General features: G+C 62.1%; 51 protein-coding genes and 1 riboswitch (2 of these 52 cut by a window edge). Of the genes, 23 read left to right on the top strand and 28 right to left on the bottom strand.

All coding sequences use genetic code 11. The features are described from left to right. The 3 genes from K3728_01610 to gpmI form a co-directional block, all read right to left on the bottom strand. Positions 1–1,217 carry the 5' portion of a S41 family peptidase gene (locus tag K3728_01610; GenBank protein ID UWQ95965.1) on the bottom strand. 109 nt of this gene lie to the left of the window's left edge, so the window shows 1,217 of its 1,326 coding nt (coding positions 1–1,217); its start codon is at positions 1,215–1,217; its stop codon lies beyond the left edge, outside the window. A 64-nt stretch (positions 1,218–1,281) separates the two neighbouring features. Beyond that, the gene (locus tag K3728_01605; protein UWQ97409.1) at positions 1,282–2,409 is read right to left on the bottom strand and encodes a peptidase M23; all 1,128 of its coding nucleotides are present in this window, start codon (positions 2,407–2,409) and stop codon (positions 1,282–1,284) included. 17 nt (positions 2,410–2,426) lie between these two features. Next, positions 2,427–3,941, bottom strand: coding sequence for a 2,3-bisphosphoglycerate-independent phosphoglycerate mutase (gene gpmI, locus K3728_01600; protein ID UWQ95964.1), 1,515 nt, complete (start codon positions 3,939–3,941; stop codon positions 2,427–2,429). Positions 3,942–4,038: 97 nt separating this feature from the next. Between gpmI and K3728_01595 the strand changes: the two genes are divergently transcribed. Beyond that, a complete protein-coding gene (locus K3728_01595) occupies positions 4,039–7,641 on the top strand; it encodes a glycosyltransferase (GenBank protein ID UWQ95963.1) in 3,603 nt (1,200 codons plus the stop codon). On the opposite strand, the gene K3728_01590 is transcribed toward K3728_01595, so the two are convergent. The 3 genes from K3728_01590 to K3728_01580 form a co-directional block, all read right to left on the bottom strand. Then, positions 7,631–10,030: a hypothetical protein gene (locus K3728_01590; GenBank protein UWQ95962.1), complete on the bottom strand. Its 2,400-nt coding sequence runs from the start codon at positions 10,028–10,030 to the stop codon at positions 7,631–7,633. The genes K3728_01595 and K3728_01590 overlap by 11 nt on opposite strands. 138 nt (positions 10,031–10,168) lie before the next feature. After that, positions 10,169–10,825, bottom strand: coding sequence for an ABC transporter ATP-binding protein (locus K3728_01585; GenBank protein ID UWQ95961.1), 657 nt, complete (start codon positions 10,823–10,825; stop codon positions 10,169–10,171). A gap of 8 nt (positions 10,826–10,833) precedes the next feature. After that, positions 10,834–12,036, bottom strand: coding sequence for a sugar transporter (locus K3728_01580; GenBank protein ID UWQ95960.1), 1,203 nt, complete (start codon positions 12,034–12,036; stop codon positions 10,834–10,836). Between the two features lie 218 nt (positions 12,037–12,254). Here K3728_01580 and K3728_01575 point away from each other — a divergent pair, with 218 nt between their 5' ends. Next, entirely contained in the window at positions 12,255–12,983 is a 729-nt protein-coding gene (locus K3728_01575) for an ABC transporter permease (protein ID UWQ97408.1), read from the top strand. Positions 12,984–12,991: 8 nt separating this feature from the next. On the opposite strand, the gene rlmH is transcribed toward K3728_01575, so the two are convergent. Together rlmH and rsfS are read right to left on the bottom strand one after the other, a co-directional pair. After that, the gene (gene rlmH / locus K3728_01570) at positions 12,992–13,459 is read right to left on the bottom strand and encodes a 23S rRNA (pseudouridine(1915)-N(3))-methyltransferase RlmH (protein UWQ97407.1); all 468 of its coding nucleotides are present in this window, start codon (positions 13,457–13,459) and stop codon (positions 12,992–12,994) included. Continuing rightward, a complete protein-coding gene (gene rsfS, locus K3728_01565) occupies positions 13,456–13,791 on the bottom strand; it encodes a ribosome silencing factor (GenBank protein UWQ97406.1) in 336 nt (111 codons plus the stop codon). Before rsfS ends, rlmH begins: the two co-directional genes overlap by 4 nt. A gap of 254 nt (positions 13,792–14,045) precedes the next feature. Between rsfS and K3728_01560 the strand changes: the two genes are divergently transcribed. Together K3728_01560 and smc are read left to right on the top strand one after the other, a co-directional pair. Further along, entirely contained in the window at positions 14,046–14,354 is a 309-nt protein-coding gene (locus tag K3728_01560; protein UWQ95959.1) for a hypothetical protein, read from the top strand. A gap of 238 nt (positions 14,355–14,592) precedes the next feature. Continuing rightward, on the top strand, positions 14,593–18,048 hold the full coding sequence (gene smc / locus K3728_01555) for a chromosome segregation protein SMC (GenBank protein ID UWQ95958.1): 3,456 nt from the start codon (positions 14,593–14,595) through the stop codon (positions 18,046–18,048). Here the strand turns inward: smc and K3728_01550 are convergent. The 5 genes from K3728_01550 to K3728_01530 all read right to left on the bottom strand — a co-directional run bounded on the left by K3728_01550 (position 18,045) and on the right by K3728_01530 (position 22,739). Further along, positions 18,045–18,605: a hypothetical protein gene (locus tag K3728_01550; protein UWQ95957.1), complete on the bottom strand. Its 561-nt coding sequence runs from the start codon at positions 18,603–18,605 to the stop codon at positions 18,045–18,047. The two genes, smc and K3728_01550, sit on opposite strands and share 4 nt — an antisense overlap. Next, complete coding sequence (locus K3728_01545; protein ID UWQ95956.1) at positions 18,602–19,774, bottom strand: lytic murein transglycosylase; 1,173 nt, start codon at positions 19,772–19,774, stop codon at positions 18,602–18,604. The genes K3728_01550 and K3728_01545 overlap by 4 nt, the downstream gene beginning before the upstream one ends. Positions 19,775–19,839: 65 nt before the next feature. After that, a complete protein-coding gene (cbiB, locus tag K3728_01540; GenBank protein UWQ97405.1) occupies positions 19,840–20,718 on the bottom strand; it encodes an adenosylcobinamide-phosphate synthase CbiB in 879 nt (292 codons plus the stop codon). A 29-nt stretch (positions 20,719–20,747) separates the two neighbouring features. Next, the gene (locus K3728_01535; GenBank protein ID UWQ95955.1) at positions 20,748–21,716 is read right to left on the bottom strand and encodes a pyridoxal phosphate-dependent class II aminotransferase; all 969 of its coding nucleotides are present in this window, start codon (positions 21,714–21,716) and stop codon (positions 20,748–20,750) included. 42 nt (positions 21,717–21,758) lie between these two features. Beyond that, positions 21,759–22,739 (bottom strand): glutathione S-transferase family protein, encoded by a 981-nt coding sequence (locus tag K3728_01530; protein UWQ95954.1) that lies wholly within the window; start codon positions 22,737–22,739, stop codon positions 21,759–21,761. A 289-nt stretch (positions 22,740–23,028) separates the two neighbouring features. On the opposite strand from K3728_01530, the gene K3728_01525 reads away from it, so the two are divergent. From K3728_01525 to K3728_01505, 5 genes are all read left to right on the top strand, one after another. After that, positions 23,029–23,379 (top strand): hypothetical protein, encoded by a 351-nt coding sequence (locus tag K3728_01525; GenBank protein ID UWQ95953.1) that lies wholly within the window; start codon positions 23,029–23,031, stop codon positions 23,377–23,379. Positions 23,380–23,528: 149 nt separating this feature from the next. Continuing rightward, positions 23,529–24,530 carry a DUF1611 domain-containing protein gene (locus tag K3728_01520; GenBank protein UWQ95952.1) on the top strand — a complete coding sequence of 334 codons (1,002 nt, stop codon included), beginning with the start codon at positions 23,529–23,531 and terminating at the stop codon, positions 24,528–24,530. Further along, complete coding sequence (locus K3728_01515; protein ID UWQ95951.1) at positions 24,527–25,471, top strand: dipeptide epimerase; 945 nt, start codon at positions 24,527–24,529, stop codon at positions 25,469–25,471. The genes K3728_01520 and K3728_01515 overlap by 4 nt, the downstream gene beginning before the upstream one ends. 147 nt (positions 25,472–25,618) lie before the next feature. Continuing rightward, entirely contained in the window at positions 25,619–26,416 is a 798-nt protein-coding gene (locus K3728_01510) for a dienelactone hydrolase family protein (GenBank protein UWQ95950.1), read from the top strand. Positions 26,417–26,446: 30 nt separating this feature from the next. Further along, a complete protein-coding gene (locus K3728_01505) occupies positions 26,447–27,301 on the top strand; it encodes a D-amino-acid transaminase (GenBank protein UWQ95949.1) in 855 nt (284 codons plus the stop codon). 384 nt (positions 27,302–27,685) lie between these two features. Here the strand turns inward: K3728_01505 and K3728_01500 are convergent, their stop codons facing one another. From K3728_01500 to dapE, 5 genes are all read right to left on the bottom strand, one after another. Further along, the gene (locus K3728_01500) at positions 27,686–28,114 is read right to left on the bottom strand and encodes a VOC family protein (GenBank protein ID UWQ95948.1); all 429 of its coding nucleotides are present in this window, start codon (positions 28,112–28,114) and stop codon (positions 27,686–27,688) included. 49 nt (positions 28,115–28,163) lie between these two features. Further along, positions 28,164–29,852 carry a DNA polymerase Y family protein gene (locus K3728_01495; protein UWQ95947.1) on the bottom strand — a complete coding sequence of 563 codons (1,689 nt, stop codon included), beginning with the start codon at positions 29,850–29,852 and terminating at the stop codon, positions 28,164–28,166. 137 nt (positions 29,853–29,989) lie between these two features. After that, a complete protein-coding gene (locus K3728_01490) occupies positions 29,990–31,567 on the bottom strand; it encodes a lytic murein transglycosylase (GenBank protein ID UWQ95946.1) in 1,578 nt (525 codons plus the stop codon). Positions 31,568–31,709: 142 nt separating this feature from the next. Continuing rightward, positions 31,710–33,983: a ribonuclease R gene (gene rnr, locus K3728_01485; protein UWQ95945.1), complete on the bottom strand. Its 2,274-nt coding sequence runs from the start codon at positions 33,981–33,983 to the stop codon at positions 31,710–31,712. Positions 33,984–34,161: 178 nt separating this feature from the next. Continuing rightward, complete coding sequence (dapE, locus tag K3728_01480; GenBank protein UWQ95944.1) at positions 34,162–35,328, bottom strand: succinyl-diaminopimelate desuccinylase; 1,167 nt, start codon at positions 35,326–35,328, stop codon at positions 34,162–34,164. Between the two features lie 296 nt (positions 35,329–35,624). On the opposite strand from dapE, the gene K3728_01475 reads away from it, so the two are divergent. Beyond that, positions 35,625–37,202, top strand: a complete 1,578-nt coding sequence (locus tag K3728_01475; GenBank protein ID UWQ95943.1) for a choice-of-anchor L domain-containing protein — start codon at positions 35,625–35,627, stop codon at positions 37,200–37,202. A gap of 91 nt (positions 37,203–37,293) precedes the next feature. Next, the gene (locus K3728_01470; GenBank protein ID UWQ95942.1) at positions 37,294–38,262 is read left to right on the top strand and encodes a Hint domain-containing protein; all 969 of its coding nucleotides are present in this window, start codon (positions 37,294–37,296) and stop codon (positions 38,260–38,262) included. A gap of 19 nt (positions 38,263–38,281) precedes the next feature. Here the strand turns inward: K3728_01470 and K3728_01465 are convergent, their stop codons facing one another. After that, the gene (locus K3728_01465; GenBank protein ID UWQ95941.1) at positions 38,282–38,653 is read right to left on the bottom strand and encodes a hypothetical protein; all 372 of its coding nucleotides are present in this window, start codon (positions 38,651–38,653) and stop codon (positions 38,282–38,284) included. A gap of 222 nt (positions 38,654–38,875) precedes the next feature. Beyond that, complete coding sequence (gene dapD / locus K3728_01460) at positions 38,876–39,715, bottom strand: 2,3,4,5-tetrahydropyridine-2,6-dicarboxylate N-succinyltransferase (protein UWQ95940.1); 840 nt, start codon at positions 39,713–39,715, stop codon at positions 38,876–38,878. 141 nt (positions 39,716–39,856) lie between these two features. On the opposite strand from dapD, the gene K3728_01455 reads away from it, so the two are divergent. Then, positions 39,857–40,264: a hypothetical protein gene (locus K3728_01455; protein UWQ95939.1), complete on the top strand. Its 408-nt coding sequence runs from the start codon at positions 39,857–39,859 to the stop codon at positions 40,262–40,264. Between the two features lie 42 nt (positions 40,265–40,306). Further along, the gene (locus K3728_01450; GenBank protein UWQ95938.1) at positions 40,307–40,747 is read left to right on the top strand and encodes a hypothetical protein; all 441 of its coding nucleotides are present in this window, start codon (positions 40,307–40,309) and stop codon (positions 40,745–40,747) included. A gap of 57 nt (positions 40,748–40,804) precedes the next feature. Here the strand turns inward: K3728_01450 and K3728_01445 are convergent, their stop codons facing one another. Next, positions 40,805–41,512, bottom strand: a complete 708-nt coding sequence (locus K3728_01445; GenBank protein ID UWQ95937.1) for a 1-acyl-sn-glycerol-3-phosphate acyltransferase — start codon at positions 41,510–41,512, stop codon at positions 40,805–40,807. Between the two features lie 192 nt (positions 41,513–41,704). On the opposite strand from K3728_01445, the gene K3728_01440 reads away from it, so the two are divergent. Next, positions 41,705–42,544, top strand: a complete 840-nt coding sequence (locus tag K3728_01440; protein UWQ95936.1) for a TIGR00730 family Rossman fold protein — start codon at positions 41,705–41,707, stop codon at positions 42,542–42,544. Here the strand turns inward: K3728_01440 and K3728_01435 are convergent. The 4 genes from K3728_01435 to K3728_01420 are packed head-to-tail and all read right to left on the bottom strand — an operon-like array spanning position 42,541 to position 46,267. Continuing rightward, the gene (locus tag K3728_01435; protein ID UWQ95935.1) at positions 42,541–43,434 is read right to left on the bottom strand and encodes an esterase-like activity of phytase family protein; all 894 of its coding nucleotides are present in this window, start codon (positions 43,432–43,434) and stop codon (positions 42,541–42,543) included. The genes K3728_01440 and K3728_01435 overlap by 4 nt on opposite strands. Then, on the bottom strand, positions 43,407–44,306 hold the full coding sequence (gene mepA, locus K3728_01430) for a penicillin-insensitive murein endopeptidase (GenBank protein UWQ95934.1): 900 nt from the start codon (positions 44,304–44,306) through the stop codon (positions 43,407–43,409). The genes K3728_01435 and mepA overlap by 28 nt, the downstream gene beginning before the upstream one ends. A gap of 17 nt (positions 44,307–44,323) precedes the next feature. Next, positions 44,324–45,685: an MFS transporter gene (locus K3728_01425; protein UWQ95933.1), complete on the bottom strand. Its 1,362-nt coding sequence runs from the start codon at positions 45,683–45,685 to the stop codon at positions 44,324–44,326. A gap of 51 nt (positions 45,686–45,736) precedes the next feature. Next, positions 45,737–46,267 (bottom strand): acyl-CoA thioesterase, encoded by a 531-nt coding sequence (locus tag K3728_01420; protein ID UWQ95932.1) that lies wholly within the window; start codon positions 46,265–46,267, stop codon positions 45,737–45,739. Between the two features lie 140 nt (positions 46,268–46,407). Between K3728_01420 and K3728_01415 the strand changes: the two genes are divergently transcribed. Next, entirely contained in the window at positions 46,408–46,695 is a 288-nt protein-coding gene (locus tag K3728_01415; protein UWQ95931.1) for a YggT family protein, read from the top strand. 54 nt (positions 46,696–46,749) lie between these two features. Here K3728_01415 and msrA read toward each other — a convergent pair whose 3' ends face one another. After that, positions 46,750–47,430, bottom strand: coding sequence for a peptide-methionine (S)-S-oxide reductase MsrA (msrA, locus tag K3728_01410; GenBank protein UWQ95930.1), 681 nt, complete (start codon positions 47,428–47,430; stop codon positions 46,750–46,752). Positions 47,431–47,524: 94 nt separating this feature from the next. Here msrA and K3728_01405 point away from each other — a divergent pair, with 94 nt between their 5' ends. The 6 genes from K3728_01405 (at position 47,525) to K3728_01380 (ending at position 53,196) form a co-directional block, all read left to right on the top strand. Further along, positions 47,525–48,223 carry an HAD family hydrolase gene (locus K3728_01405; protein ID UWQ95929.1) on the top strand — a complete coding sequence of 233 codons (699 nt, stop codon included), beginning with the start codon at positions 47,525–47,527 and terminating at the stop codon, positions 48,221–48,223. Further along, entirely contained in the window at positions 48,220–48,450 is a 231-nt protein-coding gene (locus tag K3728_01400) for a hypothetical protein (GenBank protein ID UWQ95928.1), read from the top strand. The genes K3728_01405 and K3728_01400 overlap by 4 nt, the downstream gene beginning before the upstream one ends. A 60-nt stretch (positions 48,451–48,510) precedes the next feature. Continuing rightward, complete coding sequence (locus tag K3728_01395; GenBank protein ID UWQ95927.1) at positions 48,511–50,313, top strand: adenine deaminase; 1,803 nt, start codon at positions 48,511–48,513, stop codon at positions 50,311–50,313. Positions 50,314–50,341: 28 nt separating this feature from the next. After that, positions 50,342–51,826 (top strand): AMP nucleosidase, encoded by a 1,485-nt coding sequence (locus K3728_01390; GenBank protein UWQ95926.1) that lies wholly within the window; start codon positions 50,342–50,344, stop codon positions 51,824–51,826. 136 nt (positions 51,827–51,962) lie between these two features. After that, positions 51,963–52,253, top strand: a complete 291-nt coding sequence (locus K3728_01385; GenBank protein UWQ95925.1) for an HU family DNA-binding protein — start codon at positions 51,963–51,965, stop codon at positions 52,251–52,253. A gap of 73 nt (positions 52,254–52,326) precedes the next feature. After that, positions 52,327–53,196, top strand: coding sequence for a DMT family transporter (locus K3728_01380; protein UWQ95924.1), 870 nt, complete (start codon positions 52,327–52,329; stop codon positions 53,194–53,196). A gap of 41 nt (positions 53,197–53,237) precedes the next feature. Here the strand turns inward: K3728_01380 and K3728_01375 are convergent, their stop codons facing one another. Then, the gene (locus tag K3728_01375) at positions 53,238–53,945 is read right to left on the bottom strand and encodes a hypothetical protein (protein UWQ95923.1); all 708 of its coding nucleotides are present in this window, start codon (positions 53,943–53,945) and stop codon (positions 53,238–53,240) included. Positions 53,946–54,107: 162 nt separating this feature from the next. Then, on the bottom strand, positions 54,108–55,220 hold the full coding sequence (gene aroC, locus K3728_01370; protein ID UWQ95922.1) for a chorismate synthase: 1,113 nt from the start codon (positions 55,218–55,220) through the stop codon (positions 54,108–54,110). 70 nt (positions 55,221–55,290) lie between these two features. Next, positions 55,291–55,423: riboswitch (TPP riboswitch) on the top strand. Positions 55,424–55,466: 43 nt separating this feature from the next. Here aroC and thiB point away from each other — a divergent pair. Together thiB and K3728_01360 are read left to right on the top strand one after the other, a co-directional pair. Further along, complete coding sequence (thiB, locus tag K3728_01365) at positions 55,467–56,462, top strand: thiamine ABC transporter substrate binding subunit (protein ID UWQ95921.1); 996 nt, start codon at positions 55,467–55,469, stop codon at positions 56,460–56,462. Beyond that, on the top strand, positions 56,438–57,001 hold the 5' portion of the coding sequence (locus tag K3728_01360; GenBank protein UWQ95920.1) for a thiamine/thiamine pyrophosphate ABC transporter permease ThiP. The gene runs 1,002 nt beyond the window's last position; only the first 564 of its 1,566 coding nucleotides appear in the window; its start codon is at positions 56,438–56,440; its stop codon lies off the right edge, out of view. The genes thiB and K3728_01360 overlap by 25 nt, the downstream gene beginning before the upstream one ends.

The raw sequence follows: 57,001 nt of genomic DNA, 5'->3' as shown, positions 1-57,001 counted from the left end.
TGCAGTTGGTTCAGCTCATCTTCGGTCAGGGACGAATTCTCGATCGCGCCGCGCAGACCTGCCTCGGTCCGGGCCGGACGGCCGTCGTCGTCTTCCTCAACTTCTACGGGATCACGCTGTTCCACGATGATGTCAGGGGCCACGCCAAGTGCTTGGATCGAACGGCCCGAGGGCGTGTAGTAAAGCGACGTCGTCAAACGCATCGCCCCGTCACCCGCCAACGGCATCACCGACTGGACCGAACCCTTGCCGAAGCTGTTGGTGCCCACAATCACCGCGCGGCGGTGGTCTTGCAGCGCGCCAGCCACAATCTCCGATGCGGAGGCAGAGCCGCCGTTGATCAGCACCACCATCGGCAGGCCTTCAATCAAATCGCCGGGGGTTGCGTTGTAACGCTCTCCATCCTGCGGCTCGCGCCCGCGGGTCGAAACAATCTCGCCCTGCTCCAAGAACGCGTCAGACACGCGGATCGCTTGGTTCAACAAGCCGCCGGGGTTATTGCGCAGGTCCAGCACGACACCGTTCATATTGTCGAGCCCGCCGACCTCTTCGATCAACTCAAGAAGGCCATCGCGCAGGTTGGGGAACGTCTGGTCACTGAAGGTGGACACCCGCAGAACGGCTGTGTTGCCCTCAAGGCGCGCCCGCACAGCCGTCAGCTGAATACGGTCCCGTGTGATCGTCAGATCGATCGGCTCCTCTGCACCTTCGCGCACGATGGTGATGACGATATCGCTGCCCACCGGGCCGCGCATCAGGTCAACGGCTTGCTCCAGCGTCAGGCCCAACAGCGCCTCTCCGTCGACGGCGGTGATGAAATCACCCGCCTCGACACCCGCTTCCATCGCTGGCGTATCATCCATTGGCGTGATGACCCGCACAAAGCCATCTTCCTGCGTCACTTCAATGCCAAGCCCGCCGAACTCGCCGCGCGTCTGCACCTGCATGTCCTCGAAGTCGCTGGCCGAGATGTACGAGGAATGCGGATCGAGAGAGATCAGCATCCCGTTGATCGCCGCTTCAATCAGCTCTGCCTCGTCCACTTCTTCCACGTAGTTCTGGCGGATACGCTCGAAGATATCGCCGAACAGGTCCAACTGCTCATAGACCGAGGCATTCCGCTCGGCCTCTTGCGCCAGCAACGGGCCCGCGACCTGAGTGCTCAACAACACCCCGCCTGCAATGCCGCCCACGGCGGCCATCATCAGTTTCTTCATAGATCGTCGTCCTCTGTTTGCCGTATCGGGCCAAGCCTTCCTTCACGCATCCGCCTGAAGGGGCCTATTGGGAAGCGAACCAATCCATCGGGTTCACTGGGCTCCCGCCCTGTCTCAGTTCCATATAAAGCGTTTCCGTAAGCCCGGCGCCACCGCCAAGAGCGTCAGAAACGATCAATTCCGCTTCAGTTTCGCTTTCTTCGTCCGGCATCAGGCCCAAAGGCGCCCCGGAAGGCACCAATTCGCCCGCGGTCACAAACAAATCACCCGCGCCCGCCAAGATAAGTAGATAGTCTTCGTGGGGCTCAAGGATAATGACATTTCCGTAATCCAGCAGCGGCCCTGCATAACGGACCGAGGCGGGCCAAGGCGCGGTCAGTAGCGCATTTTGCGGCACCGCCAGCAAAACACCGGGCCGGTTGATGCCCGCGGCATCCGCCTCGTTGAAGCCACGTACCAAGGTGCCAAGGGCCGGTAACGGCACAGTGCCGCGCACTGCGGTGAAGTCGGCGATCTCTCCTTCAGCAGAGGTCGGCGTTTCCGCCAGCATCGCGGCGAAACTGCCCAAGCTGTCCACACTTTCCAGGATTTGCGCCATCCCCTCCGCATCGAGAGAGAACCGTTCAGGCAATTCCACCCGGTCCGCAATCGCTTGGCTTAGGGCAGACCTCGCATCCTGCACGCCGCTGACGGCGGCCTCGAGTTCGCCCACCGCGCCATCTTGCAGGGCGCGAAGCACGGCGAGTTCTTCCAGCTGCGCCCGCAATTCCCGGGCCTCACGGGCCACGGCGGGGGTGACATCGGCCACGATCATTCCCAATCGCGCGGTGCCCAACGGGCCTTCGGGGTGCAACAAGGTGGCTGGCGCAGGGGCTTCTTCGATCCGCTGCAAGACCCCCATTAGCCGGGCCAAACGCTCTCGCTCGGCTTCGAACACCAGCAGGATCGTGCGTTCACGCAGGGCGGCGTTGCGGATACCTGCCCGCAGCGCGTCGAGCCCGTGTTCATAGGCGCGCACCGTTTCCGTGAGTGCTTCCACCTGATCCCTTGCGCCATCGGCATCGCGCAACGCGTTGGCGGCGTCTTCCAACATCCGACTCGCTTCGCGTGCGGTCATCGCCGGATCGCTCTGCGCCCCCGCCCCAAAGGCTGCGAGGAGGCCTAAAAATAGGCCGAGGAGAGGCCGGCGGATATGCAAGCGCGGCGCCTTCACGAAATCAAACTCTCACCGGTCATCTCGGCGGGCTGCTCCAGCCCCATCAATTGCAGCAACGATGGGGCCAAGTCGGCCAAACGCCCGTCGCGCAGGGTCGCGCCTTCGGGTCCGCCGAGCAGCACGACAGGCACTAAATTCGTCGTATGTGCCGTGTGTGGCCCGCCGGTTTCGGGGTCCACCATGGTTTCGCAATTGCCGTGGTCCGCACAGACGATCATCGCGCCGCCCACGTCCTCTAGCGCCGCCACCGCTTGTCCCAAGCCCTTGTCCACCGCCTCACACGCCGCCATTGCGGCCGCCAGATCGCCCGTGTGCCCCACCATATCGGGGTTGGCGAAGTTCACCACGATCAGGTCGTATTGCTCCCGGATCGCGGCCACGAGCAGGTCGGTCACTTGGTCGGCGCTCATCTCGGGTTGCAGATCATACGTCGCCACATTGGGCGATTTCGGCATCTGCCGGTCCTCTCCCGGTTCTGGCACTTCCACGCCGCCGTTCAGGAAGAAAGTAACGTGGGGATATTTCTCGGTCTCGGCCACCCGGAACTGGCGCAGGCCCGCTTTCGCGACCCATTCGCCAAGGGTGTTCACAATCTGCTGCTTGGGAAAAACCGTGGTCATATAGGCGTCGTGCGCCTTCGAGTAATCGACCATCCCCAGCTTCGCGACAAAGTCAGGCCGCCCGGTCACATCGAACCCGTCAAACGTCGGATCGCCCAAGGCCGCAAGGATTTCCCGCGCCCGGTCGGCGCGGTAGTTAAGCATGAAGATCCCGTCGCCATCTGCCATCCCGGCGTAGTCTCCGACGATGGTGGGCGGAATGAACTCGTCGGTTTTGTCCGCCCCATAGGCCGCAGCGACCGCGCCCAATGCGTCATCGGCCCGGTCGCCTTTGCCGCGCACCATCGCGTCGTAAGCGCGTTCCACCCGGTCCCATCGGTTGTCCCGGTCCAGCGCAAAGTAGCGCCCGCAGACCGTCGCGACAAAGGCCCCTTTGGGCAGGGTCAAATCGCGCAGGAACCCTTCGGCGGATTTCGGGGCCACATCGCGCCCGTCGGTGATCGCATGAACCGCCACCGGCACGCCCATCGTAACCAGCACGGACACCGCGGCCTCTAGATGCGCCAGTTGCGAATGCACGCCCCCGTCGCTGACCAATCCCATCAGATGCGCCACCCCGCCCGAGGTCTTCAGCGCCTGCCCGAAGGCTACCAAGGCCTCGCGCTGCGCGAATTCTCCGGCGTCGATGGAATCGTTGATCTCTACCAAGTCCATCTTCACCACACGACCGGCGCCAATGTTGGTGTGTCCCACTTCCGAATTGCCCATCTGCCCGTCCGGCAAGCCCACGTCGCGCCCGTGGGTCAGCAACGTGGCGTGGGGGCAGCGGGCCATCAGATCATCCATCACAGGGGTCTTGGCTAACAGCGGCGCATTGTCCGCTTCGGTCTGCCCAATGCCCCAGCCATCCAGAATGCACAGAACAACGGGGCAGGGCTTATCGGTCATTGGTCAGAACTCCTTTACCAAATTGTTCTACGGAGGGCGCAACGGCGCTGCAACCTCCCGCAGTGTCGTTCGGTGAAGACACGCAAGGGAACGCGCAATGGACGGTCAAGAGGTGTCAGGCAATCCGCAGGATGCGGCGACGCCTGTGGCGCAACCCTCGGGGCATTTGCTGACCTCTCAAGCGGACCGGAACAATTGGCGCGGCTGGTTGGCGCAGGCCCGTGTCTGCCCCGACCCGGGCGGGGATCGCATCGCCGATATCCTTGCCCAACACCCCCGCGCCTCTGCCCTTGGCCAAGGCTTCACCCTGCCCGCCTACCTCGCCCAAAACACCGATGTCGCCAACGCCATCTCTGATCCGGCTGAAGCGGTGTTCCACTACCTTGAATTCGGCATCCCCGAGGGCCGCTCTGCCGCCCCCACGGCTTGGAATGCGGATTTCGTCGCCCGCACCACGGGCCATAGGCTGCCGCCCCATCTATCCGCCGAACAAGCCGCCGCCGCGCTGTCGGAACGTGGCATCCCGCCCGATGCACTGGCCCTGCGGGAAGCGGACCTCTGGCTGATCCTCGGCCTCCATGGCCCCGCTTTGGCCCCGATCTTCCACCACGAAACCTATCTTGCCGCGCTCGATGCAGCCGGGCTGGACCTGCCTGCCCCTGACCGCCTGTCTTGCATTCACCACTTCGCGCAAGTGGGGCTGGACGCGGGCGTTCCGACCCACCCCGATCACGCCCTTGATGCCCGCTACTATGCCGCCACCCTGTCGGAGCGGGGGATAAGCGCCCCCCCTTCGCCGCGCCATTGGGCCAGCGTCGGACTGCGCGCCAACGTCCATGCCAACGCCAAGGCACAAGCCCTTGCCTGCTATGACCTCAACCTGCCCTCTGCGATCTCGCCCCCCTCGGGCGGGCATCTGACGCGGTTCATCCTGCACCCGATAGAAGGTGTCACCGCCCTTGACCTAACCGACACCGCCCTGCGCAGTTTCGTGATCGACCTTGCCCGATATAAGCGTCGGCGCGGCGATATTGGCGGGGCCGAGGCGCTGTTGTCCCATGTCCTTCACATCTGCCCCGGCGATCCCCGTGCCAGCGTGGAGCTTGCCGACCTCATCCACGGCACGCGGCAAACACCTCGGGAAATCGCCCTGCGCCAAACCGCCCCGCCTGACTTTGATGAAGGCGAAAACCGGATGCGGCTGGCCAGCCTGTTCCTCGACCAAGGCAATTTTGACGCGGCTCTGACCCATGCCAGCACCTTGCCCCCTGCGGCCCTCGGCCATGTGGACCTCTGCACCCGCGCCAAAACCCTTGGCCGCGATGTTTTTGAGGCGCTGTTTCGCAACCTTAAATCCCACCTCTCCCACTATTCCGTCCCCGACCTGCAAGACCTTCTGACCCGTGCCATCGCGCTTTATGCCCCCACGCCCGACAGGGTGGCCCGGGCCGGGGCGATCAAGCGTGTGGCGATCCTTGCCAATGACGACCTTTATCAATGCAAGCTCTACCGGGCCGACCAGAAGGCCGATCAACTGCGATCCCAAGGGGTGCAGGTCTCGACCTTTCTGCAAAGCAAAGACGTGGCGCAGCTGCACGGCCAACTGGCGCAATTCGATGCCGTGATTTTCCAACGAACGCCCGCGTTCCCGCCCATCGCGGCGCTGATGGTGGATGCCGCCAAGCAAGGCATCGCGACGTTTTTTGACATCGACGACCTGATTTTCGACGCGGGCGCTTTCCCCCCGCCCCTTGCCACTTACGCGGGCCAGATCAGCGCCAAAGATCACGCCGCCATGGCCTGTGGCGTGCCGCTTTTCGCCGCCGCCGCGCGGCTATGCGGGGTTGGCATCGCCTCCACCGCGCCGATCCGGGCGGCTCTAGCCCCGCTGACCCAATCGGGCACCGCTTTCACGCACCGCAACGCCCTTGGCCTTGCCCATCATGCCGCGATGAAACGCCCGAAGCCCGCTGCCGGGGACCGTGTCGTTCTATTCTACGGCACTGGCACCATGGCCCATAAGGCCGAGTTCAGCACCATTCTGGAGCCCGCCCTTGCCCGCGTTCTGGCAGCGCGTCCCGACCGGGTCGAGGTCCGCCTGATGGGAGAGTTCCCTTCCCTCACTCACCTCTCTCCCGACGATGTGACACTCATTCCGCCCACGTGGGATTTCGAATGCTACGCCGAGGAATTGGCCAAGGCCGACGTCGCCCTGTCCGTCCTGTCCCCTTCCCCCGCAACGGATGCCAAGTCCGAGATCAAGTGGATGGAACCCGCCATGTTCGCCATCCCCGCCGTCGTCAGCCCGTCGCCGGTGATGAACGCCGCTATCGACAACGGCCTGACCGGCCTTATCGCCTCGGATGAAGACGCTTTCGTTCAAGCCCTGTTGCATCTGATCGACGATGACGCCGCGCGCACCAGCATCGGCCATGCCGCGAAAGCACAGGTAATGCGGGACTTTGCACTTCCCGCCATGGGGGCCGATCTGCTGCGCCAGATGCAGACCACACTGCCTGCGGCGAAGCCCAAACTGCTGGTGGTGAATGTCTTCTACCCGCCGCAATCCATCGGCGGCGCAACCCGTGTCGTGGCCGATAACGTGAGCCATATTCTCACCCACCACGCCGACCGGTTTGAGGTGGATATCCTCACCACCCGCGACGGCGAAAAAACCGCCCACCAGATCTATGCCACCAGCCATTCCGGCGCGCGCATCTGGTCAATCAGCAACGATCGGAAGCTGCCGGAACGGGCCCTGCGCGATCCGGTGATGGACGCCCGCATCAACGCCCTGCTGGACCGCATCGCCCCTGATATTGTCCACATTCACTGCGTGCAGCGGCTTGGCGTCGGGATCATTGACGCCTGCCGCCAGCGGGACATTCCCTATGTGCTGTCGCTCCACGACGGGTGGTGGATTTCCCCACATCAGTTCATCATCGACGCCGACGGCGTCCCCTCTCTCTACGATTTTTCGGCGCACGACGCCCCCGGCCCGGTGCAAATCGCGCGGCGCTGCATCCAAGACGCCGCCGCCGCCCTCGCGGTGTCCGAGCCTTTTGCGCAACTGCACCGGGATGCCGGGTTGCCCAACGTCCGCGCTCTGCCCAACGGGGTCTCTGCTCTGCCAAGGCGCGAACCGACCGCCGCCTCCCCCGGCCGCGTACGCCTTGGGTTGATCGGCGGCGCGTCCCGGCACAAGGGCTATGATATCCTGCGCGCAGCGCTGACGTCGCGGGCCTTCCAGAACCTTGATCTTATCGTCTCCGATCACGCGCTCCCGCCGGGGGCCGAGGTGCACGAGACGTGGAACAATACCCCCGTCCTGCGCATCCCTCGCCATCCGCAAACCCAAGTGGGGCACCTTTATGGACGCTTTGATGTGCTGCTGGCCCCCTCCATCTGGCCCGAGAGTTTTGGCCTCGTCACGCGCGAGGCTTTGGCACTGGGGCTATGGGTTGTGACCTCGGACCGGGGCGCGATCGGCGCGGATATTATCGAGGGGGTGAACGGCCACGTGGTCCCGGTCGAAGATCACCGCGCCTTGGCCGCGGTTTTGGCTCGCATTGATGCAGATCCCGCCCGCTACACAGGCCCGCCCGAATCCAACCAACCCCAACGCACGGCCGCGCAACAGGGGGATGAACTGGTGGCGCTGTATCAAGAAATCCTGTCAGGCCACGCCGCTAAAAAGTAAAATCCGCAGCGTGTAGATCAGCTAGCAAAACATCCTCCAACAGGATCGAATTGCCGCTGCCCGTATCAATGAACACATCTGCCCCCTGCTGCACCGCAGCCGTCATCACATCGGCGTAGGTGTTCATGGTCGAAAGCTCGGTGAACACCAGCTTTTCGCCGTTATTGGTGGCGTTGAAATCAAGGATCACATCGGCCCCGTGGCCATCCTCAAACACGAAAAGGTCGGCGTTGACGTTGCCTTCCATCGTGTCATTTCCGGCCCCTCCGATCAGCGTATCGTAGCCGCCTCCGCCGACAATATAGTCGTCGCCCGCGCCGCCGTCGGCATAGTCCGATTGGTAGCCCGCGCGGATCAGATCGTTGCCGTTGCCCCCTAAAATCGTATCCTGATGCTCAGCCCCGAACAGGCGGTCATTGCCCTCTCCGCCGACGACAAGGTCCGCCCCGTTGCCGCCGCGCAGCACGTCGTTTCCTTCCTCGCCGTAGATCGTATCGTCACTGTTATCGCCCAGGATCGTGTCGCGCCCGTCACCGCCGTGGATTAGGTCTTTGCCCTGCTGGCCCCGGATCGAGTCATTGCCAGCGCCGCCGTAAACCGTGTCGTTTTGGCTTCCGGCCCAGATCTCATCCCGGCCACTGCCGCCATGGATCAGGTCGTCCTGATCTCCGCCTTCGGCGTAATCGTTGCCGTCCCCCAGCATGATCGTGTCATTTCCCAGATCGCCGTAGACCACATCATTGCCGTGGCCCGCGTCCACGTAATCATCGCCCGCATAGCTAGTGACGGTGTCCGCACCGTTGCCCGTGTCCACCGCGTCATTGATCGCGGTGCCGTCGATCGCGTCATCCCCGTCATTGCCCCCATGAAGCGAGAAATCCGGCACCCGATGCGCCGTCTTCAGGATCGCCGCGTGGACTTGGGTGAAGCTCAGCGTCTGCCCATTGCGCGAGAACACCTCCAGCGTTTCGCCCCGCCAATCCAGCAGCGCCCCCTGGGCCGTTGCCGTGTAGCCGATCTGCGTCACATCATAGAGCATCGGCCAGGCCGACAGATCGATCCGGTCCACTCCGACTTGGAAATCGTGAATTTCGTCATGGGTGAAGTCGGACCGCAGAATGAACAAATCCGCGCCGTCGCCCCCGTGCAGCGTATCAACACCCAGCCCGTCTTCCAGCAGGTCATCCCCCGCCCCGCCCGAAAGGCTATCGCTGCCCGCGCCGCCGATCAGAATGTCATCCCCTGCGCCGCCGGCAATTGTCCCGCCACCATGATCGCCCTCGATGATATCGCCTTGCGCAGACACATCGACGGTTATTTCTGTCACGCCCCCCTCCATCTCGGAGGCGACAAAAAGGTGCAGACTGCCCCCGTCAAAGGACGCCGCCATCGAGGCTATGTTTTGCAACCCGGCGTCGCCGCTGACCGTGCCCAAAAGCTGCAACCGCCCGTTGGGCATCATCACAAACAAGGTCACGCCATCATCGCCGCCCCCTGCCATCACATAGGTGCGCCCGTCGGCCTCCACGACTTCTAGGGTTTGGACGTTGCCAAAGTGCGTATCCGCCGTGTCGATGATGTGGTCCGTGTCCACAAGACTGCCATCTTGGGCCAGCTCCATCACGGTGATCGCGCCCGATTGCCCCTGCCCGTCGCCGGGGGCCGAGGCGAGGATGATGAAATTCCGCCCGCCGATCTCGACCACTTTCATGTCGGTGGGGGTCATGATGCCAAGCCCCTCATTCACCCCGGCATTGCCCGTGTTCACCAGCGTGTTGCCGTCCAGGCGATAGGCGGACACGCCCTTTTCAGTCTGGCTGGCGCTGATGACATAATCGTTGCTCATCACCGAGGCCGCGCCGATTGACATCACTTCCGAAGCATAGGTCGTGCCGGTGTCCGACACCTGCATCGCTTGGGAAAGGGCGCCGTTGCTGCCGATCTCGTAAGCGCGGATCAGACCGCTGCCGGTGGCGGCCATGAAGACGGTCTGCGGGTCCGCTTGGCTGACCTCCAGAAGCTGCGCCATGTTCGAGTTGATGCCAGACATCTGCTGCGCCGCGCCCAAGGTGCCGTTGGCGTTCACATCGTACAGATGCAGCTGCTCCGAGCCAGAGCCCGCAACCGCAATGCACATCGCGCCGTTAACCTCCATCAACGACATTTCCTGCAACGCCGCCCCGGCCCATGCGGCGTTGTATAGGGCCGAATCCAGAATGCTGACCGTTCCGTTCGCGTGCAATTCATAAGAAGAAAGACCGCCATTCTGGCCCGAGGTGGCGTAAAGAATGGATTTGCCGTTGTGTTCCGTCACCATCAGATCGGTGATGCCAACGTCCAGCGCCGCCACCCCGATTTGAAACTGCCCCTGAATGACCATCTGCGCCATGACGCACTCACTTTCCTTTGCACTCCTAGGGGGTATGCCTTGGAAAGGGGGCTGAAGATTTTGCCGGTTTGTGGCGGCGGCGTGACGAATAAGGCGAAATGTCGGGGCTTGTGTTAACCTTGGCGTTCGGGCGCGGGCCTAGGGGCCCATGTTTTCCTTATGGTGGTCAATCGCCTCATCCAGATCGTTAAAATAGCGCAAGCGGCCCTTTTCCAGCACCAGCGCCGCGTCGCAATATTCGCGCAGTTCGGCAAGGTTGTGGTTTACCATGATGGCGCCTGACCGCTTCATCCGGGCGGCGAAAAGCGCCTTGGACTTGCTTCTGAACGCGGCGTCGCCCGCCGCCGTGACCTCATCCACAAGGTAGGTATCGAACTCGATTCCCATCGACAGGCCGAACGTCAGCCGCGACCGCATCCCCGAAGAATAGGTCCGTACCGGCATGTTGAAATGCGCGCCCAGCTCCGCAAAGCTGCGCACGAAATCGGCCAACTCTTGGGTATCGACACCATAGACCCGCGCGATGAAGCGCGTGTTCTGCGCCCCCGTCAGCTCGGGATGGAAAGAGCCCGCAAACCCCACCGGCCAAGAGATCGTGCCATCGGTCACAACCCGTCCGCGATCGGCGTTCATATTGCCCGCGATGATCTGCATCAGCGTGGATTTCCCCGCCCCGTTGCGCCCCAGTAGCGCCAGCGATCTGCCCGTGGGCAGGGTCAGGTTAAGGTCGTCGATGACAACCCGCCGCTGCCCCGCGACTCGAAAACTTTTGGTAAGGTTCTCAAACCGGATCATCGCAGGCGCTACTGTCTGTCGCGGATCGAGTAATAGACCAGCGCCAAGATCGCCCAGCCCAGCAACAGGAATAACGTGCAAAGGCCCAACACGACCTCTCGGCGCGGGAATTGGGCCAGCTCCGGGAACGTCGGTTGTATGAAGACCGCTAGGTAGCGGCTTTGGCGAGTAGTGTTTGTTCGGGCAAGGTCCAACGCCGTCAAGGCCGCGCGGTAGCTGCCTTCTGCAAATTCACGGTCCACAACCAGCCCTTCATATTCGGCAATAAGGGTCGGGTAATCTTCCCCCCCGACCTGAGCGTCGGCCTCGGTGAAGTTCTGCCGTTCCAGCGCAATGCGTTCGCGGATGACCCCGATGCGCTGTGCCGATTGGCGCAGGCGCGGGTCGTTGGGATTACCCGTATTCTCGCTTAGTAGATCATTCTCAATCAGCGCCTCGGCCAACTGCTGTTGCAGGTTGTTCAGCACCCCCATCCGCCCTTGCAAATCACTTTCCGGGTCCACAATCTGTGTGCGGGTGCGAAACGCGGTCAGGGCTTCGCGTGCCCCCCGAAGGCGTAGCAAGGCAGCCTCCAGATCCTGTTCGGCAAACTGCATCGCGTCGTTGCGGGCGGTGCTGTTGAGCGCATTCACAAGCTCTTGGCTTTCCTCGATAATTGCGCGGGCGATGGTGCGGGCCATCTCTGGTTCAAACGCCAGTACCCGCAGTTCAATAAGCCCCGAGGATTGGCTGTAACTGATCCGCACAATGCGTTGCCAATGGTCCACCAACCCTTCGATCGTCGTGTCAGGCGGCAGGGCAAAAACTGGATCCTCGTCATAAGGGGCCGCGTAATGGCCCACGAGGTCCAGCCGTTCATCCAAACGCTGCACCAGTTCCTGACTGACAATGTATTCGAACAGAATATCCGCATCGGCCTGCCCGCTGCCCCCGCCGCCCGCAAAGGCCGCCAGTCCGCCCAAAACATCGGTTGCAGCGCCGGTTTCATTCTGCCGGACCGTAAACCCGGTGGTCGAGGCGTATTGATCCACCGCCACCCGGTACAGATAGAACGCCGCCGCCCCAAGCGGGGCCAGCACCAGCAAGATGAACGAGACAGCGATCCCCCAGTGCCGCCACCGCATCCGCGCCCGTTGCGCGGGCACCGTATTAATCCGAATGCGCCGCTGCACCGAGGCAGGGGGATTTTGAATTATCGTGGCTTCAGTCAACGGTTTGGCAATCCTTGCGTGGTTAATCTCAGGGACACCGCGCAACCCGCTACCAGATCACGTGACCTTTCCCTTCTGGAATCATCCCTACGCAAAGAGGTTTAATAAAACATGATGGACCCGGCATTTTGACCAGCCTCACAACCATCCACGCCCCCGTAGGCCGTGCCAGATCCCGTGCCACCAGCTTTGCCTCGGCCCGCGCGATCATCGCGCTGATGCTGCGCGAAATGTCCACGCGCTATGGCCGGTCTCCGGGGGGCTATATCTGGGCCGTGGTGGAACCCGTCGGCGCCCTGATCGTGATGTCTTTCGTCTTCTCCATGCTGATCCGTAGCCCCAGCTTGGGCAGTTCGTTTCTGCTGTTTTACACCACCGGATACCTGCCGTTCCTTCTCTATAGCCTCACCCTCTCCACGGTGATGAACGCGCTGGCGTTCTCTCGGCCCTTGCTGATGTATCCTGCCGTCTGCTGGATCGACGCGGTTCTGGCGCGGTTTATCCTCAACACGCTGACAAGTGTCGCCATCGCCAGCCTTGTGCTGTTCGGCGTCCTAAAGTTCACCGACACAACCGCCGTGCTGGAAATTCGCTACATGATCTCGGCCATGGCGCTTGCGGCGCTGTTGGGGCTTGGCCATGGCACCTTGAATTGCGCCCTTTCCGGGCTTTTCCCGGTTTACGCCCAAATCTGGGTGATCGCCTCGCGCCCTCTGTTAATCGGCTCGGGCGTGTTCTTTCTGTATGAGGATTTGCCTACCACCATCCAATCCATCCTTGATTGGACCCCGTGGATTCACTTCACCGCACTGTTTCGGCAAGGGGTCTACCCCACCTATGGACCCGATTTCATCTCGGTCCCACTGATGCTGATCTGGGGGTTGGTGCCGCTGGCCCTTGGCTTGCTGATCCTGCGGCGCAACAGTCAGCGGATATTGATGCGGTAGGTCGCCGGTCACACCCGGTGATAGGGGCTTCCCGCCAGAATGGACGCCGCACGGTACAATTGCTCGGTCAGCATCACCCGCGCCAGCATGTGGGGCCACACCATTTTGCCGAAGGAAATCGCCATCCCGGCATCGGCCCTCAGCGCAGGATCAATCCCATCCGCGCCGCCGATCACCAGCGCCAAATCACCCACGCCTTTATCCCTTTGCGCCCCCAAACGGTCCGCAAAGGTAGGAGAGGTCATAACCTCCCCCCGTTCATCCATCACCCAAAACGCGGTACCGGGCAGGCGGGCGCGAATCAATTCCGCCTCCGCCGCCATGCCGCCGCCTTTGCGGTCCTCGACCTCGATGAGCTGCCCAAGCGACAGCCCAAGGCCGCGGCCCGTCTTGTCGAAACGTCTCAGATAATCGTCGATCAACGCCTTCTCGGGCCCGCCTTTCAGGCGGCCCACGACGCACAGATGAACCTTCAGCCTTCTGAACCCGCCGCAGGTGCCGCCTCGGGCTGCCACATCTTCTCAAGCTGATAGAACTCTCGCACTTCAGGGCGGAAAATGTGGACGACGACATCGGCGGTATCAATCAACACCCAGTCGCCCGTGTCCTTGCCTTCGATCTTGGAATACAGGCCGTATTCCTGCTTCAGCTTGTCCACCAGCTTCTCGGCCATGGCCGAAACTTGGCGGGTGGAGCGACCAGAAGCCACGACCATATAATCGCCAATCGAGGATTTTCCGCGCAGATCAATCTGCACGACATCTTCGGCTTTGTCGTCATCAAGGGATGTCAGAATGCGCTCTAGCAGCTCTTCGCTGGTATAAGCGGTTTGAGTCCGGGCCCGTTTCGAAGTTGTGGGCGCTGCGGATGCAGAGGTCTTGGCCTCCGCTTGGTTAAGTCCGGTCAGGACTCTATCCTCCATTACAATGCACCTGTTGAACCCCGGCGCCGGGCATAAGGGATAATAACACTCCGCGACCGTGTTCTCAACCACGCCTTACGCATGGTTCCTTCCCCTGTTGCAGTAACGATTTGTTAACCATGTCGCGGGAATGCTGGAGCATGCGTTTCTTACTCCACCTCCCCGCCGTGCCCGCCCTGTTCCTTGCGCTCGCTGCCTGCGATAGCCCCTCTCCCGCGATGATGGGCATTCCGCCCACTTACGTCACCGTGGATGGCGCGGAGTTTTCTGTCCGCCGCAACGGCCACCGGGCCGAGGCGATCCGTACGAACCCCATGCCTTTCCCCTCCATCGGGGCCATTGTTCACCGCGCGGGCCAAGCGATGGAACAAGCCACCGGATGCGCCGTTGACACCGACAGCCTGCGCGGCGATCAGAACGTGATGAGGGCGAATTTGATTTGCCCCTGAGGCGGTCCGTAGGGCGGGCCTAGGCCCGCCGCCCGCTCGCAGGGGAAAACCCGATTGATATACCATTGATATACTTGTGCCGGCCTGCGCCCCGAAACATAGGTTTCGCCTATAGGCGCATATCTTGGGGATAACCCGCCAAAACACACGATATACGCCCCTCGTCCGTTGACTCGCCCGGCAGCCCTCCGCGTAGAGTACCCGTCAGAAGAATCGCGACAGACAAAGGGCAGGACAGGTGCGTTTCACGAAGCTCAGATTGAACGGGTTTAAATCCTTCGTCGATCCCACGGACCTCGTGATCGCCGATGGGTTGACCGGTGTTGTCGGGCCGAACGGATGCGGAAAATCCAATCTTCTCGAGGCGTTACGTTGGGTGATGGGCGAAAACCGCCCCACCGCGATGCGCGGCGCAGGCATGGAAGACGTCATCTTCGGCGGCGCCGCCACCCGCAACGCCCGCAACTTTGCCGAAGTATCTTTGCAGATCGATAACAAAGACCGCCTCGCGCCCGCTGGTTTCAACGATGAAGACCAGATCGACATCATCCGCCGCATCACGCGAGATGCCGGAAGTGCTTATAAACTAAACGGAAAAGACGTGCGCGCCCGCGATGTCTCGATGCTGTTTGCCGACGCCTCTACCGGCGCGCACAGCCCAGCTTTGGTCCGCCAAGGCCAGATTTCCGAGCTGATCAACGCCCGCCCCAAAGCCCGTCGCCGCATCTTGGAAGAGGCCGCAGGCATCTCGGGCCTCTATCAACGCCGCCATGAGGCGGAGCTGAAACTGAAGGGCGCCGAGGCAAATCTGTCGCGCACCGATGATGTTCTCGACCAACTCAGCGGACAGCTTAACACCTTGGCAAGACAGGCAAAACAAGCCTCCCGCTACCGCGAGATCGGGTCCGAGCTGCGCCTGACGGAAGGCCTGTTGCTGTTCGTGCGCTGGCGCGACGCAGACGCCGCCCGCCTCCGCGCGGAAGAAGCATTGCGCGCAGGCCTCGCCACTGCCGCACAGGCAGAAACCGCCGCGTTAGAGGCCGTGAAGGCCCGCGAAGCGGCGGAAGAAGCGCTGCCCCCCTTGCGCGAAGAAGACACAATCGCCGCCGCAATTCTTCAACGTTTGCTGGTGGAACGCGATAGTTTGCAGGCCGAAGCAGACCGTGCCGCCGCCGCCGTGGAAACCCTGACCAACCGCATCACCCAGATCGACAAAGACCGCGAGCGGGAAGAGGCATTGAACGCAGATGCCGGCGAAACCGTCGCCCGGTTGCAAGATGAACGGGCCGATTTGCAGCGGGCACAAAAGGGCCAGGATGACCGCCTTGGCGACGCCCGCGACGCAGTCACCGACGCCCGCAGTGTTTTGGCGGGGCAAGAGGCGGAACTCTCTGATCTTACAGAGCAATCTGCCGCCCTTGCCGCACGCTACCAAGCGATCGAACGTCGTATGGGAGAGGCGGAGAAAGCCGTTACCCGCAACATCGCAGACGCCCAGGCAGCGGAAAAAGCCGCCAACGACGCGGCAGATCGGTTACAGACCCTCAAGCGCGAAGCAGAAGAGGCCACAGACGCCCTCACCCGCGCCACAGATCTAGCGGCCCGCGCCGAAGAAACCCTGCTGGAAACGGAATCCGCCCGTGCCGACGCCCAAACCCACGAGACCGAAGCACGCTCTGCCCGGTCCGAGGCCGAGGGCCGCGCAGGCACGTTGGATGCAGAGGTCACGGCGCTGGCGCGCGTGCTGGAACGGGATCGGGGCGATGGCGACCAAGTCCTTGACGAGATTAAGGTTTCCCCGGGATTTGAGGCCGCAATCGGCGCCGCCCTTTCCGATGATCTAAAGGCCGCCCGCGCGACATCGGCGGGCGCAACAGGCTGGACAGACCTGCCCGGATACGACGCATCAGCCGCCTTGCCGACGGGTGCGCAGCCCGCCGCGGAGGTCGCAAAAGCCCCCGCAGTTCTGGGCCGTCGCCTGTCGCAAGTGGGCATCATCGACGCCGCCGACGGCCCCCGCCTGCAACCCGAATTGCAGCCCGGTCAACGCCTTGTCAGCCGCGAGGGCGATCTTTGGCGTTGGGACGGTTTTGCCGTCGCCGCCGCCGATGCCGTGTCCACCGCCGCGCGGCGGTTGGAGCAGGCAAACCGCCTGTCTGAATTGGAGGAGGAACGGCTCCGCGCTCGGGCAAAGGCAGACACCGCCAAGGCCGCCCATGAAGATTTGGCGCAGCGCCTTAACCAACTGACCGAAGCCGATAAATCCGCCCGCACCGCCCGGCGAGACGCGGAAACGCAGCTGAGCCAAGCCAGCCGCGCCGCCGCCCGCGCCGAGGCCGATCAAAGCGTACTGGACGGCAAGTTGGAAACCCTTCGCCTGACCGCCTCGCGCCACGCGGAAGAGGCCGATACCGCCCGCGCCGAATTGACCCGTGCGCAAGATGCCTTGGCCGAATTGGACGATCTGGACGCCGTGCGTGGCCGCTTGGCCGACGTGAAAACCACGGTGGAAGCGGCGCGGATGACCATGCTCGCCAAACGTGCGGCCTTTGATGAGGTCAAGCGTGACGGCGAAGATCGCGTGTCGCGCATCGCCAAAATCGGCACCGAAATTACCAACTGGCAGAACCGCTTAACCAACGCCGCCTCGCGCCTGGCCGAGCTGGAAAAACGCCGCGGTGAGGCCGAAGCCGCCCTGATCGACGCCCGCCAGAAGCCCGGCGAAATTGCTATGCGGCGTGAACAGCTCGCCATTCAGATCTCTGAGTCCGAGGCCCGCAAGGCCGCCTCTGCCGATGCGCTGTCGGTCGGAGAAATGAACCTGCGCGCTGCCAGCGGCACGGAGCGTGATACCGAACGCGCCGCGTCCGAGGCCCGCGAACTCCGCGCCGCTGCTGAAGCCCGCCGCGACGCCGCACAGGAGGCCGTTCAAGCCGCCGCCGATCGCATCACCGAAGAGATGGAGCTGACCCCGGAAACGCTTCTGGAAACCCTTGGCGATTTGCCCGAACCGATGCCCACGGCTGATCACATCGAACAAAACGTCATGCGCCTGCGCCGTCAGCGCGACGCCCTTGGCGCGGTGAACCTGCGGGCGGAGGAAGACAGCCGTGAGGTCCGCGAAGAACACGACACGCTGGCCAATGAGAAGGTCGATCTGGAAGAGGCGATTGCCAAGCTGCGCACCGGGATCAACAGCCTCAACAAAGAGGGGCGAGAGCGTCTGTTGAAGGCGTTCGACGAGGTGAACGAGAATTTCTCGCGTCTGTTCACACACCTGTTCGGGGGCGGCGAGGCGCGCTTGGTTCTGGTGGAATCCGATGATCCGCTGGAAGCCGGGCTGGAAATTCTCTGCCAACCTCCCGGTAAGAAACTGTCCACCCTGTCCCTGCTATCGGGCGGTGAGCAGACCCTGACCGCGCTGGCGCTGATCTTTGGCGTGTTCCTTGCAAACCCTGCCCCCATCTGTGTGCTGGACGAGGTTGACGCGCCATTGGACGACGCCAACGTCACCCGCTTCTGCGACATGCTTGATGAGATGACGCGCATGACCAACACGCGCTTCCTGACCATCACCCACCACGCCGTCACCATGGCCCGCATGGACCGCCTGTTCGGCGTGACCATGGGGGAGCAAGGCGTGAGCCAGTTGGTGAGCGTGGATCTGAAAGCGGCTGAAACGCTGGTCGCTTAAGAGCAGCGCGTCAGGACCATAGGCGCGGCTGTCGGGCTGTCGATCAACAACACGTCCGGCCCCACCAGTTCGACACGCGCAACACCGGACATGCCCGGCGCGACGATCGTCGATTCCAACAAGCCGGGATCCAGGCTCAGCGGATCATCAGTCTGGAAAAGGCGCAGTGCCACGCCATCAAGATCGCTGACGTAGGTAAAATAAGACCCCGAGTTGAAGACAAACTCTGTCTGATCGCCCTGCAACTCCCCTCGACGAGAGGTCTCGAGTGTAAACCCGAACGCCCCGTCGGTGGCGATGACCCGATAGATAAACGAACATGATTGCTCGGCGAGCGCAGCATCATAGGCCGAACCGTTCATCACCTGCCCTGCGTCGATCCAATTGCCCTCAAGATCGGCAATGATGCTTAGCCCGCGAAGACGGGCCGAGACGGGCTCGGCTGCTCCGCTACCATAAGCCTGCGTGAAGGCATTGGAAAAATCAGAGGCGACATCTTGCGCCGCGACAGGAGTGGCCAATGCCACCGCCATCGCCGCTACTGCATACCGGCTCATAGCGCGTTCAACAAAGCGCGGGTGGGCCAAGCGTCGGCGGGCATTCCCAAGCGACGCTGTTCTTCACGCACCGCAGCGCGGGTGCCGGAACCTAGGATACCGTCGATCCGGCCCACATCATGGCCACGGGCCGCCAGCGCTGTTTGCAAGGCGCGCATCTGGTCGCCGTTCAGGCCAGCCTCGGGGTTGCGGGCATCAAACACCGGCGCGCCTTCAAGACGGGTAGCAAAGTAGGCGGCGGTCAGCACGTAGGTGAAACTCTGGTTCCACTCGAACAGAACGTTGAAGTTCTGATAGGCCATAAAGGCTGGCCCGTTGCGCCCTTGTGGCAGGACGATGGAAGCTTGAGCATTGCGCATCGGCAACGCGCCTGAGCGGCCCGAGACGCCATCCGCCTCCCAATCGCTGACGCGGCGGGTGGTGTGGATGCCGGTCTGATACCAATCCAGATCCTGCGGCACGGTGATTTCCACCAACCAAGGCTCGCCCGAGCGCCAGCCGAGGGACGAAAGGATATTCGCACCCGACATCAGCGCATCAGGGGCGGAGGTTTGCAGCGACACATGACCATCGCCATCGCCGTCCATCCCGTGGGCCACGATATCTTCGGGCAACATCTGCACCATGCCGATTTCCCCGGCCCAAGCGCCGACGGTGTTCACCGGGTCGAAATCGCCGTTCTCATACAGCTCCAACGCGCCGAAAACCTCGGGGCGGAACAGCTCTGGCCGACGGCAATCATGGGCGAGTGTCACAAGGCTATCGAGCGTATTGTAATCCCCTTGGAACGCGCCGTAGTCGGTTTCAAACGCCCAGAAGGCCAGAAGGATGCCGCGCGACACGCCAAAGCGGCGCTCGATCTCGTTGAAGGTGGCGGCTTGGCGTTCCGCATTGCGGCGGCCGTTGTCCATACGCCCCTGGCTGATCAGACGGCGGGCGAAATCGGTGAAAGGCACCGTGAAGATGCCCTGTCGTCGGTCCGCATCAAGGGCCCGTTGATAATAGCTGGCATGGCGGAAGAAGCCGTCAATCGCCTCTTGGCTATGGCCACGCGTGGCGGCTTCGGCCCGTAGGCCTTGGACGAATTGGCCGAAATCACCCCCGCATTGTTGCGCGTGTGCGGCGGTGCCGATTGTGAGTGACAAAAGAAGCGGGGCGAGAAAACGCATGGGGGCAACCTTGTAAGCAATTAATTTGGGGGCAGATTAACGTGCCAAGCGCGGCTCGCAAGCATTCAGATAATCGCAAGCAGCAGAGCGCCGATCAGCAACGCCGCCCATACACGCCACAAGACACCCACCGCCGCCGCGATATCGCCGGGCGTCGCATCGCGGGTGCCGCCTTCGTTCAAGGCCGCGTCGGCGGTCATCTCGCCGCCGTAGGCGCGCGGTCCCGATAGGGACAGGCCGAGGGTTGAGGCCATCGCCGCTTCGGGCCAACCGGCATTCACCGACCGATGCTTGCCACCATCGCGATTAGCGCAGCGCAGAGCGGCCATCCCGTGGGTCAGCGCAATCAAAAGCGCCGTCAGGCGCGCGGGAATGTAGTTCAGCACGTCGTCCAGACGGGCGGCGGCCCATCCAAACGCCTCGTGCTCGGGCGTGCGGTGGCCGATCATCGAATCTGCCGTGTTCGTAACTTTATAAAGCAACAGCCCCGGCAACCCGCCCAACAGAAACCAAAATGCGGGCGCAACCACGCCGTCGGACATATTCTCGGCCGCGCTTTCAATCGCGGCGCGGGCCACGGCGGGGGCATCCAAGGGGCCGGTATCGCGCCCCACGATCATCGCCACTTCCCGCTTCCCCTCGTCAAGCGAGCGGCGCAGGCCATCGGCCACAGCCGCCACATGCTGCACCAGCGATTTCTGCGCCAAAAGCGCTGCGGCAATAAGAATTTGCCACAACCACCCAAGGGGAAGTGCCGCGATCAGCCATCCAAGCGCAATTGCCCCTAGGCCCAGACCAACCATCACCAACACGCCGTTACGTCCCTGCGCGCCCCTGTTAAAACGGCGGTCACACCAGCCAATCAAACGCCCGATCAGCACAATCGGGTGGGTCACACGGGACCAGAGCCACCGCGGCTCTCCCACCAGCGCATCCAGCACCATCGCCGTCACAAGCAGAGGGGCCGTCGCGATCACAGGGCGGCCTCTAGCCGGGTCCAATCGGCCTCGGTCCCCGGCAGGCCAAGGCGAATCCAGTGGTCGGAATAGGGAAAGATGCGGGTCCAGATATGGTGTTTCGCCAAACGCGCCTGCATCGCCTCTGCATCGGGGAGCGCATAGGTGCGAAACAGGGTCGTGCCGCCGACAAGCGTTGCCCCCGTGGCACACATCAGGCCATCGAGCCGTTTCGCGTCTTTTGCCAGTCGTTCGCGGGTGGCGTCGGCCCAGGCGTGATCTTGTAAGGCCCGCGCGCCCACTTCCAGCGCCGGGCCAGAGACGGACCACGGCCCCATCAGCTCTTGCAGGTTCGCTTGGCCTGCGGGCGCGAAGGTTTCGGGCAGGGCCATGGCGAAGCCCAGCCGTATCCCCGCAAGGCCCCAGAACTTGCCAAAACTTTTCAGTACAATCACCCGAGGCTCTGCCGCCCGCGCGATGTGGCTTTGGTCCGGCACCGTGTCGCAGAAGCTTTCATCGACGATGGTAAGGCCCCGCCTGCCGATCTTGCTGCCCGGCCAGAGCCGCCCATCGGGATTATTGGGATGCACGTAGACATGAACGGGCACGGCGGGATCATCCCAGACATGCCAGCGGCGCGCGGCAAAGGCGGCGGCGTGTTCGTTATAGGTGGGAGTCGGGATATAGACCTCGTCCCCCGCCCCCAGTTCCGGCATCCGCGCGATAAGGGGAGAGGCCCCGGCGGCCGCGATGATCTGCACCCCATCGGGCACAGACCAGAAGGCACGGGCCGCATCCAGCAGGCGGGACATTGCCCCCGTGTCAGGCAGGCGCCCCCAGACATCCGGCGACAACTCGCCCACCGGATAGGCAATGGGGTTGATCCCCGTGGAAAGGTCCAGCCACGCGCGCGGATCGCCGCCGTATTCAGCGGCGGCGGCATCCAGACCACCGCCGTGGTCTCGTTTCGGGGAAGGCGTGCTCATGACGCCTTTTGAAGCCGAAAACCAGTCCGCCCGCAATGCGCTTTAGAGGCTCGCGCGACCGTGGGGTTCCATCCAGTCGATCACCGGATTGATCGGGATGATCCGGTGCGGGTTAATCGTCTCGTGGCTATAGTGGTAATGGCGCACGATGTGATCGAAGTTCACCTGACCTTCCACGCCGGGCCATTGGTACAGCTCACGCGTGTAAGCCCAGAGGTTCGGGTAATCCACAATCCGCTTGCGATTGCATTTGAAGTGCAGGTGATAGACCAGATCGAAGCGGATCAGCGTGGTGAACAGCCGCCAATCGGCCTCGGTAATCCTGTCGCCCGTCAGGTAGCGGCTTTCGGCCAAGATCCCCTCCAGCCAATCCAGCGCATCGAACAATGTGTACACAGCGTTGTCATACGCCTCTTGCGAGGTGGCGAAACCGGATTTGTAGACGCCGTTGTTCACGTCGGAATAGACGCGGGCGTTGATTTGGTCGATCTGGTCGCGCAGAGCGTCGGGGTAGTAATCATCGGTATTGCCGGTGATGTCATTAAAGGCGCTGTTGAACATGCGAATGATCTCGGCGCTCTCGTTTGACACGATGGTTTCGCGTTCTTTGTCCCACAGAATTGGCACGGTCACACGGGTCGTCACATCAGGTTGCGCCTTGGTGTAGATGTCGCGGGCGAACGGCAGCCCATAAAGCGTGTCGCCCGTCGCGCCGTCGAAATCGGTGGCAAAGGTCCAGCCTTCGCCCAACATATCGGGATGCACGACCGAGATAGAGATATGCGACTCCAGCCCCTTCAACGCCCGAAAGATCAGCGCCCGGTTCGCCCAAGGGCAGGCATGGGAGACATAAAGATGGTAGCGCCCGCTTTCGGCCTTGAAGCCGCCCTCACCGCTTGGCCCCGCGCTGCCATCCGCCGTGATCCAGTTGCGAAACTGCGCCTCGGTCCGCTTGAACGCACCGCCTGATTTTTTGGTGTCGTACCAAGTATCTTGCCACTTTCCGTCTACCAACAGACCCATCTTCCGCTCCTCCATGTGCTGAGTCGGATGTAGGGCCGCAGGGGCGGTGCGTATAGGCGAAGGCACGCACGGGCGCCTAGGCATCGGCGCACAGGTCAAAAATATCTGATTTCTTCTAGAAAATCTCTGCACCGCAGCGTTTACGGCCGCCCCAAGCCAGTAAGGAAATATTAACGCTGCCCCTGCAAAGTCGCCTCAATGTAAGGGAAATGTCCGATATACGTCATTGACCTGACACGAAAGTTCGCCACCTTGCATGGCGTGCGACCCCAATTGGTCAGAGGTTCCTATGTCTGAATACCTACCGAAAGAATTACGTGACCAGCTTGCCGCCGCCCAACGGCAAGGCAAACGCAAACGCGCCACGCGGTCCGTTCATGTAGGGGATGAAGCTTTTGCAATCATCGAAATGTCCGACCGTGGCTTCGCCGTTATGGCGGAAGAAGCGCCTCGTTTGCGCGGGTTGATCGACATCTACGACGGCCCTCAGCATCTCTATCAGGCGTTGATCGTTGCCTCCTCTGAGGATGGCGATCTGATGCGCTATGAGTTCAAGCGCAACACTGCCACAGCAACGACCGCGCCGGTTGATTTCGTCTTGGCAGACTCGCGCCCCGCAGGATTGCTGACGCAAACCTGAGCCACGCGCACAATTTTTGCGCGATACCTCCAGCCACGCGAAAATCTTCCGCAATTAACCTCGGCTACGCCCCATTTTTCGCAGTATGTGCGCCGGAACGCGGCTAATTTGCCGTGACACCTACTTATTCCGCGCAAGGGGCCTCTCCGATGATCGAAACACCGTATCTTCTGTTTCTGGGCGACGCGCCCGACCAACTGGCCGCAAAGGTCGCCCAAGGCATCCGCGACTGGCGCCCCGAGAATGTAATCGGCCAGTTCCGCATGGAGGGCTGCAACGCCGATGTAAAAGCCGCCGATATGGACCTTACCGCCGCCAAAGCATCCGGCGCGAAAACGCTGGTGGTCGGCGTGGCGAACCGGGGCGGCGTGATCTCCAGCTCCTGGAAGCGCGTGTTGATCGAGGCACTGGCCGAGGGCTTCGACATCGCCTCTGGCCTGCACAACCTGCTCAACGACGAACCCGATCTGGTGGCTGTTGCCAAGGAATACGGGCGTACCCTGCACGATGTGCGTATCCCCTCGGTCGATTACCCAATCGCCAATGGCGTCAAACGCACAGGCAAGCGCTGCTTGGCGGTGGGCACCGATTGCTCGGCGGGCAAAATGTATACGTCCCTGGCGATGGACAAGGAAATGAAGGCCCGTGGCCTGAAGTCGAGCTTCCGTGCCACAGGTCAGACTGGCATTCTCGTGACCGGCGACGGCGTCCCGCTGGACGCCGTGATTGCAGACTTCATGGCCGGTGCCGTCGAATGGCTGACACCCGACAATGATGAGGATCACTGGGACATGATCGAAGGTCAGGGCAGCCTGTTCCACGTGTCCTATTCTGGCGTTACCATGGCCCTGATCCACGGCGGCCAACCCGATGCGCTGATCCTCTCGCACGAGCCGACCCGCACCCATATGCGGGGCCTGCCCGGCTATTCCCTGCCGACGCTCGAAGCCCTGCGTGACACCGCCCTGCCGCTTGCCCGCATCGCCAACCCCAAGGCCGAGGTCGTAGGCATCTCCGTCAACACCGCTGCTCTGGGGGAAGACGAGGCGCTGCAATGCCTTGCCGATATCGAAAAACGCATGGGCCTGCCCACCGCCGATCCGTTCCGCCAAGGCGCGGGCCGCCTCTGTGACGCGCTGGAAGCGCTGTGATGCAGATCACCCGTGACAGCTTCCGTTTGGCCGAGGTCTTTACCATCTCTCGCGGATCAAGGACCGAGGCTCAGGTGCTGACCGTTACGGTCGAACAAGATGGCCATATCGGGCGCGGCGAATGCGTTCCCTATGGCCGCTATGGGGAATCCCTCGATAGCGTCACAGCACAGCTCGAGGCATCGCACGGCGATGTCTCGGCCCTGCCTGCCGGGGCCGCCCGCAACGCCCTCGATTGCGCGTTAATAGACTTGGCCGCGAAAACACAAGGTCGCCGGGCCTGGGACCTGTTCGACATCGCGCGCCCCCAACCTGTCACCAGCGCTTTCACCCTCTCCCTCGACACGCCCGAGAACATGCGCGCTGCTGCCGCCAAACACGGCCACCGCCCGCTTCTGAAAATCAAACTCGGCACCCCCGATGATATGGCCCGCCTCGAAGCGGTCCGCGCCGGCGCACCCAAGGCCGCCATCATCGTGGACGCCAATGAAGGCTGGACCGCCGATGTCTACTCCGACCTCGCCCCTCACCTGATCCGACTTGGGGTGCAGATGGTGGAACAACCCCTGCCCGTGGGTGAAGATGACATGCTGGCCGAAATCGCCCGCCCCCTGCCTGTATGCGCAGATGAATCCTGCCATGACCGCGCCTCCCTGCCCGGCCTCAGAGGCAAATACGATATGGTCAACATCAAGCTCGACAAGACCGGTGGCCTGACCGAGGCGCTCGCCCTGCGCGATGCCGCCCGCGCTGAAGGTTACACCGTAATGGTCGGGTGCATGGTTGGCTCCAGCCTCGCCATGGCCCCCGCCATGCTTGTCGCCCAAGGCGCCGAAATCGTGGACCTCGACGGCCCCCTTCTCCTGGCCGAAGATCGCACCCCACCGCTCACCTTCGACGGCTCTACCGTTCATCCCCCGGAACCTGCGCTCTGGGGCTGAGCGCTCCTTCATCTTGGCAAATACACCTCCGGGGAGCGCGAGGGGCTGGCCCCTCGCTCCCGTCCCCTCGTCCACCTCACACGAAGTTAAGGTGCAACTCCGCCCGAAACAGGTCACTCTCCGGCACGCCAAACCCGGAGCTTTCCAATGCGCCCAATCCTCATCGCCGCCCTCGCCCTGTTCACAACACCCGCCATGGCCTGTGGCCCCGACACTGATTGTACCGTTCCGGGCGACCGCACCTATCGCTACTACATGCCCGACGGCCCAACCGAGCCAACCGGCGCGTTTTTTCACGCCCACGGCTACCGTGGCTCTGCCAACGGCGCGATGCGCAACGCCTCCCTGCGCGCCATGGCCGACCGCCTTGGCATGGCATTCATCGCCCTCAACGCCGACGCCGATGACTGGAACCTCGCCCACCGTCCGAGTGACCCGGCTCAATCCGAGGCCGCCGAGATGGACTACGTCACGGCCGTGATCGCTGATGTCTCTCGCCGCATCCCTCTCGACCAATCTCGCCTGATCTCCACCGGATTTAGCGCCGGGGGAATGATGACATGGACCCTTGCCTGCGAGATGTCTGAATCCTTCGCGGGCTTTGTCCCCTACGCAGGCACCTTCTGGTCGCCAACGCCCGCCGATTGCCCCTCTCCCGCGACCACGATCGTCCACATCCACGGCGACGCAGACACCACCGTGCCGCAGGAAGGCCGCGCCATTGGCGGAACCGCCCAAGGCAACATCTGGGAGGTGCTGGACATGTACGGCACCGCGGGCGGCTACGGCCGCCCGGCCGCAATGCAGGCGCCCGATGGGATGCGGTGCCTTGGTGGTGAAAATGCCAGCAACGACGCCTTGGTCTTTTGCGAATTCGGCGGCGGGCATTCCTATTCTACGGCCCGCGTCGAATGGGCCATTGAATGGATTCTCTCTCGGCTCTAGACGTGGATCGACCATGAAAGGACCCTGCCCATGACCCGAACCGTCTATGTAAACGGCCAGTATTTGCCCGAAGCCGAAGCCACTGTCTCGATCTTTGACCGTGGGTTCCTGTTTGCAGACGGCGTCTATGAGGTCACCAGCGTCCTGGACGGCAAACTGATCGACTTTGACGGCCATGCCAAACGTCTTCAGCGGTCCTTGGATGAGCTGGAAATGGCCAACCCCACGACGGAAGAAGAGCTGCTGGAAATCCACCGTGAATTGGTGCGCCTCAACGATATCGACGAGGGGCTGATTTACCTTCAGGTCACCCGTGGCGCTGCCGACCGTGATTTCGCCTACCCCGAAGACGCCACCCCCACCATTGTGCTGTTCACCCAGAACAAACCCGGCCTTGCCGATAACCCGATGGCAAAGACGGGCATGAAGATCATCTCGATCGAAGATCAACGTTGGGGCCGCCGGGATATCAAAACCGTGCAACTCCTTTACCCCTCCATGGGCAAGATGGCCGCCAAGGCTGCCGGCGCCCATGACGCTTGGATGGTCGAAGATGGGGTCGTGACCGAGGGCACCTCGAACAACGCCTATATCGTGAAAGGCAACACGATCATCACCCGCCATCTGGGCCATGAAATCCTTTCCGGCATCACCCGCACCGCCGTGCTGCGCATGGCAAAAGAAGCCCAGATGAAGGTGGAAGAACGCCCCTTCACCATGGATGAGGCCAAGCAAGCGGACGAGGCATTTGTGACCTCTGCCACCACTTTCGTCATGCCCGTCATCGAGATTGATGGAGAGACCATCGGCACCGGCACCCCCGGCAATATCACGGCCCGTCTGCGCGAAATTTACATCGACGAGATGCGCAAAGCGGCGGTCTGATTTCCCCACGGGCGCCTGACGAATCAAGCGCCCGTGCCCCATTCCCGCCCCAAGAACCTGTCCTTTTCGACAGTGGCGCTCGGCTCGTTAACCTTTTATTAACCTTTTACGGTCGCGGCGCCCTGAGTACTGGCAGTCGCTACCCTAGGCAGGGCGTTGTGTACGTTGGCGACCTGCCTGTTTCCGCTCGTTCAGCGACGTTCCCAAAGCCTTATCGCACCGCCTTAGGAGTGGACCCACCTTAGTCGTTTAACGAGTATCCTTTGGGGGTGTGGTACCGTATGTGGCTTACCTTCTGCGCGCCGGTGGGGGCGTGCAGAAGTTTCAGGGGCTCTTTCTGGCGTTTGCCTTGCCGCTTCCCTGTCAGCCTTTGCTTTGTCTTCGCTATTTCGCTTTCAAACTGTCGTCGTAGGCGACCAGTTCTACCGTGTTCCCCTCCGGGTCTTCGGTGAAGATACCGCGCCATCCAACCCAGCCGAAATGCTCGACCCGGTAGGGTTGCCCCAAGATGCTGTACCATTCCATCACGGCATCTTGCTCGGCGTAGGATACGGTTAACGCGATGTGATGCAGGGATGACTTGGCCCCTGTCCGTGGCGCTTGGCTTTGGTCTTTGTCGTTATCAAACAGAGCCAATATCTGCGTATGCCCGCCAAACCCTTCGGCGATCTTGAAGAAAACGATGTTTGGCGCGGCGTTGCCCGTCATCCTTTCGAGTCCCAAGACGTCGCCATAGAACGCGGTCATCCGCGCAAGGTCATCGCAGCGAATGGCAATCTCCCCAAGGGCGCGGATGCGGAAGGGTGGTGTCATTGGGCCACGGTAAGCAGGACGGCGTGCGCAAGCAACAACGCGCCCGTTGCTAACCGAAGTCCCCATGGGCAAACCACCCGCCCGACTGGCCGCCCCCATGGGCGAAATACAACCACAGCCTTGCGCCATCTTGGGTTGTGACGCGCCAGTAATCCCGCACCCCGGTGCGCCACTGCCGTTCATCCAACCACCACTCCGGGGCGATTCTTTCTGGGCCTTGGGCGCTGTGGGTCGTGAAATCGCGCCCCCGCCAGCGAAACCCCGAGGGCACATCGGGCAACGCCGGGGCGGTAACAGGCTCGGGCGGGAACAGGGTGAGCGGGCGGGGCCGTGTGGGGGCGGGCCAGGTGCCGGGGGCCTCCGCCTCGGACCAGGCGGCGGCAAGGGGAACCGAGGTTTTCTCGGGGATATGGCTATCGGCGGGGCGGGCACGGCGGATCGCCTCCAACCCCACCCGTGCCCCAAGCCGAGCGATCTGGCCGGCCATGTCTTGATCCAGCGTCCGGGGGGCCGCGCTTTCTTGGGCCACAGCCCATCCGCCTTTATGCTCGGTCGCGTGCAGCGGTTCGGTCACATGGGCAATGACCCGCAAGCGGTCGATGCCAAAGCCTGCGTCCACGTCCCCCAGCTTCATCTCGAACAGGGGTTTCAGCTTGTCCGGCTGGTCCGCCACCCGCGCAAGGCCGATGTCGATGGTTTGGGTGTCCCCCTCCACCCGGCTGAGTTCCAACCGGACCCGCCGGGCGCCCCGCCCCTTGGCACGGAGCTTCTCGCACAGCGGCGGCAGAAGCCTGTCCAAGCCAGCGGCGATATCCGCCTCCAGGCCAATCGGTTCCGGCAAGCTTAAGCGCACCGCAAAATGCAAGGGCGCCCCGGCGGGCGAGATCGGTTCCGGCATCGTCCCAAGCGCCTGATCCAACCGCCTGATCAAGCCTTGCCCAAAACGGCGCGTCAGGCTGGCACGGGGCAATGTCAGCACATCGCCGATCCGCCGCAGACCCAACCGCGCAAGCCCCGCCGTGGTGGCGGCATCCACCCGCAACGCGGCAATCGGCAGGGGGGCCAAGGCCTGCCGTGTGGCCCCCGGCTTGGCGATTCGATGCACCGGGCCGCCCGCCAGTTGCGTGGCAGGCGCAGGCCCGCCCTTCACCCAATGCCGCTTGCTGGCGCGCGACCGCGTGGCGCGGGCCTCTTGATCAATCGCGTCACCGTTGCGCCCCTGCACAACGCCATGGCCGCCTGCGTATCGCGCCAAGGCCCAAGCCGCCCCCGCCGTATCGGCGATCCCCGCGCAAACGCTCAGGCCCAAATCCGCGCAATCCTCCTGCACTTGGCGGAACAACGGCTCTTCCCCGCCGAACAGATGCGCGCAACCGGTTAGGTCCACCAAAAGGCTTTCGCGGCCCTCTTCTGATACCCAAGGGCTGAACTTCCCCGCCCACCGTCGCAGCGCCATCAACAGCGCCGCCTCACGCCCCAGATCCTCGGGGCGGGTTACCAGGTCGGGACACAGCACCATGGCCTCGCTCAGGGATTGCCCCCTTGCCAACCCTTGCTGCTCCGCCGCCACGCTGGTCGCGGCCAATTGCCTGAGGTTGCCCGTCTCGCTCACCGTGACCAGGGGCATTTCGGCAAGGCCCGGCTCCCCCCTCAGCACCCGCTCTACCCCCAAACGCGGGAACCATAGCGAGAGGATGCGCCGCCGGTTGGCAACGTTATGACGAGAGGGCGTGGACATGAGCGGCAGCAATTGTTCCTGATTTGTTCTCAAATTAGACCGGCGCTGTTTCGGAGTCGAGTCCCCGCTACAGCCCCGAGGACGCGCTTTTGCGCGGAGGAGGGCGCGCGGGCGACGGGCGTAGCCCGGCGCAATCCCTAGCCGCGCCGTAAACGCTCCAATAACCGCAAGGAGGCATAGCCATCCGGCGTCACGCCCACGGCTTCCTGATAGCTGCGCACCGCTGCAATGGTGATCGGCCCGACGATCCCGTCGATATCCTCGCCGTAATGCCCCGCCGCCAAAAGCAGGCGCTGCAACTCTTCCCTCTCGGCAAAGGTCAACGCCCGGTCGCCGCGGGGCCATCCGGCCTGAAACCCGCGCCCGCCCTCAATACGATCGCTGAGGTGGCCAATGGCGATCACATAGGCATCGGCCGGGTTATAACGTTCTATCACCCGGAAGTTGCTGAACACCACCAAGGCCACGCCCTCTGCCCCGCCGGGCAACAGGATCGACGCAGGCCCATGGTCGGGAATCGGGTCGCCGTTGATCTGGCGCACCCCAAGGTTGTTCCAGAACGCAGCGCCGATGCGCTCCTGCTCTCCGGCGAGGCGGTAGTCGAACCCGTCCGGCAGGCGCACTTCCATGCCCCAGGGCTGGCCGTAGACCCATCCGTGTTCCGCCAGATAATGCGCCGTAGAGGCCAGCGCGTCGACGGGGTTATCGCTCCAGATATTGCGGCGGCCATCACCGTCGAAATCCTGGGCGAACTCCAGATAGCTGGTCGGCATAAACTGCGTGTGCCCCATCGCCCCGGCCCATGACCCCGTCATGTTGCGGGCCTGCGTGTCGCCTGCCTCGATAATCTGCAACGCCGCGATCAACTGAGCCTCAAAGAAGTCCTGCCGCCGCCCGTCATAGGCGAGCGAGGCCATCGCCTCCACGATCCCTTCGCTGCCGCGGGTTGCCCCATAAGCGCTTTCCAGGCCCCAAACGGCGACCACAACTTCGGCCTCCACCTGAAACTGCTCCTCGATCCGCGACAGCGTCGTGCGCCATTCTGCCCGCGCCTCTTGCCCGTTGCGAATGCGAGTCGCAGAAACAGCCGAGTCCAGATATTCCCACAGGGTCCGAGAGAATTCGGCCTGATTGCGGTCCCTCTCCAACACCCGCGTGTTCAGCTGCAACCCATCGAAGGCTTGCTCGAACGTCGCCGCGCTGATGCCCGCCGCAAGTGCCCGTTCCCTGAACGCTTCAATCCACGCCCGAAACCCCGGATCATTGGCGCGGGTCGGGCGTTGCGCTGCTTCTTCCGCCTCGGCAGAGGCCCGAAGCACGGCGGCACGGGCGGCGAATTCAACCGGCACATCACCCCGTGCCACGGGCACCGGCGACGCCAATACCGCCAGTACGCTTTCGTCTTCAGGCGATCGGGTGCCAAGGGTTTGGGCGGTCTCCGTGTCGGCAAGGGCGGGCAGCACTTCGACGCTTACGCCGTCGGTCCCGCCGCGCGACGCTTCTTCAATCGCCTCTTCGGCGATGACCTCAATCAACACGCCTCTACGCTCCGGCGCGGCAACCTCTACCGCCGAAACCAGCTCCGACACGGGCCCCAAAATGGGCCCCAATACAGGCCGCGGCATGGGCAACGGCGAAATCGCCGGCGGCGCTGCCATTGCGGGCAACGTGAAGGCCAAGAAGGCAACAAAAGATGCGTATCTAAGAGCAAACATAGGCAAGGCTCGACTATCCACGACAGCGCAACAATATAGCGGCTTCACGGCAAACTTACAGGAAAACCGCGAACAATGCAGGGGCGATGGGCGGCCTTTTGCCGGTCACCCTCGCCCCAATCAGGTTAACATACCGTTAGCGTCAGCTCTTTGTGCGGGTCCGAGCGGTCTTTTTGCGTAGTTTGGTCTTACCCCCCTTGGACGCGCCTACCTTACGCCGCGCGGGGGCCTTGCCCCGTCCCCGGCCACTACCCCGGCGCGTGCCTTTGGCGGGGGCTTTGCCGTCATGCTCAAGCAATTCCAGGATCAGCCCGCCAGTGACCGGCACGGCTTCGGCCAGCTTCACCAAGACCCGGTCGCCGATGGAAATCATCGTGCCTGTATCCGCGCCCATCAGGGTTTGCGCCTCGGCATCGTAGTGGAAATACTCATGCCCCAGCGATCGCATCGGCAACAAGCCATCCGCCCCGGTCTCGTCCAGCTTCACAAACACACCGAACTTGGCGATGCCGGAAATGCGCCCACCAAACTCGGCCCCCACACGGTCCGACAGATAGGCCGCAAGGTAGCGGTCCGAGGTGTCACGCTCTGCTACCATCGACCGTCGCTCGGTTCCCGAAATCAGCTTTGCGGTGTCTTCCAGACGCTCAATCTCATCGGGGGACAGCCCGTCCTTGCCCCAGCCGTGGGCGCTGACCAAAGCGCGGTGCACGATCAAATCCGCATAGCGCCGGATCGGAGAGGTGAAATGCGCGTAGCTTTTCAGGGCGAGGCCAAAGTGACCGAAGTTTTCGGGATTGTAATAGGCCTGCTGCATCGACCGCAGGGTCGAGATCGAGATCAGCTCGGACGTATCCTCGCCCGCCGCGCGCAACAGATCATTCAGGTGCCGCGTTTGCAGAACCTGCCCCTTGGCGAGCGTCAGCCCGGCGCTGTCGGCCACCTCGCGCAGGGCTTCCAGCTTCTCGGGCGAGGGTTCTTCGTGGACCCGGAACAGCAAAGGCGTGCGCTTGGCGATCAGGGTTTCAGCGGCGGCGACATTGGCCAGAACCATGAACTCCTCGATCAGCTTGTGGGCGTCGAGGCGGTCCTTGAAGGCCACGGAGGAGACCTTGCCATTGTCGTCCAATTCAATCCGCCGCTCCGGCAGATCCAATTCCAGCGGTTGCCGCTTGGCACGGGCGATTTTCAGCGCGTCATAGGCTGCGAAGAGAGGGCGGATAACGCCCTGAACGAGGGGCTCGGCCCGCGCCGAAGGCGTGCCGTCCTGGGCGGCCTGCGCCTCTTCGTAACTGAGCGACGCATGGGATTTCATCAGGCCCCGGTGGAACGTATGGCCGATCTTTTGGCCCTTGGCGTCGATCACCATCCGCACGGCAATCACCGCCCTCGGCACCCCTTCGTGGAGCGAGCAAAGATCCCCCGACAGGCGATCGGGCAGCATCGGCACCACGCGGTCCGGGAAATAGGTGGAATTGCCGCGCTTGCGGGCCTCGCGGTCCAGCGCCGAATCCGGCGTGACGTAATGGGCCACATCGGCAATCGCGACCCAGATGACATGGCCACCCTTGTTCTTGGGATCGTCATCGGCCTGGGCGTAGCAGGCATCATCGTGATCGCGCGCATCGGCGGGGTCGATGGTGATCAGCGGCAATTCACGCAAGTCTTCGCGGCCTTTCAGCCCGGCAGGTTTCGCGGCATCGGCCTGCGCGATCACGGCGTCGGGGAAGCTGTCGGGGATACCATGCTCATGGATCGCGATAAGCGACACCGCGCGGGCTTCGCCGGGGTCGCCCACGCGCATGGTGATCCGCGCCCGAGGTGCCCCCATCCGCGCCTTTGGCCCGGCAAGTTCGCCTTCGACCAACTCTCCATCCTTGGCGCCGTGGGTGTCACCGCCCCGAACCTGCCACTCCTTATCGGACCCCTTGGAGATCGGAGAAATAACGCCCCCCTCATCGCGTTTGCGGAAGATGCCGAGGATCTTGCGGGGGTTGGTGCCGATCTTGCGGATCAATCGGGCGGTGTAGTGATGGTCGTCGCCTTCGGCTTCAAACAGTTTCGCCAGAATGCGGTCGCCCTGGCCCACGGCAGGGTCTGCGGTACGGGGTTTGTAGAGCACACGCGGCTCCACCCCTTCACCATGCCATTCCAGAGGGCGCGCAAAGAGGTCGCCGTTATCGTCGGGGGCTTGCACGGAGAGGATCGTGACGGGAGGCAGTTTTTCCGGGTCACGATAGGTACGCCCGGTTTTTTCCAGATGCCCCTCGGCCTGGAGTTCCTTGAGAATCCGTTTCAGGTCAATCCGAGCTGCCCCCTTGATGCCAAAGGCTTTGGCAATGTCACGCTTGGAGCGTTTGCCGGGGTTGTCGGTGATCCATTTCAGGATTTGGTCTTTGGAGGGGATGTTGCTCATGCGGACTCAGGTAGCACGAGCATGGGGGGGCGTCATGGGCCTAAATCAAGCGACGGTGGGGAGGGCCGCGTTGGATTGAGTTGTACGGGCCAAGATGAAGGAGGAGCGGAGCGCGGAATTGGCGCGGTTGGTGCGGGGGAGAGCGGGCGCCCTGCGCGGGGGGCACAGGGCGGTGGCACTAGTCGGCGAAGTAATCGGTGAGGACACGGGAGTAGACCCGTTTGAGGACCTCGATATCGCGGATGCGGACGCGTTCATCCACCTGGTGCATTCGGTGGCCGACGAGGCCAAACTCGACCACGGGGCAGTGGTTCTTCACGAAGCGAGCGTCCGAGGTCCCGCCGGTGGTGGAGAGGGTCGGGGTGCGGCCGGTTTCGGCCTCTACCGCTTTGCCCACGAGAGTGGAGAGGTCACCGGGAGGGGTGAGGAAGGATTCGCCGCTGAGCTTGGTGGTCATGGTGATCTGGGTGCCGGTCTCCTCGGCGACGCGGTCGGCTTCGGCGCGGAGCCATTCGGTCAGGCTGGCGCCGGTATGGGTGTCGTTAAAGCGCAGGTTCACGGTCATTTTGGTGCGGGCGGGGATCACGTTGTTGGCGGGGTTGCCGGTGTCGATGGTGGTGATCGCGCAGGTGGTGGGATCAAAATGGTCGGTACCCTCATCCAGCACATGGGTCGAGAGGCGGTGGCCCAGAAGCGCCACGGCGGGCAGAGGGTTGATGACTTTGTGCAAGTAGGCAGAGTGGCCTTGCTTGCCAATCACTTCGAAGAACGCTGTCAGGGCACCACGGCGGCCGATTTTCATCATGTCGCCCATTTCCGCGGGGCAAGTCGGTTCGCCCACGATACACACGTCGATGCGTTCGCCGACCTCCTCCATCCAATCCAGAAGGGCGATGGTGCCGTCGGTAGATTCACCTTCCTCATCGCCGGTGATCGCCAAAACGATCGCGCCGTCGGGGGGTGTTTCGCGCACGAAATCAATCGCGGCGGCAGCGAAAGCGGCGACGCCAGACTTCATGTCGGTGGCACCTCGTCCGTACATCCATTCTCCGTCCACCTCTGCGCCGAAGGGGGGGAAGCTCCACGCGGCTTCATCGCCGACGGGAACCACATCGGTATGGCCGTTGAAGCCAAACGCCTTACCGTTGCCCCGTGTGCCCCAGCGGGCATAGAGGTTGGCGATGCCGTTGCGATCGACCCGGGTGCAGGTGAAACCCGCCTCGGACAACAGCCGTTCCAGCAGGACGAGAGCGCCGCCTTCCAGCGGCGTCACAGAGTTGCAGCGGATCAGATCCGCCGTCAGTGCGACAGGATCAACGGGGGCCAATGCGGCAGCTTGTGACATGGAAACCTCGGGATACAGGATGTTGTGTCGCCATCCTATCGGCGTGGCCAAAGGACCACAATGCGGCGGGATGATGGCTTAAGTACGCAGTTTCTTGGAGCAATTCGCCGAGCGCGTGTTAACCTTTTGGCAATAAATAATACGCCGAGGCAGGCAGCGGACGCCAAAAATGAGCGCCGCATCGAGCAGTGTAACGAGTAATCAGCATATGGATCGCTGGGGCATGGCCCCGGTCGCAACCGCTGTGCGTGTGATGTGCAATGCCCGACCTCGGCCCGAATGGGTAACGGCAGACCATGGCGACGGGCGACGAACTACCGATCAATGAAAACGCCTCGGCGTTCCAGATGGCTACAACGATTTTTGGCCCCGGAACGACGGTGAACAGCGCGGTTTATACGGGCTGGAGCCAATCTTCAGGCATTTATACGGACGGTGACAGTGTCGCCCCCGGCGTCACGCCCTCGGATACAGGCGTGATCCTGTCCACGGGCCGCGCCAGCGATATAACGCAGTCGGGTGGCGACCCTAACCGATCCGGCAGCACGTCGACCAACACGTTCTGGGGCCGTGACAACGATTCGGACTTCAACGCAGCTGCGGGCACCAACACCTACGATGCAAGCTTTCTAGAGGTGAACTTCACCCCTACGACCGATTTCGTGACCATGCAGTTCACCTTCGCGTCGGAAGAATACCCGGAATACACCGGCTCGATCTACAACGACATCGTGGGCGTTTGGGTCAACGGCAACCTCGTCACATCCCCGATTGTAAACGTGACGCAGATCAACTCGGTCAACAGCCAGGCCAACGCTACGTTGTTCAACGACAACACCAACGACGACTACAACACCGAGATGGACGGCTTCACGGTGACCCTGACGCTGGTGATGCCTGTCAACAATGGCCAACCCAACGACATCAAAATCGGTATCGCCGATGTCGGAGACAGCTCTTACGACTCGAGCGTGTTGATCGCGGCCAACTCGATCCAAGGGGAATTCATTGCCGGCGCCGACTCGGTGACCCATTACGAAGGGGTCACCACCGTATTGGACGTGTTGGCCAATGACCCCACGTCCGGCGGCATCGCTTTCGTGACGCACATCAACGGGGTCGAGGTTGATCCCGGGGACAGCGTGACCCTTGCTGATGGCACCGTGGTTACCCTGACCCTGACCGGTGACCTAGAGATCGACCCGCCAGCCAGCCAAATTGGCCTGACGGCGAACGAGACAATCAACTTCACCTATACTGCCGATGATGGCACGGGCATTACGGATACCGCCTTTGTCACTGTCACGGCGATCCCCTGCTTTGTGCGCGGCACCATGATCCTGACCCAAGACGGCGAGAAGGCTGTTGAGGATCTTGAGGCAGGGGACTTAATCGAGACCCGCGACAATGGCCTGCAACCGATCCGCTGGATTGGATCGCGGACCGTCGCGGCAGAGGGGCGCTTTGCCCCGGTGGCGATTGAAGCGGGCACCTTTGGGATGCATCGCCGCCTTGTGGTGTCGCCGCAGCATCGGATCATGCTGACCCATTGGATGGCCGAACTGATGTTTGGCGAGGATGAGGTTCTGGTCGCTGCAAAAGATCTGGTCAACGATTGCTCGGTCCGGGTACTGACGGGCGGAGAGGTGGACTATTTCCACCTGCTGTTTGACCAACACCAGATTGTTTTCTCGGAAGGGCTGGCGACGGAAAGCTTCCTGCCCGGTCCCACAGTCCTGAACGATCTGGATGCCGAGGTTCAGGATGAGGTTCTGTCCCTATTCCCCGAGATTGACCCCGAAACCATGGACGGCTACGGCCCCGCCGCCCGCCTGCCCCTTCGCGGTTTTGAAGCCCGCGCGATGCTGGCGTAGGGCGGGGATTAGGATGACGTGGCAAGCCATATGGAGCAATCGGCGCGCGCATCGGTCCCCGCCGACAGCGTGCCACACACCCCTGCGGGCGATGACCCTTTGGCTAGAGTTGATTGGCCCACGCAGACCCGCGCCCCGTCGGGGCCGCGGGGTGGCCCGCGATATTCCCTTGCGACTGTGGCAGGGCGCGTCTGAGGGCCATGATGCGATTTCCATCTATCTGATGCCCGATGGGGCGGTGCGTTTGCTGCACGGCGAGATTGACCTTTGCACAGCCCCCGCCACCCTGCGCGCCGGAGAGACCTTGGGCCTGCGTTATATCGCCTGCTCTGAAGGGCGGTCCGATGTGTTGGAGGTCACGAATTACGACCAAGACACCGTGCAATCCCAGCGCTCGGGCTTGCAGAAGCAAGCAACTTTGGCCGATGCGTTGCCAAGGGCAGAAGGGTTTCTTTCAGTCGCCCATGTGGCTGCCGTCGCCTCTAGCGCTGTGACGGCGGCAGATTTGCCGGGCGTGGAAAGCGGTGCCTTGGTGTCCACGATCGAAGGCCCCCGCCCGATTGATGCCCTGCGCCCCGGCGACGCGTTGCTGGACGCAGATGGCACGCCCCACCCTCTGCGCTGGATCGAGGCGCGTCCGCGCCTATGCCTTGGGCGCACCGCCCCCATTTGCCTGCGTGCGCCCTACTTCGGCTTGGTCCGGGATCTGTTGGTGACGCCGCAAACCCGCCTGCTTCAGACCGGGCCGGTTGTGGATTATCTGTGCGGGACAGAAGCCGTTCTGGCCAATGCCGCCGATATGGCCACGGGCCGCGCCGTGGTTCGGGACCGATCCAAGCCGATGCGGATTTTCTATCATATGATGCTGGATGATCCGGCCTGCATACGGGTCGAGAACTCTCCGATTGAAACGGCGCATCTGGGCGATGTCATGGCATCGGGCGACCAGCAGATCAGTCAATCGGCCTGCCCTATCGATGCGGACACCACACCGTCCCTGCCGCTTCTGGATCGCGCCGCGGCCCGCGCCCTGGTTTCCGCCCACGCCCGAGCGGCCTAGGAGGTGCGCCGCATAGGGCTCAGGCGTTTGCCGGGTCGGGACCGTCGCCGAAAAACGGTGTCATCTGAACCACGACGACAGAGTTTTCCGTCCGCGCCCGTTCCATCAATTCCCGTTCTTCATCGTTGATCTCATCGCCTTGCGCTTCGCGCTCTGCCAAGGAGCCGTAGCCCGTCACGTCTAACGGCGCGAGGTCGGCTTGCTTGAGTACGGCTACTGTTTCACGGACGGCTTCCGCCTCATCCACGCCGGATGCAAAGCACAAAAGCCCCGCGCCGGTCGCTTTCTTGGGCAAGCCGTCGTTTTCCTTACGGCCAACTTCCACAAGCAAGGTGAACACCTGGTGGATGGCTTTTGGCTTTTTCGGTTTCTTTTGATCGTTCTCTGACATGGGGGCGAAGTGCGGAGAAAAGCGGCTCCTGTCAAGTCTGCCAATGGGGCGCGTGCTGCGTTTTCAGCTAACGCCCACGCAGTATCCGCAGGGCGGCACCCAGCATGCAGGCAGCGACGCCCCCCCAACCACGCCTAATTAGCTTGGGGGGCCAGCCCCCCAAACCCCCGGGAGTTGTAAGGCCAAGATGAAGGGAGGCCGAAGCGCGATGCCGAGGGGGAATTAGTCCCGCAGGAGTTCGTTGATCGAGGTTTTGGAGCGGGTCTTTTCATCCACGCGTTTTACGATCACGGCGCAGTAGAGGTTCACGCCGTTTTTCGACGGCATGGTGCCTGCGACAACCACGGAGCCCGAGGGAACTTCGCCGTACATCACTTCGCCGGTTTCACGGTCCACAATCTTGGTGGACTGGCCGATGAAAACGCCCATGCCGAGGACAGAGCCTTCGCGCACGATGCAGCCTTCGACGACCTCGGAGCGCGCGCCGATGAAGCAATTGTCTTCGATGATTGTGGGGCCGGCCTGCATGGGTTCGAGCACGCCGCCGATACCGACGCCCCCCGACAGGTGGACGTTCTTGCCGATTTGCGCACAGGAGCCGACGGTGGCCCAGGTATCGACCATCGTGCCCGTGTCCACATAGGCACCGAGGTTCACGAACGACGGCATCAGCACCACGCCGGGCGCGATATAGGCGGATTTACGGACAACGCAATTCGGCACGGCACGGAAGCCGGCTTGGGTCCAGTCGCCTTCGTCCCAGTTGGCCCATTTGCTATCGACTTTATCCCACCAGCTGCCGCCTTGGGCGGAGCCGGACTGCATTTCCATATCTTTCAGACGGAAGCCCAGAAGAACGGCCTTTTTTGCCCATTGGTTTACATGCCAGTCGCCGCTGTCTTGTTTCTCGGCCACGCGCAGGGTGCCGCCGTCCAGCGCGGCAAGCGTGCTTTCGATGGCGTCACGGGTTTCGCCTGTGGTGGCGGGCGTGATCGTGTCACGGACCTCCCAGGCGGCTTCGATGGCGGTTTCGAGTTGGGCGTTGGACGCGGTGCCGGACATTGGGACACTCCTTATGTGCAGGTTTGCAGCGCTATAGCCGCGTAGGCAGTGCCTGTCCATGTGCGCCGGATGGACGAAGCTTGACGAAAGGTCAGTTTGATTTGCAAGCTGACCCCATCACAAAAGAAATGAGTTTCCTTCATGACCCTAAAGCTTACCGCTATTGGCACCGCTCTCGCTGCCCTGTCAGTTTCCGCCTGTGTTATCGTAGATCCGCTGCCTGTCACCGGGCCAAGCGTCAATGGCGTTCCAACCGTCGCCCCTTCCGTGACCCTTGCCAGCCAACTTGGGGGGCGCGCGTTTGTGAACATTCGCACGGGCGAAACTCTGAACTTGTGGAGCGATGGCTCCTACACTGTCGGGCTTCGGAACGGAGGGCAGGCCTATGGCACATGGCGCGCGCCGATCGACACAGCGACCATGTGCTTTACCGGCCCGGTCGCGGCCTATGCCCGAGGCGCCTGCATTCCGATCCGCTATGACGGTGATTACCTGTCACTTTTCGACGCGTCGCAACGGCAGGAAATGGAAGCCTACGCCGTTCAATGAGGTGAGTAGCTTCGTGACCGCAACTTCAAGGATGATTGCCCGATGAAATTTGTAAAACTCTGCGCTGCGGCTCTTTTGGCCTTGTCCCTTTCTGCCTGTGTCGTCCTCGACACTGTGCCGCCTGAAGCCATCGGCCCCGGACCATTCCTTACCGGCGGCGGCTCTGGCGGCTCCACCGCACCTACGCGCCCAACGGGGCCGGGGCCGGGCGGCGCGTCCTTGCAGCAATTCCTTTCCGGTCAGCAAATCACCCGCTACCAGGAGTCCCATAGGTTGCTGCCAGGTGGTCGGGTAGCGGGGCGCTTCTACAGTGGACCTGGCGATTACTACGACGTGAACGGAACATGGTCCGCACGCGGCAATGTCTTTTGCATCGGTGTCGAAGTGTCGGAACCCTTCTGCGGCAACGCGGTGATCAATGGAAACCAGCTGCTGCACTACATCAACGGGCCGACAAGCCCTGACGTCTGGGTAATCGAATAAAAGCGACCCTGCCCTCGGGCCGATGCCATGGCCCGCTGGCAGAACCTGTGCGCCCGGTCAGGTCGCAGGCCAATGGGGGGGCGCGTTGAAGCGCTCCTCCAGATCGCGGTTGAAGTCTTCTAGGCTGATGCTGGTATCAAGGGGCTTGTCCAGCCGCTCGATCGTGATGGTGACGTGCCGCCGCCCTTTCCTGATCCCCAGAAAGCTCCAAAACCGATCATAGATAGGCTTGTCGTATTTGCTGAGCCCTTGGATGCGCAGGATCGCCACCGGGCAATCGGGCACGGCGCGAAGGGTGTCGTAGGCACCACTAAAGTGCGGCTGGATGATTTCGCGGGGCTGGCGCTTGGCCTGACCACCGGGAAACAGCAGCACGAACTTGCCGCGGTTGATCGTGTTGATCAGCTTGTCACGCGCCCAGACTTTCCGCGCGGCGCGACGTGGCGCGGGCCAGCTTTTCGGAGAGGACAGCGGAATGCACCCCGAAGGCATCAAGACGAAGAACTGCGCCGGGTGGTAATATTCGTTGTAATGCACAGCCGGAAGAACCCGCCGTGTCGGATACAGGACCGAGGCCACCATCGGCCCATCCAGCCGGGTGACATGGGTGGCAAGGATCAACCCATGGGACATCGTCTGCAACAGGTGTTTGTTCGAGCAGGAAACGTTGTAGAACAGGCCGAAATATGTCCGCAAACATATGAAGAAAAAGTGCCGGATCACGCGCCCGACGGTCGCATCCAATAGCCGTAGAAATGCTGTCATCAAACCATCCAGATGCCAGATCGCGTCGCCCAAGGTTAAAGGCTCGCCCCTGCCTCTCAACTACGGGAAACCATAGCTGGCGCAAAGCGATGGTTTCTGCAGGCGTCCTCTCTTCAGGTCCGCGATTGTGATTCAGCTTGGGCGACTTCTGCCATAGAGTACCGCAAACAGGACTTTTCGGGACACCCCAACATGACAAACGAACGCCACCCCCTCCGCGATGCCCATCAAGATCGCGCAGACACCCAGAAACTACCGGACACACCGCAGGCGCAATCGCCCGCCTATCGGTTGGCCTTCGCCGATGAGGATTTTCTGTGCCGCGATGAACTGCGTCCCGTGCGCCTGCAATTGGAACTGCTGAAGCCAGAGCTTGGCCTTGACGCCCACGGGATCAAATCCACAATCGTTCTGTTTGGCGGCGCCCGCATTCCCCGCCCCGCAGACCGCGAAGGTGCCCGCAGTGACACCCTGCGCGACATGTCAAAATACTATGAAGAAGCGCAAGAGTTTGCTCGTGTGATTACCGAACGCTCCTTAGCCAGCGATTGCACCGAGAACGTCGTGGTGACCGGTGGCGGCCCCGGTGTGATGGAGGCCGGCAACCGTGGCGCGATGGAGGCAGGCGGCAAGTCCATCGGGCTCAACATCGTGCTGCCCCACGAACAAGAGCCCAACCACTACGTCACGCCGGAACTGTGCTTCAACTTCCACTACTTCGCGATCCGCAAGATGCACTTCCTGATGCGGGCCAAGGCGATTGCCGTCTTCCCCGGCGGTTTCGGCACCATGGATGAAACATTCGAGGCGCTGACCCTGATCCAGACGGGCCGGATGGAGCAAGTCCCGGTCCTGCTGTTCGGAGAAGACTTCTGGCGCGAGATCATCAACTGGGACGCACTGGTCCGGGCGGGCACGATTTCGGCCGATGACCTGAACCTGTTCCGCTTTGTGGAAACCGCCCAAGACGCGCTGGACGTGATCGACGGCTGGACGCTGTCGGGCAAACGCGGAGAGATCCCGGGCCGTTAATCCGGCAGGGTATATTCCACCAAGGTCGTGTTCAGCACGGCCAGAAAGTTGTCGTCACTGACCATGGTGGCGACAAGCTGCCCTTGCCCATCGCGCCAAACGCTCAGCCCTTCCAGATTGCCATGGCGTCCGGTGGGGCTGTGTAACAGAACCTCCCCCCCTGACAGCCCGCGCGCGGCAACGTCAAAGCGCGTCAGCCGGGACGAAAGGCCGAACGGCACCACTACGCGGCGCTCTAGCAGGTAAAGACGCCCCCGGTCGTCGAAATCGAGGGCCACGGGGGACCAACCCGATGATCGCGGCAATTCGGCAAAAAGGCTCCACCTGCCCCGGTCGAGCCGTAGCAGGGGAATGGGACCTTGGCCGGGCATCGCCTCGGGCAGGGTATAAAGCCGCCCCTGCGCATCGGCGGCAACGCCTTCAAACGCGCCATTGCGGGGCAAGGCGGCCACGCCGGGCACTTCGGGGAAAGCACGGGTTTGCGCCCCGTCGCGACCATGCACGGCAAGGCGGGCGTAACCCTGCCCTTCGAACGAGATCACAACCTCACCACTTGGCAAGATCGCCAAACCTTCGCTGTCGCGCTGCGCAGTGCTGAGGTGAACACCTTCGTCCCACGTGATCCGTGCGCCGCAGCACGCGGTCACATCGGTGATCGCCCCGGCGTCGCGCGTCAGGGACAGATCGAACAACGTCCCCCTGTCGGAAAGCACCAATGCGGTGGCGCCTTCCTCTGCCATCTCAATAGCGGATAGCCCCCCAAATCGGGACGCCTCTGCCGTCGCTTCAAGATGCACCTCACCCCGAAACTCCGCCTGCGCGGAGACCGGAGACAGGTGCAAGAACGCAGCAAAGGCGGCGATCAGAACCCGCTGAGAATTGCAGCGCATTGGTTTGGCATGTTCCCAAGGGCCACACGCATCCCCGAGGGCGGGCTGGCGGGGGGCGGGTCATTGTTAGGCGGGCCGGGAGGCGGCGGGTTCCTGATACGCTCGGCCCGGTCATAGGCCTCCTGGCAGCCATCGCCTTGGGGCAAGGCCTGGTTCTGGCAGTTGCGGTCCCCGTCAGGGCACTGAAGGCGCACATGGAAATGGTAGTGATGCCCGGTGGCAGGGCGGATGTGCGACAGCCAGCTACGGTCACCGGTAACGTTCTCGCACAGCCAAACCTTTACGCCCGTGGTCACGAAAATACGCGCAACGCGGGGGTCGGTGGCGGCAAGGCGCAACACCTCGGCGTGATCCGCCGTCCAGTTGCCATTCACCGATGCGCCGCGTTCCGCCCGAACCGAGATAGAGGACAGGTTTTCCCGCTCCTCCCTCGTCAGGGTCAGATCCGTCGCCGGTAGCATCCAGAAATCCGCGTCGATACCGCTTTGATGGCTGGCGTGGCCTGTTAGCATCGGCCCGCCACGCGGTTGCGCCATATCGCCTACATAGAGCCCCTCCCACGCCGTATTGCGTGCGACATTGGCGGTCAGGGTTTCGATATAATCAATCAGCTCGGAATGGCCCCAGTTACGGTTCCGCGACAGACGCATGGACTGCCACGTCGGGCCCGATTCAGGCAGTTGCTGGCCCCCAGCAAGACAGCCATTGGAGTAAAACCCGATCGACTCGCTGGCCCCGCCCGAACCGCTGGTTTCGGCGCCAAAATACTGCCGCGCCTCACTGCGCGACTGGGTCGCGTCCAGTTGCACCGAAGGACCACCTGCGCCGCAGGCGGCCAAGAACATCAGCGCGAAGGGGAAGATGCGTTTCATAGCGAAATCTCCTCAATTCAATTTCGGCCTTCTGGATCCACAAAATACAGCAGGATCAGACCAATCGTGAACAAAACAACCAGCGGCACAACCCCGACCTGCTGGCTTCCCGACATTTGCGTGACAAAACCGATCGACAAAGGCGCGATGAAAGAGGTCGCCTTACCGGCCAGCGCATAAAGACCAAACGCCTCGGTCATGCGATCCGGGTAGGCTTGACGCACCAGCATCGTCCGCGACGATGACTGCAACGCGCCCCCGCAAGCGCCGATGAAAGCGCCAAGGATGTAGAAGGCGATATCGGGCAGCGCGGATCCTTCGGCCACCGGCACGCCCAGAACGCTTTCGCGGCTAATGAAAACCACGGCCAACGCGACAAAGCTGAGGAGCAGGACGTTGACCACAATCACCGGTTTCGGCCCAAAGCGCCCGTCCGCCCGCCCGCCGAGCCACGAAAAGAACGCCCCCGTCAGAATGGCGAGGATACCGAAAATACCAACGTCCACGACGCTCCACCCCAACACGCCCGAGGCATAGATACCGCCAAACACATACATCCCGTTCAGCGCGTCGCGGTAGAACATGGACGAGACCAGGTAAGCCAGCAGGGGCTTCTCGGACGGCAAGCGGCGCAGGGTCTTTATCAGCGCAGGCATCGCCCCGCGCAGGGCTTGCCCCATCGGCACCGCACCGGGAAGCGGCGTGTCACGCACCCACATAAAGAAGGGGATCATGCCAATGGCAAACCAGATTGCGGTCAAAGGGCCAACGGCCCGCGTGCCTTCCCTTGCCTCGGCATCAAGGCCCAGGATCGGCTCGATCCCCAGCAGGGTTGTCCCCGTCTCGGCGCTTTCGGCAAAGAAAAACAGCATCAGGACAAGGGCCACCAGCCCGCCGACATAGCCCCAAGCAAAGCCCGAGCCCGATATCCGCCCGATGTCTTCCTTTAGGCCAAGGCTGGGTAGCATCGCATTGGTGAAGATCGTCGCGAACTCCATCCCGATCAGGCCAATCGCGAAGAAGATCAGCGTGACTAACAGGTTGAAATCCCCCGGCGCGGCCCACCACAAGCCATAAGCGCCGACGAAATACATCACGGAAAACAGCCAGATAAACGGCATCCGCCGCCCCGAAAGGTCGGCCATCGCGCCAAGGAAAGGCGCGGAAATCGCGATCAGGAAGCCAGCCATGCCGACGCCATAACCCCAAGCCGTCTGCGCCTGCGTGCCGTCGCCCAGAAGCTCGTTCACATAGGGGCCGAAAATGAAGGTCAGCAGCAACGTGTTATACGGCTGACTTGCCCAGTCAAACGCCCACCACCCCACAATACGTTTGCGCAGGCCGGAGGCAGTTTCAGAGGAGGGAGCGGTCATATTCATGCCTCGCACTGTCCTGTGCCGGGCAGCGTTTGTCCATCGCCAAGCGTGTGCCTAGAACTCTGGCGGCCAGATCCGTGTCTTGTCCGCCTCAGCCCAAGCGGTGGCCCATGGCGGAAGCGGGCGGCTTTCGCCCTCGATGCCCAACGCCTTGGCCACATCATCCACCGGTGCCAACCGTCCCTTGGCCGTCACACCGGTGCGCAGCAACGCGTGGTTACAACAGGTATCGCCGCGCCACATCGCTTGTTCCAGATAGAAAAACCTCTCATCCCATCCCAGAAACCGCGTCCGCATCTCGAATTTCTGAAGCGGCGTGATCCGTGACCGATAGCGCACGGTAGAGCCCGCAACCACAAGGCCCCACTTCTGCTCTTTCAAGACATCCATCAGCCCGATGCGGATCGACAAAGCAAACCGCCCCAGATCAAAAAGGGTCAGGATACGGCCGTTGTTCATCTCCATAAACCCATCAATATCAACGGGTAAGCAGGTCATCGACATCTTATGCGTGTCGTAAATCCCGATCGAGGGAAGACGGCTTTCGCGCAGCATAATGCTGCCAAGTCTGAGGAATGGATACATGCCCGTTCCTTCGCGCTAACCGCTGCCAAGCGCAAGGGCATCGCTACGTCAAAACCCGTGCCGCGCCGCATCGCCGCTTGCAGCCAAAGACCCGCACCCCTATTTGGCAAGCAACCAACACGAACGCGGAACCTTTGCCCATGACCTCTTTGTTTCAGATCCTGCTGCTTTTGATCGGCGTCGTGAAATTCATCGTGATCGCCCATATCATCATGTCTTGGCTGATTAACTTCGGCGTATTGAACATGCACCAACCCATCGTGGCGCAGATTTGGGACGGGCTGAACCGCCTGCTGCAACCGATCTACGACCCGATCCGGCGCTTCCTGCCGAACATGGGCGGGCTTGATCTTGCGCCTCTGGTGGTGATCCTCGGGCTCTATGCGCTAGAGATCATTCTGCGCAATAACGTAGCCTTCTTCCTGTAGACCGGGCCTCGGCCCGGGCACCCGGCGCGCCTTGGCGGGTATATCAATGGTAGATCAATTCAGATGCGCCGCCGCAAAGGCCGCTTCTGATCCCCAGACATCCAGCACCCGCTGATCGCGCCCGCAGGCGGCGCGATACAGCTCATACGCCACCGACTTCCGGCGCGGACCAAAACGCGTCAGAACCAAGGCTTCCGAGCGGTAGTAATCCTGATGGTAATCCTCCGCCGCGTAGAACGGCGCGGCGTCAAGGATCGGGGTCACGATGCTTTGGCCCAGACTGCCCTCGGCCTCCATGACCGCGCCACGGGCGATATCCCGCTCCTGCGCGTTATCTACGAAAATCGCGGTCGTATAACTGTGGCCCCGGTCGCAGAACTGCCCGCCCGCGTCCAGCGGATCAATGGAGCGTAGGAACAACCGCAACAGCCCCGCATAGGGCAACACATCGGCGTCATAGGTGATCTGCGCGACCTCCAGATGGCCCGTGCCGCCGCTCACCACTTCACGATACGACGGGTTCGCCACGCTGCCGCCCGAGAAACCGGACACAACCTCGATCACGCCGTTCACACCCTCAAAATCGCTTTCGACACACCAAAAGCACCCTCCCGCCACAACCGTGGTGCGGATATCTTCGGCATGGGCGCGACCGCCGTGCAAAACCGCCCCCGCAAGGATCGCAAGGGCCAAGGCGACGGGCTTGATGCTATCGTGGATTGGGCTTCTGGGCATGGGAACCTCCGTTTCTTATCCAAGGCTCCTCAAAGTGCTCTTGCATTGCAAGCCCGAGGGGTGTGATCTCACGCGGAAATGAACGGAGGTGTCTATGCGTATCGCCATGTGGTCCGGCCCGCGAAACCTATCAACGGCGATGCTTTACGCCTTTGGCAATCGGGCTGATTGCGTTGCAGTGGATGAACCCTTCTACGCCGCCTATTTGGCGCAATCGGGCGTGGAACATCCGATGCAGGACGCCATCCTCTCCAGCCAACCCACCGACCCTGCCGAGGTGGTTAAGGCCCTCTCAACCCCGGCCAAGCCGGTGCAATACCTCAAGGTCATGGCCCACCACATGCTGCCCGCGTTCCCGCTGGATTGGGCCGAGGACTGCGCCAACGTCCACCTTCTGCGTCACCCGGCCCGAGTGATCGCCAGCTACGCCGTCAAAAACGACGTCGCCATCACGCTGGACGATATCGGCTTTGCTCAGGCAGAACGCATCCACGCGGCCCTTCCCGGCCCCATCGTCGACAGTGCCGATATCCGTACCAACCCCGAGGCCATGCTGCGCACGCTATGCGCCGCCATCAACCTGCCCTTCGACCCCGCCATGCTTTCCTGGTCCAAAGGCCCCAAATCCTACGACGGTGCCTGGGCCCCCCATTGGTACGACGCCGTCCATAAATCCACGGGCTTCGCGGCAGCAGAGGGTCCATTACCCGAGGTCGCACCACGTCACCAAGACCTGCTGGCAGAGGCGCTGCCGATCTATGACTCTATGTATGCGCGCCGCCTGCGGCCATGACACTCACAGAAATCCTGCTTGCCACAGGCTTCATCGCTGGGGCTTTGCTGATCGCTTGGGGCTACACCTTGACCGACCGAGGGCGAAGCGCGCCCCGCGACATCGAAAAAGCGAACCGCCGGTCACGCTGGTGGATGCGCAAAGCCGTACTTGCACAGCACTGGCCGCTTTTGGTGCTGATCGTCGGATACACTTTGGCGTTCGGCGTGATTGCAGCGCAATTCTAGCCGGGTAGACTTCATTAAAACGTCACTTGCAGCGACCCTTCGGCTCTGCAAAATTGGGACATGGAACATACCCCCTTTCCCTCTTGGCAAGACGTCGCAAGCGACCTCGTTGCCGTCGCCGCTGGCCGTGCTGCCGCTGATCTGGTCCTTCGCGACACCCGTGTCGTTCTCGTCCAAACCCGTGAGGTCATGGACGGTTGGCAAGTCGCCATTAAGCACGGGCGCTTCGCCTATGTCGGTCCCGACGCCAGCCATTGCATCGGCGAGGACACGACAGTGGAGGAGCTGTCTGGCCGCTACCTGATCCCCGGCCTCTGTGACGGACACATGCACATCGAATCAGGGATGCTGACCCCGGCTGAATTCTCCCGTGCCGTCATTCCCCACGGCACCACGTCGATGTTCACCGACCCCCATGAAATCGCCAACGTCTTCGGCCTGCGTGGTGTGCGCCTGATGCATGACGAAGCGCTGATGCAGCCGATTAACGTGTTCACTCAGATGCCCTCCTGTGCGCCTTCCGCGCCGGGGTTGGAGACCACCGGGTTTGAGATCGGCCCAGATGATGTCACCGCGGCCATGCAATGGCCCGGCATCGTTGGACTGGGCGAGATGATGAACTTCCCCGGCGTCATCAACGGCTCGCAACAAATGCTGGCAGAGATCGCCGCCACCCAAGCGGCGGGCAAGACCGTGGGCGGGCATTATGCCTCTCCTGATCTCGGCCCCGCCTTCCACGCCTATGTCGCCGGCGGCCCAGCCGATGAACATGAGGGCACCTGTGAAAAAGACGCCGTGGCCCGGATGCGCCAGGGGATGCGGTCGATGATCCGCCTTGGCTCGGCCTGGTATGATATTGAGTCCCAAATCACCGCCATCACCGAGCGCGGCCTTGATCCGCGCAACATGATCATCTGCACCGACGATTGCTTTGCCAAAACGCTGGTGGAAGACGGCCACATGAACCGTGCCGTGCGGCACGCGATCGACTGTGGTTGTGACCCGCTGATCGCGCTGCAAATGGCGACGATCAACACCGCCACCCACTTCGGCCTAGAGCGCGAGATCGGCCAGATCGCGCCGGGCCGCCGTGCCGATATGATCGTGACCAGTGATCTGAACACCCTACCCATCGACGCCGTTTATGGGCGCGGTGTGAAAGTGGCCGAGGGCGGCACATGCCTTGCCGATTGCCCGCATCTCGACTGGCCCGAAGATACGCGCCAATCGGTCAACCTTGGCAAAACCCTGACGGCGGTGGACTTTGAAATCCGCGCAGACGGCGACCAAGTCACCGCCAACGTCATTGGGGTGGTCGAAAACCAAGCCCCCACCAAGGCGCTGCAACTGGACCTTCCCGTGCGCAAAGGCATCGTCGAGCCTGCCCAATCTGAAAAAGGCGGCGTCGCCCAAATCTCGCTTGTGGAGCGCCACCGGGCCACGGGCCAAGTCACCAACGCCTTTGTCAGCGGTTTCGGTTACGGGCCCGGAATGGCGATGGCCTCTACCGTGGCGCACGATAGTCACCATATGATTGTTGTCGGCACCGACCGCGAGATGATGGCGAAAGCCGCCATGCGCCTGGGTGAGGTCGGCGGCGGCGTTACCCTATGGCAGGACGGTGAAGAAAAGGCGCTGGTGGAATTGCCCATTGCGGGCCTGATGTCCGACCGCCCCGCCGCCGAGGTGGCGGCCAATGTCACCGAGCTTGTCGATGCCATGACGGCCGCAGGCTGCACTTTGAACAACGCCTATATGCAGCACTCCCTTCTGGCCCTTGTAGTGATCCCTGAACTGCGGATTTCCGACCTTGGCCTTGTGGACGTGCGCACCTTCCAACTTACCGATGTCATCGTAAAGTGACGCCGGCCTGATTTATGATCGAGACCTTATGACAACCCACCCTCCGCTCCATATTGAAACCCCTGACCATGGGGAGCCTCAGGCCTACGCCGATGCCGCCGCAGCCGTGGCGCAGGTGCAGGCGCTGTATAATGAAGCCACGCGCTTTCTGTGTGACCACTTTACCGAGACGCTTAGTAAGGGCGCGACTGAGGGCACGCGGTTTCGGGCCTATTACCCCGAGATCCGCCTGCGCACGACATCCTTTGCCGCCGTCGATAGCCGCCTGTCCTTTGGCCATGTGTCCGAGCCCGGCACCTATGCCACGACAATCACCCGCCCCGATCTGTTCGAGAATTACCTGACCCAACAGATTGACCTGCTGCTGAAGAACCATGGCGTCAGCATCTATGTCGGCCCATCCATGACGCCGATGCCTGTCCACTTTGCCGTGGCGCAAGATACTTCGATCACCGTGCCGCAAGAAGGGGCGGGCAACTTCGTTCTGCGCGATGTCTTTGATGTGCCCGATCTGGCCACGACCAACGACGATATCGTCAACGGGTTCGGCTTCACCTTTGAAGACGGCGCTTGGCCATTGGCGCCCTTCACGGCGCAGCGCATCGACTATTCCCTTGCGCGGTTGGCCCATTACACCGCCACCGACCCCAGCCACTTCCAGAACCACGTTCTGTTCACCAACTACCAGTTCTACGTGGACGAGTTCGAGGCCTACGCCCGTGCGCAGCTGGATGACCCCGACAGCGGCTACACCAGCTTTGTCGCCACCGGGAACACGATCATCACCGACGCGAAAACACCCATCGCACAGCCCGCGAAGATGCCGCAGATGCCGACCTATCATCTGGTGCGCGAAGACGGCTCGGGGATTACCTTGGTCAACATTGGCGTCGGCCCGTCGAACGCGAAAACGGCGACGGACCACATCGCGGTGCTGCGCCCCCATGCGTGGCTGATGGTGGGCCATTGCGCGGGCCTTCGCAATTCCCAGAGCTTGGGGGATTTCGTGCTCGCCCATGCATATCTGCGCGAAGATAAAGTGCTGGATGATGATCTGCCGATCTGGGTGCCTGTCCCGGCCCTTGCCGAAATTCAGGTGGCGCTGGAAACCGCAGTGGCTGACGTGACCGCGCTGGAAGGGTTCGAGCTGAAGCGCATCATGCGCACCGGCACGGTCGCCAGCTTTGACAACCGCAACTGGGAACTGCGCGATCAATCGGGTCCAGTGCAGCGCCTGTCGCAATCGCGCGCCGTCGCCTTGGATATGGAAAGCGCCACGATTGCAGCCAATGGCTTCCGCTTCCGCGTCCCCTACGGCACGCTTTTGTGTGTGTCCGACAAGCCCCTGCACGGAGAGCTGAAGCTGCCCGGCATGGCCTCGGACTTCTACAAAGACCAAGTCGCCCGGCATTTGCAGATCGGAATTCGCGCCATGGAACACCTGCGAGACATGCCTTTGGCGCGTCTTCACAGCCGGAAATTACGCTCTTTTCAGGAGACGGCGTTCCTCTGACCAAAGAAAAACGCCCTTTAGGCCATGTTTTTCAACAAAACATGGCTTTGGTCCGTTGTGTGGCCCCACAAAATACGGTTAGTTTCGCGCCAACCGGCCCTAGGGCTCGGGGGATAGACAGCAGGAGAATAAGCACATGGCAACTAAACCCATGACTAAGACACAACTCGTTGCCGCACTGGCCGAGGAAATGGGCGGCGACAAGAAAGCCGCTGGTGCAGCACTCGACGCAGTAACGTCCGTGATCACCAAAGAAGTGGCAAACGGCGGCGCCGTGACCCTTCCTGGCATCGGCAAAGTATACTGCCGTGAGCGTCCAGAGCGCATGGTTCGCAACCCCGCCACGGGCGAGCAGATCAAAAAAGAGGCCGACAAGCAGGTGAAAGTCACCATCGCCAAGGCGCTGAAAGATTCCGTGAACGGCTAATATTGCTGTCCACTTGAAGACGTGAAAGGGTCGCGCCGAAGGGTGCGGCCCTTTTTCTTTGAAGGGACATTCGATGGACGTGCGCGCGGTACTTATGGGGCTAACATTCGCCCTGATTTGGTCATCAGCTTTTACCTCTGCCCGCATCATCGTAGAGGCCGCGCCGCCGCTCTATTCGCTATCTGCACGGTTCCTTGTTTCCGGGGTGATCGGCATCAGCATTGCGCTTGCTTTGGGCCAACGCTTCAACCTGACCCGCAACCAATGGCGGGCGGTCATCATCTTCGGCCTGTGTCAGAATGCGATCTATCTGGGCCTAAACTTTGTGGCCATGCAAACGATTGAGGCGTCCCTTGCGGCGATCATCGCCTCGACCATGCCGCTGCTGGTGGCCCTCGCAAACTGGACGATCTTCAAAGATCGCCTTCCCGCCTTGGGTATCCTTGGGATGGTGGCAGGCTTTGCCGGGGTTGCCATCATCATGGCGCAACGCTTTAGCGGCGGTGCGGACCCTTATGGCATTGCCCTTTGCCTGATCGGCGCAGTGGCGCTGGCGGCCGCGACGCTGACGGTAAAAAGCGCCTCGTCCGAAGGGGGCAATCTGCTGATGATCGTGGGGCTGCAAATGATCGTGGGCTCGGCCGCACTTCTGCTACCCGCCATGGCATTCGAGACGTTAACCGTAGATTGGACCCGTCCCTTCATCCTAGCCTTCATCTATACCACGCTGATGCCCGGCCTTGCGGCGACACTGATCTGGTTCTTGTTGGTGGGGCGGATCGGCGCGACGCGGGCAGCGACGTATCACTTTCTGAACCCCGTCTTCGGCGTCGCCATCGCCTTTGCCTTCCTGTCCGAGCAGCTTAGCTGGACCGACGCCCTTGGCGTGGCCATCATCGCGGGGGGCATCTTGGCGGTGCAACGATCCCGTATCAAAGGCTAAGCCGCGCGCGCCCCCCCCAGCAGACGCCTTTGGCCGACACCTTAGGGCTGCGTCACGCCATCCCCGCTGGTGGCCACCACGGTCAGGTTATCCAACGACCACTGCGCCGCGTCGCCTTCAACATCCGCATTCAGGCGCAGGACCAAGGTTTCCGCCGGATCGGCCAAGGTCATCCGCACCCGCAAGCTGGCAAAGGCGTCTGCCGTTCCGGGAAGGGCGGTTTCAGACGGACGGGGCTGGATCACATCGCTTCGCACAGCAATGTTGACGGTGTCCGTCTGGACCGTATCAAACGCAACCTCCCCAAGGCTCGCACCCTCGGGGACGTTCACGGTCAGCACTTCTTCTTCGCCAAGCGAGATATGGACACCACCCTGCCCCGCCCAATCACCGATCAGATGGATATCGAAGGTGATCTGCGCCGTGGTCGCATCCGTGTGCATCGCGAACGAGCGTTGCACAGCCGCGTCAGAGAAGGGGCCAAGAACCGGACCAAGGCCGGGCAGACGATCGCTGGTTTCAGCAGGGCTCCACCCCGGAGCGCCGAAGTTGAAATCCTGATACGCTAGAAGCGTATCTTGCCCCGCAAGTTGGTTGAAACTGCCCGCGCTGATTTCGTCGGGATCAACGGTGGTGCGCAGCAACGTCCCCAACAAGAACAACAGCGCGACACAGGCCACCGTCAGAACAAACCAATCAATCGTTACATAGCCGCGATGCGACCCACTGCTGTGAGCATTCTGCCCCATCAGACATCCAATTCTTAAGTCCCCAGAACCGCCTTATTTTTCCCGAAATGTGGCAGAAACATGGCCCATTCGGGACAGTTTTGCCACATTGTTCTAGAGTTGGAACCAAAGCCCTAAACAGCCAAGGATTGGATCGATAACACTGTATAACTTAACAAAATCCTACCCGATGTTGCCTCGGGTCTCGCCCACGTTGCCACCAATTTGCCCTCGTTGAAGCAAAATATGGTCCAGTAGGACGCAGGCCATCATCGCCTCACCGACGGGCACGGCGCGGATACCCACGCAAGGGTCGTGACGGCCCTTGGTGATGATCTCGGCCGGCTCTCCTGCCTTAGTGATCGTTGCACGCGGCGTGAGGATCGAGGACGTGGGCTTTACCGCAAACCGCACGATCACGTCTTGACCGGTAGAAATCCCGCCAAGGATGCCGCCCGCGTGGTTGCTGGAATATTCGGGGCCATTGGCGCCCATGTGGATCTCGTCGGCATTGGCAGATCCGGTCAGGGCAGCGGCGGCCATGCCATCGCCGATCTCAACGCCTTTCACGGCGTTGATCGACATCATCGCGGCGGCAAGGTCGGTGTCCAGCTTGGCATAGATCGGCGCTCCAAGCCCGGCAGGAAGGCCGCTGGCCCGAACCTCGATCACCGCGCCGACGCTGTCGCCGGATTTGCGCAGGCCATCAAGGTAGTCGGCCCAATCATCGGCGGCTTTTGCGTCGGGCACCCAGAACGGGTTCTGTTCAACCTGAGCAAGATCAAAGGCGGCGCGATCAATCGCGTGGGGGCCCATCTGCACCATATAGCCGGTCATCCGCAGGTCAGGCGCCAGCGCCCCAAGCGCCAACCGGGCGATGCCGCCCGCTGCCACCCGCGCCGCGGTTTCCCGCGCGCTGGAACGGCCACCGCCCCGAGGGTCGCGGATGCCGTACTTCTGCCAATAGGTGATGTCGGCGTGTCCGGGGCGGAACTTTTCTGCGATGTCGCCATAATCCTTCGACCGCTGGTCGGTGTTGCGGATCATCAACTGGATCGGCGTGCCGGTGGTGTGGCCTTCGTACACGCCAGACAGAATCTCCACCTCATCAGCTTCGCGCCGTTGGGTGGTGTATTTGTTCTGGCCCGGTTTGCGGCGATCCAGCCAGTGCTGAATGGCGGCAGCATCGACAGCAATCCCCGGAGGGCAGCCATCGACTGTCGCCCCCAAGGCCGGACCGTGGCTTTCGCCCCAAGTGGTGACGCGGAAAAGGTGACCGAAAGAATTCATGCTCATAGGCCCCGATTAGCCCCGTGGGGCGCTTTTGCCAAGTCGCTTGCCGACCCGCGCGCTTTAACCTAGGTCTGTAGGCACCTCGGGGGGGCCCGTGTATCGAATGATATTGAGTATCTGACGATATGCTGGCCTGAGATTGCGAAAGCTGACCCGTTGAACCTGAACCGGTTAACACCGGCGGAGGGAAGGTTATCGCGGCCAGATCGCCCGGACTTCACTTCGCCCCTAGCTTTGGAGGCGTGAGCCATGACTCTCACCAACACCACCATCATCGCTGCGGGTCTGACCCTTTTGACGGGGGCTGCCTTTGCGCAAGAGCCCGTCTTGACGGTCTACACCTACGACAGCTTCAATTCCGATTGGGGCCCCGGCCCCGGTGTCGAAGTCGCGTTTGAGGAAATCTGCGGATGCGACTTGCAGTTCACCTCGACCGGTGACGGAGCGGCGCTTCTGGCGCGGCTACGGCTGGAGGGCGAACGGTCCGAGGCCGATGTCGTCCTGGGCATCGACACCAACCTGACCGCCGCCGCCACTGAGGCGGGCTTGATGGCGGAACATGGCGTCACCACCGATGCATTGACCCTGCCCGTTGAATGGAACGACCCCTACTTCCTGCCGTTTGATTGGGGCTACTTTGCCTTCGTTCACCGCGCAAATATGGAAAACGTGCCTGCCAGCTTTGAGGCGCTTGCCGCATCGGAAACCTCCATCGTGATCCAAGACCCCCGGTCCTCGACCCCCGGTCTGGGCCTGCTGATGTGGGTGCAGAACGCCTATGGCGACGCTGCCCCCGCGATCTGGGAAGCGCTGGCCGACAACGTCGTGACGGTGACCCCCGGCTGGTCCGAGGCCTACGGCCTGTTCCTAGAGGGCGAGGCAGATATGGTTCTGTCTTACACCACCTCTCCTGCCTACCACCTGATCGCGGAAGAGGACGACAGCTACGCTTCTGCCTCTTTCAGCGAAGGCCACTACATGCAGGTCGAAGTTGGTGGCGTTCTGCAAACCGCCGACAACCCAGAGCTGGCGCAGCAATTCATCGAATTCATGGTATCTCCGGCGTTCCAGACGGTCATTCCAGAGACCAACTGGATGTATCCCGCGGCCTTGCCAGCCGAGAGCTTGCCAGAAGGCTTCGGGACACTGACGCAGCCAGAAACGGCGCTGATTTTCTCAGCAGCAGAGGCGGCAGCGGTGCGGGATGAGGCATTGGCCACATGGCAAAACGCGCTCAGCCAGTAACGCTGACCCAGACCATCGGCGGGGTTTTTACCTTGCTGGTGGCGCTGGCCATTCTTGCCCCCCTCGGCGCGGTGATCTTCCGGGCCGAGGGGTTTTCTGACCTGCGTGCAGCCGATTGGGCGGCCGTGCGGTTCACGCTGCTGCAAGCGGCCCTTTCGGCGTTCGTGTCCTGCATCGCGGCAATCCCCGTGGCGCGCGCCCTTGCTCGGCGCAAGTTTCTCGGGCGCGGCGCCTATATCTCGCTGATGGGGGCGCCCTTTATCCTGCCGGTGATTGTCGCCGTGATGGGGCTTCTGGCGATCTTTGGGCGGGCCGGTTGGCTGAATGCGGCGCTGGAGGGCATTGGCGCGGGTACGGTCGAGATTTACGGGATGGTGGGCGTTGTCATGGCCCATGTGTTCCTGAACCTGCCTTTGGCAACGCGGCTGTTGCTGCAAGCGTGGCTTGCGGTCCCGGCAGAGCGGATCAGGCTGGCCCATTCGCTGAACTTCACTGCTCAGGACATGCGCCGCCATTTTGGCTGGCCGCTGTTGCGGGCC

It is taken from the genome of Rhodobacteraceae bacterium M385, from assembly GCA_025141835.1.
Classification (GTDB): Bacteria; Pseudomonadota; Alphaproteobacteria; order Rhodobacterales; family Rhodobacteraceae; genus Gymnodinialimonas.
This window is presented reverse-complemented; position numbering and strand designations above follow the sequence as displayed.

Excerpts from the sequence above, each read along its gene's own strand:
- K3728_01415 (UWQ95931.1), top strand. The coding sequence starts at position 46,408 with ATGACCTCTTTGTTTCAGATCCTGCTGCTTTTGATCGGCGTCGTGAAA.
- K3728_01490 (UWQ95946.1), bottom strand. The coding sequence starts at position 31,567 with ATGTTTGCTCTTAGATACGCATCTTTTGTTGCCTTCTTGGCCTTCACG.
- K3728_01550 (UWQ95957.1), bottom strand. The coding sequence starts at position 18,605 with ATGAGCCGGTATGCAGTAGCGGCGATGGCGGTGGCATTGGCCACTCCT.
- K3728_01395 (UWQ95927.1), top strand. The coding sequence starts at position 48,511 with ATGGAACATACCCCCTTTCCCTCTTGGCAAGACGTCGCAAGCGACCTC.
- K3728_01390 (UWQ95926.1), top strand. The coding sequence starts at position 50,342 with ATGACAACCCACCCTCCGCTCCATATTGAAACCCCTGACCATGGGGAG.
- K3728_01405 (UWQ95929.1), top strand. The coding sequence starts at position 47,525 with ATGCGTATCGCCATGTGGTCCGGCCCGCGAAACCTATCAACGGCGATG.
- K3728_01560 (UWQ95959.1), top strand. The coding sequence starts at position 14,046 with ATGCGTTTCTTACTCCACCTCCCCGCCGTGCCCGCCCTGTTCCTTGCG.
- K3728_01445 (UWQ95937.1), bottom strand. The coding sequence starts at position 41,512 with ATGACAGCATTTCTACGGCTATTGGATGCGACCGTCGGGCGCGTGATC.
- K3728_01590 (UWQ95962.1), bottom strand. The coding sequence starts at position 10,030 with ATGGCGCAGATGGTCATTCAGGGGCAGTTTCAAATCGGGGTGGCGGCG.
- K3728_01495 (UWQ95947.1), bottom strand. The coding sequence starts at position 29,852 with ATGTCCACGCCCTCTCGTCATAACGTTGCCAACCGGCGGCGCATCCTC.
- rnr (UWQ95945.1), bottom strand. The coding sequence starts at position 33,983 with ATGAGCAACATCCCCTCCAAAGACCAAATCCTGAAATGGATCACCGAC.
- K3728_01425 (UWQ95933.1), bottom strand. The coding sequence starts at position 45,685 with ATGAATATGACCGCTCCCTCCTCTGAAACTGCCTCCGGCCTGCGCAAA.
- dapE (UWQ95944.1), bottom strand. The coding sequence starts at position 35,328 with ATGTCACAAGCTGCCGCATTGGCCCCCGTTGATCCTGTCGCACTGACG.
- cbiB (UWQ97405.1), bottom strand. The coding sequence starts at position 20,718 with ATGGTGCTGGATGCGCTGGTGGGAGAGCCGCGGTGGCTCTGGTCCCGT.
- K3728_01520 (UWQ95952.1), top strand. The coding sequence starts at position 23,529 with ATGATCGAAACACCGTATCTTCTGTTTCTGGGCGACGCGCCCGACCAA.
- K3728_01530 (UWQ95954.1), bottom strand. The coding sequence starts at position 22,739 with ATGGGTCTGTTGGTAGACGGAAAGTGGCAAGATACTTGGTACGACACC.
- K3728_01545 (UWQ95956.1), bottom strand. The coding sequence starts at position 19,774 with ATGCGTTTTCTCGCCCCGCTTCTTTTGTCACTCACAATCGGCACCGCC.
- K3728_01525 (UWQ95953.1), top strand. The coding sequence starts at position 23,029 with ATGTCTGAATACCTACCGAAAGAATTACGTGACCAGCTTGCCGCCGCC.
- mepA (UWQ95934.1), bottom strand. The coding sequence starts at position 44,306 with ATGAAACGCATCTTCCCCTTCGCGCTGATGTTCTTGGCCGCCTGCGGC.
- gpmI (UWQ95964.1), bottom strand. The coding sequence starts at position 3,941 with ATGACCGATAAGCCCTGCCCCGTTGTTCTGTGCATTCTGGATGGCTGG.
- aroC (UWQ95922.1), bottom strand. The coding sequence starts at position 55,220 with ATGAGCATGAATTCTTTCGGTCACCTTTTCCGCGTCACCACTTGGGGC.
- K3728_01440 (UWQ95936.1), top strand. The coding sequence starts at position 41,705 with ATGACAAACGAACGCCACCCCCTCCGCGATGCCCATCAAGATCGCGCA.
- msrA (UWQ95930.1), bottom strand. The coding sequence starts at position 47,430 with ATGCCCAGAAGCCCAATCCACGATAGCATCAAGCCCGTCGCCTTGGCC.
- K3728_01500 (UWQ95948.1), bottom strand. The coding sequence starts at position 28,114 with ATGACACCACCCTTCCGCATCCGCGCCCTTGGGGAGATTGCCATTCGC.
- K3728_01385 (UWQ95925.1), top strand. The coding sequence starts at position 51,963 with ATGGCAACTAAACCCATGACTAAGACACAACTCGTTGCCGCACTGGCC.
- K3728_01595 (UWQ95963.1), top strand. The coding sequence starts at position 4,039 with ATGGACGGTCAAGAGGTGTCAGGCAATCCGCAGGATGCGGCGACGCCT.
- K3728_01510 (UWQ95950.1), top strand. The coding sequence starts at position 25,619 with ATGCGCCCAATCCTCATCGCCGCCCTCGCCCTGTTCACAACACCCGCC.
- K3728_01450 (UWQ95938.1), top strand. The coding sequence starts at position 40,307 with ATGAAATTTGTAAAACTCTGCGCTGCGGCTCTTTTGGCCTTGTCCCTT.
- K3728_01535 (UWQ95955.1), bottom strand. The coding sequence starts at position 21,716 with ATGAGCACGCCTTCCCCGAAACGAGACCACGGCGGTGGTCTGGATGCC.
- dapD (UWQ95940.1), bottom strand. The coding sequence starts at position 39,715 with ATGTCCGGCACCGCGTCCAACGCCCAACTCGAAACCGCCATCGAAGCC.
- K3728_01455 (UWQ95939.1), top strand. The coding sequence starts at position 39,857 with ATGACCCTAAAGCTTACCGCTATTGGCACCGCTCTCGCTGCCCTGTCA.
- K3728_01435 (UWQ95935.1), bottom strand. The coding sequence starts at position 43,434 with ATGCGCTGCAATTCTCAGCGGGTTCTGATCGCCGCCTTTGCTGCGTTC.
- K3728_01475 (UWQ95943.1), top strand. The coding sequence starts at position 35,625 with ATGGCGACGGGCGACGAACTACCGATCAATGAAAACGCCTCGGCGTTC.
- K3728_01575 (UWQ97408.1), top strand. The coding sequence starts at position 12,255 with ATGCTGCGCGAAATGTCCACGCGCTATGGCCGGTCTCCGGGGGGCTAT.
- K3728_01470 (UWQ95942.1), top strand. The coding sequence starts at position 37,294 with ATGACCCTTTGGCTAGAGTTGATTGGCCCACGCAGACCCGCGCCCCGT.
- K3728_01585 (UWQ95961.1), bottom strand. The coding sequence starts at position 10,825 with ATGATCCGGTTTGAGAACCTTACCAAAAGTTTTCGAGTCGCGGGGCAG.
- K3728_01465 (UWQ95941.1), bottom strand. The coding sequence starts at position 38,653 with ATGTCAGAGAACGATCAAAAGAAACCGAAAAAGCCAAAAGCCATCCAC.
- K3728_01380 (UWQ95924.1), top strand. The coding sequence starts at position 52,327 with ATGGACGTGCGCGCGGTACTTATGGGGCTAACATTCGCCCTGATTTGG.
- K3728_01375 (UWQ95923.1), bottom strand. The coding sequence starts at position 53,945 with ATGGGGCAGAATGCTCACAGCAGTGGGTCGCATCGCGGCTATGTAACG.
- K3728_01505 (UWQ95949.1), top strand. The coding sequence starts at position 26,447 with ATGACCCGAACCGTCTATGTAAACGGCCAGTATTTGCCCGAAGCCGAA.
- thiB (UWQ95921.1), top strand. The coding sequence starts at position 55,467 with ATGACTCTCACCAACACCACCATCATCGCTGCGGGTCTGACCCTTTTG.
- K3728_01420 (UWQ95932.1), bottom strand. The coding sequence starts at position 46,267 with ATGTATCCATTCCTCAGACTTGGCAGCATTATGCTGCGCGAAAGCCGT.
- K3728_01400 (UWQ95928.1), top strand. The coding sequence starts at position 48,220 with ATGACACTCACAGAAATCCTGCTTGCCACAGGCTTCATCGCTGGGGCT.